General features: G+C 57.6%; 50 protein-coding genes and 2 pseudogenes (2 of these 52 cut by a window edge). 27 read left to right on the forward strand and 25 right to left on the reverse strand.

The genetic code is table 11. The features are described from left to right. The 3 genes from RYC17_RS17540 to RYC17_RS17550 form a co-directional block, all read left to right on the forward strand. Positions 1-1,593, forward strand: partial view of a glucan biosynthesis protein D gene (locus RYC17_RS17540; protein WP_058402513.1) — the 3' portion only. 27 nt of this gene lie to the left of the window's left edge; 1,593 of the gene's 1,620 nt are visible here — the last part of the coding sequence; its start codon lies beyond the left edge, outside the window; its stop codon occupies positions 1,591-1,593. A 360-nt stretch (positions 1,594-1,953) separates the two neighbouring features. Beyond that, on the forward strand, positions 1,954-3,237 hold the full coding sequence (locus RYC17_RS17545; RefSeq protein ID WP_316903888.1) for a hypothetical protein: 1,284 nt from the start codon (positions 1,954-1,956) through the stop codon (positions 3,235-3,237). 81 nt (positions 3,238-3,318) lie between these two features. Further along, positions 3,319-5,202 (forward strand): acyltransferase family protein, encoded by a 1,884-nt coding sequence (locus RYC17_RS17550; RefSeq protein WP_316903890.1) that lies wholly within the window; start codon positions 3,319-3,321, stop codon positions 5,200-5,202. A 99-nt stretch (positions 5,203-5,301) separates the two neighbouring features. On the opposite strand, the gene RYC17_RS17555 is transcribed toward RYC17_RS17550, so the two are convergent. The 9 genes and pseudogenes from RYC17_RS17555 to RYC17_RS17585 form a co-directional block, all read right to left on the reverse strand. After that, a complete protein-coding gene (locus tag RYC17_RS17555) occupies positions 5,302-5,940 on the reverse strand; it encodes a response regulator transcription factor (protein ID WP_005744911.1) in 639 nt (212 codons plus the stop codon). Beyond that, positions 5,940-7,007, reverse strand: coding sequence for a sensor histidine kinase (locus tag RYC17_RS17560; protein WP_058402546.1), 1,068 nt, complete (start codon positions 7,005-7,007; stop codon positions 5,940-5,942). The genes RYC17_RS17555 and RYC17_RS17560 overlap by 1 nt, the downstream gene beginning before the upstream one ends. Positions 7,008-7,056: 49 nt before the next feature. Continuing rightward, positions 7,057-8,361 carry a nitrate/sulfonate/bicarbonate ABC transporter ATP-binding protein gene (locus RYC17_RS17565; protein ID WP_316888059.1) on the reverse strand — a complete coding sequence of 435 codons (1,305 nt, stop codon included), beginning with the start codon at positions 8,359-8,361 and terminating at the stop codon, positions 7,057-7,059. A gap of 20 nt (positions 8,362-8,381) precedes the next feature. Further along, the gene (locus RYC17_RS17570; RefSeq protein WP_230017185.1) at positions 8,382-10,136 is read right to left on the reverse strand and encodes an ABC transporter permease; all 1,755 of its coding nucleotides are present in this window, start codon (positions 10,134-10,136) and stop codon (positions 8,382-8,384) included. 588 nt (positions 10,137-10,724) lie between these two features. Next, a complete protein-coding gene (locus tag RYC17_RS27005) occupies positions 10,725-11,588 on the reverse strand; it encodes a methyl-accepting chemotaxis protein (RefSeq protein ID WP_369812074.1) in 864 nt (287 codons plus the stop codon). Between the two features lie 39 nt (positions 11,589-11,627). Next, a pseudogene (locus tag RYC17_RS27010) lies at positions 11,628-12,647 on the reverse strand (methyl-accepting chemotaxis protein); the annotation flags it as partial. A gap of 182 nt (positions 12,648-12,829) precedes the next feature. Beyond that, positions 12,830-13,699: a methyl-accepting chemotaxis protein gene (locus tag RYC17_RS27015; protein WP_404944502.1), complete on the reverse strand. Its 870-nt coding sequence runs from the start codon at positions 13,697-13,699 to the stop codon at positions 12,830-12,832. Continuing rightward, positions 13,700-14,971, reverse strand: a pseudogene (locus tag RYC17_RS27020) (HAMP domain-containing protein); the annotation flags it as partial. A gap of 320 nt (positions 14,972-15,291) precedes the next feature. Next, complete coding sequence (locus tag RYC17_RS17585; RefSeq protein ID WP_002555969.1) at positions 15,292-15,516, reverse strand: DUF6555 family protein; 225 nt, start codon at positions 15,514-15,516, stop codon at positions 15,292-15,294. A 425-nt stretch (positions 15,517-15,941) separates the two neighbouring features. Here RYC17_RS17585 and RYC17_RS17590 point away from each other — a divergent pair, with 425 nt between their 5' ends. Further along, complete coding sequence (locus RYC17_RS17590; RefSeq protein ID WP_002555970.1) at positions 15,942-16,823, forward strand: manganese catalase family protein; 882 nt, start codon at positions 15,942-15,944, stop codon at positions 16,821-16,823. 38 nt (positions 16,824-16,861) lie between these two features. Next, complete coding sequence (locus RYC17_RS17595) at positions 16,862-17,059, forward strand: hypothetical protein (protein WP_005756931.1); 198 nt, start codon at positions 16,862-16,864, stop codon at positions 17,057-17,059. 270 nt (positions 17,060-17,329) lie between these two features. On the opposite strand, the gene RYC17_RS17600 is transcribed toward RYC17_RS17595, so the two are convergent. Both RYC17_RS17600 and cysC read right to left on the reverse strand, forming a co-directional pair. Next, complete coding sequence (locus RYC17_RS17600) at positions 17,330-17,848, reverse strand: DUF4142 domain-containing protein (protein WP_058402507.1); 519 nt, start codon at positions 17,846-17,848, stop codon at positions 17,330-17,332. Between the two features lie 152 nt (positions 17,849-18,000). Then, a complete protein-coding gene (gene cysC / locus RYC17_RS17605; RefSeq protein ID WP_016982183.1) occupies positions 18,001-18,603 on the reverse strand; it encodes an adenylyl-sulfate kinase in 603 nt (200 codons plus the stop codon). A gap of 216 nt (positions 18,604-18,819) precedes the next feature. Here cysC and RYC17_RS17610 point away from each other — a divergent pair, with 216 nt between their 5' ends. Then, positions 18,820-20,271 (forward strand): iron-containing redox enzyme family protein, encoded by a 1,452-nt coding sequence (locus tag RYC17_RS17610; RefSeq protein WP_058402545.1) that lies wholly within the window; start codon positions 18,820-18,822, stop codon positions 20,269-20,271. Further along, positions 20,268-21,212 carry a class I SAM-dependent methyltransferase gene (locus tag RYC17_RS17615; RefSeq protein ID WP_316887998.1) on the forward strand — a complete coding sequence of 315 codons (945 nt, stop codon included), beginning with the start codon at positions 20,268-20,270 and terminating at the stop codon, positions 21,210-21,212. Before RYC17_RS17610 ends, RYC17_RS17615 begins: the two co-directional genes overlap by 4 nt. 263 nt (positions 21,213-21,475) lie before the next feature. On the opposite strand, the gene RYC17_RS17620 is transcribed toward RYC17_RS17615, so the two are convergent. After that, positions 21,476-23,329, reverse strand: a complete 1,854-nt coding sequence (locus RYC17_RS17620; protein ID WP_058407661.1) for a type VI secretion system Vgr family protein — start codon at positions 23,327-23,329, stop codon at positions 21,476-21,478. 193 nt (positions 23,330-23,522) lie between these two features. On the opposite strand from RYC17_RS17620, the gene RYC17_RS17625 reads away from it, so the two are divergent. The 13 genes from RYC17_RS17625 (at position 23,523) to RYC17_RS17680 (ending at position 36,602) form a co-directional block, all read left to right on the forward strand. Then, positions 23,523-24,536 (forward strand): hypothetical protein, encoded by a 1,014-nt coding sequence (locus RYC17_RS17625; RefSeq protein ID WP_063611893.1) that lies wholly within the window; start codon positions 23,523-23,525, stop codon positions 24,534-24,536. After that, entirely contained in the window at positions 24,533-25,087 is a 555-nt protein-coding gene (locus RYC17_RS17630) for a hypothetical protein (protein WP_044423902.1), read from the forward strand. The genes RYC17_RS17625 and RYC17_RS17630 overlap by 4 nt, the downstream gene beginning before the upstream one ends. A gap of 117 nt (positions 25,088-25,204) precedes the next feature. Further along, positions 25,205-25,327, forward strand: a complete 123-nt coding sequence (locus tag RYC17_RS27025) for a transposase (protein WP_147467855.1) — start codon at positions 25,205-25,207, stop codon at positions 25,325-25,327. Positions 25,328-25,574: 247 nt separating this feature from the next. After that, positions 25,575-27,719 (forward strand): TonB-dependent receptor, encoded by a 2,145-nt coding sequence (locus RYC17_RS17635; protein ID WP_316903899.1) that lies wholly within the window; start codon positions 25,575-25,577, stop codon positions 27,717-27,719. Further along, positions 27,719-28,498 carry an ABC transporter ATP-binding protein gene (locus RYC17_RS17640; protein WP_058402504.1) on the forward strand — a complete coding sequence of 260 codons (780 nt, stop codon included), beginning with the start codon at positions 27,719-27,721 and terminating at the stop codon, positions 28,496-28,498. The genes RYC17_RS17635 and RYC17_RS17640 overlap by 1 nt, the downstream gene beginning before the upstream one ends. A gap of 1 nt (position 28,499) precedes the next feature. Then, positions 28,500-29,459 (forward strand): ABC transporter substrate-binding protein, encoded by a 960-nt coding sequence (locus RYC17_RS17645; protein ID WP_122259308.1) that lies wholly within the window; start codon positions 28,500-28,502, stop codon positions 29,457-29,459. Beyond that, a complete protein-coding gene (locus RYC17_RS17650) occupies positions 29,456-30,496 on the forward strand; it encodes a FecCD family ABC transporter permease (protein ID WP_122259309.1) in 1,041 nt (346 codons plus the stop codon). Before RYC17_RS17645 ends, RYC17_RS17650 begins: the two co-directional genes overlap by 4 nt. A 177-nt stretch (positions 30,497-30,673) precedes the next feature. Next, on the forward strand, positions 30,674-32,002 hold the full coding sequence (locus RYC17_RS17655) for a UDP-glucose dehydrogenase family protein (RefSeq protein WP_193601020.1): 1,329 nt from the start codon (positions 30,674-30,676) through the stop codon (positions 32,000-32,002). Then, on the forward strand, positions 31,999-32,994 hold the full coding sequence (locus tag RYC17_RS17660) for an NAD-dependent epimerase (protein ID WP_316903902.1): 996 nt from the start codon (positions 31,999-32,001) through the stop codon (positions 32,992-32,994). Before RYC17_RS17655 ends, RYC17_RS17660 begins: the two co-directional genes overlap by 4 nt. An 11-nt stretch (positions 32,995-33,005) precedes the next feature. Then, positions 33,006-33,749 (forward strand): glycosyltransferase family 2 protein, encoded by a 744-nt coding sequence (locus tag RYC17_RS17665; protein ID WP_010213812.1) that lies wholly within the window; start codon positions 33,006-33,008, stop codon positions 33,747-33,749. Beyond that, entirely contained in the window at positions 33,746-34,030 is a 285-nt protein-coding gene (locus tag RYC17_RS17670) for a lipid-A-disaccharide synthase N-terminal domain-containing protein (RefSeq protein ID WP_010213815.1), read from the forward strand. Before RYC17_RS17665 ends, RYC17_RS17670 begins: the two co-directional genes overlap by 4 nt. Further along, positions 34,027-35,556: an ArnT family glycosyltransferase gene (locus RYC17_RS17675; protein WP_122259312.1), complete on the forward strand. Its 1,530-nt coding sequence runs from the start codon at positions 34,027-34,029 to the stop codon at positions 35,554-35,556. The genes RYC17_RS17670 and RYC17_RS17675 overlap by 4 nt, the downstream gene beginning before the upstream one ends. Positions 35,557-35,597: 41 nt before the next feature. Then, positions 35,598-36,602, forward strand: a complete 1,005-nt coding sequence (locus RYC17_RS17680) for an SdiA-regulated domain-containing protein (protein WP_122259313.1) — start codon at positions 35,598-35,600, stop codon at positions 36,600-36,602. Positions 36,603-36,656: 54 nt separating this feature from the next. Here the strand turns inward: RYC17_RS17680 and RYC17_RS17685 are convergent, their stop codons facing one another. Further along, on the reverse strand, positions 36,657-38,234 hold the full coding sequence (locus RYC17_RS17685; RefSeq protein ID WP_122259314.1) for a carbohydrate porin: 1,578 nt from the start codon (positions 38,232-38,234) through the stop codon (positions 36,657-36,659). 167 nt (positions 38,235-38,401) lie between these two features. Between RYC17_RS17685 and RYC17_RS17690 the strand changes: the two genes are divergently transcribed. The 7 genes from RYC17_RS17690 to RYC17_RS17720 all read left to right on the forward strand — a co-directional run bounded on the left by RYC17_RS17690 (position 38,402) and on the right by RYC17_RS17720 (position 46,179). Further along, positions 38,402-39,676, forward strand: a complete 1,275-nt coding sequence (locus RYC17_RS17690; protein ID WP_122259315.1) for an ABC transporter substrate-binding protein — start codon at positions 38,402-38,404, stop codon at positions 39,674-39,676. A gap of 21 nt (positions 39,677-39,697) precedes the next feature. After that, positions 39,698-40,660, forward strand: coding sequence for a sugar ABC transporter permease (locus RYC17_RS17695; RefSeq protein WP_316903910.1), 963 nt, complete (start codon positions 39,698-39,700; stop codon positions 40,658-40,660). Then, positions 40,657-41,499: a carbohydrate ABC transporter permease gene (locus tag RYC17_RS17700; protein WP_122259316.1), complete on the forward strand. Its 843-nt coding sequence runs from the start codon at positions 40,657-40,659 to the stop codon at positions 41,497-41,499. Before RYC17_RS17695 ends, RYC17_RS17700 begins: the two co-directional genes overlap by 4 nt. Before the next feature lie 27 nt (positions 41,500-41,526). Continuing rightward, a complete protein-coding gene (locus RYC17_RS17705) occupies positions 41,527-42,672 on the forward strand; it encodes a sn-glycerol-3-phosphate ABC transporter ATP-binding protein UgpC (protein ID WP_316903912.1) in 1,146 nt (381 codons plus the stop codon). Then, complete coding sequence (locus RYC17_RS17710) at positions 42,669-44,183, forward strand: glycoside hydrolase family 32 protein (protein WP_193601021.1); 1,515 nt, start codon at positions 42,669-42,671, stop codon at positions 44,181-44,183. Before RYC17_RS17705 ends, RYC17_RS17710 begins: the two co-directional genes overlap by 4 nt. 67 nt (positions 44,184-44,250) lie before the next feature. Then, entirely contained in the window at positions 44,251-45,243 is a 993-nt protein-coding gene (locus tag RYC17_RS17715; RefSeq protein WP_316903914.1) for a LacI family DNA-binding transcriptional regulator, read from the forward strand. A 129-nt stretch (positions 45,244-45,372) separates the two neighbouring features. Continuing rightward, entirely contained in the window at positions 45,373-46,179 is an 807-nt protein-coding gene (locus RYC17_RS17720; RefSeq protein ID WP_316887960.1) for an isocitrate lyase/phosphoenolpyruvate mutase family protein, read from the forward strand. A gap of 264 nt (positions 46,180-46,443) precedes the next feature. Here RYC17_RS17720 and glmS read toward each other — a convergent pair whose 3' ends face one another. The 12 genes from glmS to RYC17_RS17780 form a co-directional block, all read right to left on the reverse strand. Beyond that, on the reverse strand, positions 46,444-48,279 hold the full coding sequence (glmS, locus tag RYC17_RS17725; RefSeq protein ID WP_316903915.1) for a glutamine--fructose-6-phosphate transaminase (isomerizing): 1,836 nt from the start codon (positions 48,277-48,279) through the stop codon (positions 46,444-46,446). A 9-nt stretch (positions 48,280-48,288) separates the two neighbouring features. Further along, a complete protein-coding gene (locus tag RYC17_RS17730) occupies positions 48,289-49,056 on the reverse strand; it encodes a DeoR/GlpR family DNA-binding transcription regulator (RefSeq protein WP_316903917.1) in 768 nt (255 codons plus the stop codon). Between the two features lie 220 nt (positions 49,057-49,276). Further along, positions 49,277-50,644, reverse strand: a complete 1,368-nt coding sequence (gene glmU / locus RYC17_RS17735; RefSeq protein WP_316903920.1) for a bifunctional UDP-N-acetylglucosamine diphosphorylase/glucosamine-1-phosphate N-acetyltransferase GlmU — start codon at positions 50,642-50,644, stop codon at positions 49,277-49,279. Between the two features lie 125 nt (positions 50,645-50,769). After that, positions 50,770-51,195 carry a F0F1 ATP synthase subunit epsilon gene (locus tag RYC17_RS17740; RefSeq protein ID WP_002555981.1) on the reverse strand — a complete coding sequence of 142 codons (426 nt, stop codon included), beginning with the start codon at positions 51,193-51,195 and terminating at the stop codon, positions 50,770-50,772. A 44-nt stretch (positions 51,196-51,239) separates the two neighbouring features. After that, positions 51,240-52,619 (reverse strand): F0F1 ATP synthase subunit beta, encoded by a 1,380-nt coding sequence (gene atpD / locus RYC17_RS17745; protein ID WP_002555982.1) that lies wholly within the window; start codon positions 52,617-52,619, stop codon positions 51,240-51,242. 27 nt (positions 52,620-52,646) lie between these two features. Then, entirely contained in the window at positions 52,647-53,507 is an 861-nt protein-coding gene (gene atpG / locus RYC17_RS17750) for a F0F1 ATP synthase subunit gamma (protein WP_003367855.1), read from the reverse strand. 50 nt (positions 53,508-53,557) lie between these two features. Then, positions 53,558-55,102, reverse strand: a complete 1,545-nt coding sequence (gene atpA, locus RYC17_RS17755; protein ID WP_002555984.1) for a F0F1 ATP synthase subunit alpha — start codon at positions 55,100-55,102, stop codon at positions 53,558-53,560. A gap of 21 nt (positions 55,103-55,123) precedes the next feature. Then, entirely contained in the window at positions 55,124-55,660 is a 537-nt protein-coding gene (locus RYC17_RS17760; RefSeq protein WP_003315956.1) for a F0F1 ATP synthase subunit delta, read from the reverse strand. A 12-nt stretch (positions 55,661-55,672) separates the two neighbouring features. Continuing rightward, positions 55,673-56,143 (reverse strand): F0F1 ATP synthase subunit B, encoded by a 471-nt coding sequence (locus RYC17_RS17765; RefSeq protein ID WP_002555986.1) that lies wholly within the window; start codon positions 56,141-56,143, stop codon positions 55,673-55,675. A gap of 57 nt (positions 56,144-56,200) precedes the next feature. Then, positions 56,201-56,458 carry a F0F1 ATP synthase subunit C gene (gene atpE, locus RYC17_RS17770; RefSeq protein ID WP_002555987.1) on the reverse strand — a complete coding sequence of 86 codons (258 nt, stop codon included), beginning with the start codon at positions 56,456-56,458 and terminating at the stop codon, positions 56,201-56,203. A 138-nt stretch (positions 56,459-56,596) separates the two neighbouring features. Then, complete coding sequence (atpB, locus tag RYC17_RS17775) at positions 56,597-57,466, reverse strand: F0F1 ATP synthase subunit A (RefSeq protein ID WP_002555988.1); 870 nt, start codon at positions 57,464-57,466, stop codon at positions 56,597-56,599. Positions 57,467-57,482: 16 nt separating this feature from the next. Continuing rightward, a protein-coding gene (locus RYC17_RS17780; RefSeq protein ID WP_002555989.1) for a F0F1 ATP synthase subunit I crosses the window boundary here: on the reverse strand, positions 57,483-57,671 show its 3' portion. It continues 219 nt past the right edge of the window; the window shows 189 of its 408 coding nt (coding positions 220-408); its start codon lies off the right edge, out of view; its stop codon occupies positions 57,483-57,485.

Raw genomic sequence — 57,671 nt, forward strand, 5'->3', positions numbered from 1 at the left:
TCCATGGCGTTGGCCGCTTACGGCAGCGTGTCGGCCTCAGGGCTTTATGCTGCGCGAGCACTGGCCGCTGCAGCCGATGGCGAGATCGAACACTTCGATTTTGCAGAGCTGCAAGCCCATGCCAAGAAGCTCGCAGGCAAAGGCTATGTGAGCAACAAGCAAGTGCTGCCACCCGTCCTGGCAAATATGACGCCGCTGCAATTCAATGCCATTCGCTACGACCCGAACCACTCACTGTGGAAAGACGTCCACGGTCAGCTCGACGTGCATTTCTTCCACGTCGGCATGGGTTTCAAGACGCCGGTGCGCATGTACAGCGTCGACCCGCAGAACAAGCAGGCGCGTGAAGTGCATTTCCGCCATGACCTGTTCAATTACGAAAGCAGCGGCATCGACAAGAATCTGGTCAAGGGCGATCTGGGCTTTGCCGGCTTCAAGTTGTTCAAGGCACCCGAAATCGCCATCAACGACGTTGTTTCGTTCCTCGGTGCCAGCTATTTCCGGGCCGTGGACAGCAACAAGCAATACGGTTTGTCGGCCCGCGGCCTGGCCATCGACAGTTACGCCAAGCGCCAGGAAGAATTCCCCGACTTCACCAAGTTCTGGTTTGAAACGCCAGACAAGAACGCCACACGCTTTGTGGTTTACGCACTGCTCGACTCGCCCAGTGCAACCGGCGCCTACCGCTTCGACATCGACTGTCAGGCTGGCCAGGTGGTCATGGAAATCGACGCGCACATCAATGCCCGTACCGATATCCAGCAACTGGGCATTTCGCCGATGACCAGCATGTTCAGTTGCGGCACTCACGAGCGCCGCATGTGCGACACCATCCACCCGCAAATTCACGATTCGGATCGCCTGTCGATGTGGCGCGGTAATGGTGAGTGGATCTGCCGTCCGCTGAACAACCCGGCCAAACCGCAATTCAGCGCGTTCGCCGACACCGACCCGAAAGGTTTCGGGCTGGTGCAGAGCGATCACGAGTTTTCCAGCTATCAGGACACCGTAGTCTGGTACAGCCGCCGTCCCAGCCTGTGGGTCGAGCCGATTACCGCGTGGGGCGAGGGCGAGGTCAGCCTGCTGGAGCTGCCGACCACGGGCGAGACGATGGACAACATCGTGGTGTTCTGGACACCGAAAACGCCGGTCAAGGCCGGGGATTCGATGAACTACGGCTACAAGCTGTTCTGGAGCCCGTTGCCACCTGTGAGCACGCCGCTGGCGCAGGTCCACGCCACTCGTTCAGGCATGGGCGGCTTCCTCGAAGGCTGGGCACCGGGCGAGCATTACCCGAAAACCTGGGCGCGCCGTTTTGCCGTGGACTTCAACGGCGGCGGTCTGGATCGCTTGCCGGAAGGCACCGGGATCGAGCCTATTGTCACGGTCACACATGGCAAGGTGCAGGACTTCAACATCCTCGTGCTGCCGGACATCAAGGGCTACCGCGTTACCTTCGACTGGGTACCGGACAGCGACTCGGTCGAGCCGGTTGAAATGCGCATGTTCATCCGCACTGGCGACCGTACGCTGAGCGAAACGTGGATGTACCAGTACTTCCCGCCAGCACCGGACAGACGCAAGTACCCGTAATCCGCAGCTGATGACGCAGAGCGTCACGAAAGGCATTCCCACGCGGAGCGTGAGGAACGATCGGTGTCTGGGGGATCACCCGCCAAAACACTATCGTGCCCATGCTCCAGCGTGGGCACGCCGTTCTGGACGCTCTGCGTCCAATCCCTGGCACAAAGTGCAGCGCATAGCCCTTAATCCCGACTAATTAATTGACAGTTGCCCGAACTGCGACTGATATACGTGTTGTCACGCCGTTGCGAGCGTTCGCTCCAGACCTTTCATCTCCCAGAGCCTTCCTGTGTCGACACATGCCCGTGATCGTCGGGCGGTAGCTTTGTCCGCGCAATTCCCCTGACGCATATCCAGAAGGCAGCCAGCATGGCGTTGACTACTGCGAACAGCGCCGACGCCAGGTCGTCGGTGATGTCCTTTGATAAATCCACGGTGGTAGTGTGGGTCGCCATCAGCCTGATTCTGGTCGAGACCTTCTCTGGAGCCTTGCGCTTCTACTTCGATCAGGCAGGCATCAGCCCGCTGCTCTATCTGCCCAAAGCTGCCTGCATCCTGTTGTTTGTGCTTGAGCTGTGCACCTTCAAGGCGGGACGGTTGTTCTGGGCATTCATGATGGTGTGGCTGATTTCAGGGCTGCTGGCCATGCTGCATCGCGCCAGCGTCCACAACCTGGCGTTCAGTCTGTTCGCCCTGAGCCCGCTGGCGTTCGGCCTGGTGTGCAGCAAGCACCTGCTCTACCGCCGCACGCTGTTGTACCGCGCCATCGGCTTTTGCCTGCTGGCCTCACTGCTGGGTATTGCTCTGGACAAGTACACCTCGGTGCCCTGGAAGGGCTACAGCTACAGCGTCGGTGAAACCGAACTGAGCGCCAACACCACATGGAGCGCGGACGAGGTAGACCGCATTGCCGGTTTCGCCAGAGTGTCCAACGTGCTGTCGATCATGATCGCCTTCTACACGCTGTACCTGATCATTTTCGTGCGCTCACGCCTGATGATGATCCTGCTCAGTGCCGTGGCGCTTTACGCCATCGTGCTGACCACCAGTAAAGCGCCAGCCGCGGCATTTGCCCTGACCCTTATTCTGCTGTTGCTGCGGCGAATGAGCTGGACCTGCCGGACGCTTTGCAGCGTGGTGGTAGGCATCGGCCTGCTGCTACCGACTCTGGGGCTGATTGTGAGCCCTGATGCCTATGCGGTGAGTAGCGGCGGCTCTCTGGCCTCGCTGTATGACCGGATGATCAATACCTGGCCCAACCTGATAAATGCCATTAGCCGCGAAGGCTGGATGATCAGCGGCGCGGGCTTCGGCATGGTCGGCAGCACAATGGGGCTATTTCCGGTCGAAGGTGCTGGCATATTTCTCGGCATGGACAGCTCGGCGCTGTATCTGTGGGCGATGCTGGGCGTGCTGGGGCTGTTGCTGTACGCGCTACAGATTCCGCTGTTGTTCCGACTGATCGATGATCAGACCCGCATCGGCCACATGCTGCTGGCGATCAGCTTCTGCTGGTGCCTGATCAGCTGGACCACCGACATGTTCGAGGTCGCTGTCGCCAATCTGTTTATAGGCGTGGCCATTGGTCATGTGATTGCCAGCAGACAATCCGCTGCAAGCCATGCGCTCAGGCTGCCCTCCACTGCCCACTGACGGGCCGCCAGATAACTTCCCGGCCGCTGCGCTGCACAGCGCCACTCTCCCTCACGATCATCCACCGGATGGCTTTCTCAAATGGACTTCAGAAAAGACATCAATGGGCTGCGCGCCATCGCGGTGGCTGCGGTGCTGCTCTTTCACTTTCAACCCGCCTGGCTGCCTGGCGGTTTCGCTGGGGTGGACGTGTTTTTCGTGATCTCGGGGTATCTGATTACCGGGATCATCCTGCGCGGCTTGAGGAGCGGCAAATTCAGGCTGGCAACGTTCTACACGTCGCGGGCCAGACGCATCGTCCCGGCCCTCGCGGTGCTGTGTCTTGCCTTGCTGCTGCTGGGCTGGTTCTCCTTGCTGCCGCTGGACTACAGCGCGTTGGGCACTCATGTGGCCAGCAGCCTGGGATTCGTTTCCAACGTTGTCTACTGGCGCGAGGCCGGTTATTTCACCGCCAGTGCTCATGAGAAATGGCTGTTGCACAGCTGGTCGCTGTCGGTGGAGTGGCAGTTTTACCTGCTGTACCCGATTGCACTGTTGCTCCTCAGTCGCTTTGTCGCGCTGCACAACCTGCGCTGGTGGGTGCTGGGCGCAAGTCTGGCGGGCTTTGTGCTTTGTGTATTTGCCTCGTCCCGATGGCCGGAAGCTGCGTTTTACCTGCTGCCGACCCGTGCCTGGGAGTTGCTCGCGGGTGGCGTGGCCTGCCTGTTCCCGCTGCAACTCAGGCCCCTGCAGCAGCGAGTTCTGGAACAGGTCGGACTGGCGCTGATCGTCGCCGGTTTCTGTCTGCTGTCCGTGCAGGACACATGGCCCGGGTATCTGGTGCTGATGCCGGTGCTGGGGACTTTCGCGGTGATCGCGGCGGCCCGCAATGATTCGCTGCTGACCTGCAACCCGCTGTTTCAATGGACAGGCAAACTGTCGTACTCGTTGTACCTGTGGCACTGGCCGGTGGTGGTGTGGATGAACTACACCGGTTTGCTGGGCGAGACCCGCACGGTGCTATTGGGCATCGGCGTGGCCCTGACACTGGGGCTGATTTCATGGCGACTGATCGAGCAGCCCGCCAGCACACATCAACCTGGGCAGCGCCGAAAATTTGCCATGCCCGCCGCACTGGTCGTTCTGGTGTTCGCGGCCGGGGCGCTAGTGGGTGCGACGCGGGGCGTGGTATCGCCACTTCGCCCGATCAGTGTTTCGGACAAGGCGCATTTCATCCAGGAATACGTCGATCGACAGCACAACCTGTACGAGCCCTACTGGCTGAAATGTGACGCCTTTTCCGCCCTGACCCAGCGTGGCCAGTCGGGCATCGACGAGGCCTGCACGCGCAAACAGGGGCCGGGCGGAGTGTTCTTGTGGGGCGATTCTCACGCCCAGGCGTTGTCACTCGGGCTGCGTACCTTGCTGACACGCACGACCCCCTTCTATCAGGTGGCCTCGGCCAGTTGCGTTCCCGACCTGAATGACCACGAGGGACGCGCGTCAGCGACCAGCAAGGCCTGCGACTACTCCAACAGGACTGCCCTGCAAAGCATCGAGAGGCTGCGTCCGGACATCGTGGTCATCGCGCAGAAGGATGGCCACGACAAGACCGACTGGAAGCGGATTGCGACCCGACTCAAGGGCTTTGGCGTGAAACATATAGTGCTGATCGGTCCGATGCCGTCGTGGAGCCCATCGCTGCCCAGTGTCATCGTCAACCGTCATTGGGGGCTGAGCGAGTCGTATATCCGCGATCCGGCGCTGGATCAAAGCGTCATGCGGGTGGATCAGGCAACCCGCGCGCTGGCTGTATCGGCAGGCATCCAGTTTGTGTCGCTGATCGACAAGCTGTGCATCGCCGATGCCTGTCGGGTACGCCTGGAAAACAGCCGCTCATTGCTGCAGATCGACTCGGGACACTTGAGCGCAGAGGGTTCGTTGTACGTGGTGCGCAACTACGTATTGCCACAACTGGTGAATTAATCGAGCACGCAGCGCGGCGCAGAGTTGTGACGCGGAGCCTCACGCAAGGCAGTCAAACGCGGAAGCGCAAGGAACGACAGGTGTGCGGGCGTGGGTTAATCAACGGAGCTCTTTGAGCCGCTCGGCAAACTTGACCAGGTCAGCGAGCGAGTCGGCTTCCATCTTGCGCATGACCGAGCCACGCCGGACCTTGACGGTGATTTCACTCACGTTCAGGCGTGCTGCAATCTGTTTGTTGAGCAAGCCACTGACGACCAGCTCCATCACCTGCTGTTCGCCATGATTCAGGCTGGCGTGACGGCGCTGCAGTTCGGCTTCGACGGCTGAGTTGCGGCGACGGCTGCGGTCTCGCTCAAGCCCTTGCTGAAGCGCGTCCAGCAAGTCCTGGTCACGGAAGGGTTTGGTCAGAAACTCCACCGCACCGGCCTTCATCGCCCGCACGGACATGGGAATATCGCCATGCCCGGTGATGAAAATGACCGGCAGAAAAATCCCCGACCTGGCCATGTGCTCCTGAAAATCCAGGCCACTCATGCCGGGCATGCGAATGTCCAGAATCAGACAGCCCGGCGCATCAGGACGAGGGGTGTCCAGAAACTCGCGGGTCGAGCCGAACAACATGCTGCGCAAGCCAACTGAAGCCAGCAGGTCTTCCAGCGAAGAACGCACCGAGAGGTCGTCATCGATGACAAAGATGACCGGCTCTTCGGCCTGCGGTGCAGTAGCGGCTGTGTTCATCAGGTTTCCATTTTTCCAGTGGGCAGAGTGAAATGAAACGTGGCCCCGGCTGACGGGTTGGGCGTCACCCAGATTCGTCCGCCATGCGCTTCGATGATAGACCGACTGATCGCCAGCCCAATTCCCATGCCTTCCTCTTTGGTGGTGTAGAAAGCGTCGAAAAGCCGATCGGCTGCTTCCGGCTGAATACCTACACCGCTGTCGCTGACAGTGAACTCGATTTCCCCGCCTCCGCGCCACTCGGCCCGCACGTCCAGTTGCGCCTGCTCCGGTTCGACTTTCCTCATCGCGTCCATGCCGTTGAGCATCAGGTTCAGCAGCACTTGCTGGATCTGCACACGGTCAGCCAGCAGCGGTGGCATTCCCTCCGGCACGTCAACCGACAGTGTGACGCCCTGCCCGTCTATCTCGCTGTGCGCCAGCGCAACGATCTCGGCCACCGTGTCCGCCACACTTATCCACTCTTTGTGCGTCGACGAGCGCTTCGCCAGGGCCCGCACTCGCACGATGATATCTCCGGCGCGATTGGCATCACCGATCATGCGCTCGACTGCCTGACGGGCCTTTTCCAGATTGACCGGCTCGGTGGCCAGCCAGCGCTGACAGGCGTTACCGCTGATGACAATCGCCGACAGCGGCTGATTCACCTCATGGGCAATGGACGCAGCAAGCTCACCCAACTGATTGACCCGTGCGATGTGCGCCAGCTGCGAGCGCGCTTCATGAACCGTGCGGATGGCCCGCGCCATACGCAGCGCCAGCCAGGTGGTCATGGCGATGGCGGCCAGGCTGATGACGCAGTTGATCAACCCGGACGCCTCGCTGCCTCTGGAGGTGGTCATTTCGTAACTGACCACCGTCAGCAGCATGCACACCGCCGCCACGACGATCACGCCCCTGACCGGTAAAAGCCTGACCGCCAGCAACACCACCGCGATCTGGAACACCCCCACGGCGATCTCCAGATCGGTCAGGGTATCGGCAATCGCGATGACCAGCGCCAGCGCCAGCAAGGCGACCCACCTGACGGCCATCGCGGTCCTGCTACAGGATTCTGGCTCGTGCATCTGCACCCTCTCGCTCTTCAAAAGGCCTGCCGAGTATGTCGTACAAACCTCAGGACGGGTTATCCAGACTGAACTGATCGGCCAGCTCATCATAAGCGAACAGTTCGGCGTAGCGCCCCCATTGCGTAACGACATTCAGGGTCTGCATGGCATCGCTTTCCGACATGAAGTCTTCCAGTTGATCGCGAAAACGCCGTGCCGGTGCCGTGTGCGTGGGGCGATCATCCAGCACCCGCCGAATGTGCGCGACCAGCGGTACGAAGCTCAGCAGGTGCTGGGCAAACAGTTGCTTGCGCTCGTCGACATCCGCCAGCGCATAGCGATTGGCGGCAGGCAGCAAGCGAATATCACCGCCCTTGAGCTCTGCAAAACGCAGCAGTTGCAGGACCTCGGCAATCGGGAACAGCTCGTCGGCGTTGTAGTGCAGCGCGCTGGCCAGTTCCGGCAGGTCCGCTTTGAGGCTGTAGGGCGGCGCATGAATGGCTTCGATCAGCCCTGCCAGCGCATTGGTGGACACCTGCGGCAAAACCATGCCCAGCCCGGTGCCCGGAAACACGCCCTGACGTATTTCGCCTGCATCGTTGTCCTGGGTCATCAGCACGTAGATTTCTTCCACCAGCGCCCGGAAGATCGGGTCCTGGCGGTTGCGCGGCTGAGGCAGATCGACTTTTATCTCGCTGATCACCCGGCCAGGATTGGAGGAGAACAGTAGAATGCGATCGCACATCAGCACGGCTTCGGCAATGTTGTGCGTCACCATCAGGATCGATTTGATGGGCATGCGCCCTTCGCTCCACATATCCAGCAAGTCGGTGCGCAGGGTTTCGGCCGTCAGCACATCGAGCGCGGAAAACGGCTCGTCCATCAGCAGCACATCAGGGTCGATCACCAGCGCACGTGCCATGCCCACGCGCTGGCGCATGCCGCCGGAGAGCTCTTTGGGGTAAGCACTCTCAAAGCCGTCCAGACCGATCAGGTCGATGGCCGCCAACGCGCGCTTGCGACGCACGGCAGGTGGCACACGTTGCGCTTCAAGCCCGACTTCGACATTTTCCAGCACCGTCAGCCACGGGAACAGGGCAAAGCTCTGAAAAACCATGCCTACCGACATCGACCGCCCCTGCACGCGGCGAGGAAAATTCACTTCGCCTTCGGTGGGCACCACCAACCCCGCGATGGAGCGCAGCAGGGTGGACTTGCCCGAGCCGGAGCGACCCAGCAGGCCGACTATTTCGTTCTCATTGAGCGTCAGTGTCACGTCATCCAGCACCAGGCGCTCTTTGCTGCCTTTGCCGTACACATGTCGGACTTTCTGAACATCTACCAGGCAACGCGTTTCGACAGCCATCATGATGGCGCCCTCCTCAATCAAAATCACACAAGACTCAGACGCCGCTCGGCAAACCCGTACAGCGGACGCCACAGCAACCGGTTGAACGCGATGACGAAGATCGACATGACAACAATGCCCAACGCAACGCGCGGAAAGTCTCCCGCCTGAGTCGCGTTGGCGATGTAAGAACCCAGCCCTGCCGCTTCCAGATGCTGATCACCCCAGGACACCGCTTCAGCGACGATACTGGCGTTCCACGACCCACCCGATGCGGTCAGCGCCCCGGTGACGTAGTAGGGGAACACCCCCGGCAAGGCCACACGCCGCCACCACTGCCAGCCGCGCATGTTGAATATCGTGGCCGCTTCGCGCAGGTCAGTCGGCAAGGCGCTGGCCCCTGCGATCACGTTGAACAGGATGTACCACTGGGTGCCGAGCACCATCAGCGGCGAAAGCCAGATGTCCGGGTTCAGGTGCAGGCCGACAATCGCAATCACTGCAAAAGGAAACAGTACGTTGGCTGGAAAGGCCGCCATGAACTGCGCTATCGGCTGCAAGCGTTCAGCCCACACGGGGCGCAAGCCGATCCATACACCGACAGGCACCCAGATCAGGCTGGCGATGACGATCAGGACAATCACCCGCACCATTGTTGCCAGCCCCAATCCCAACGCGGTGACCAGGTCGCTCATGCCCAGCGATGTCTCGATGAACCTGAACAGGTAAACACTGCCGGTCAGGCAAGCGGCCATCACCAGGGCCAGCCACAGATAGTCGAGCAGCCGAACAACGCCAGGCGTGAGCTTTACGCTCCACAGCCGAGATACCACACGCCAGTCGATCAGCATCAGGCATTTGCACGGCGCAGCGAGGATCGAGCCCAGCATCGGTGCCACCCGCGAGCGGCCCAGCAGGCTGTACATCCAGGAACGCGGACGCTTTGACGACGCGGTTTGTTCGAAGCGAAACTTGTCCGCCCATGCCACGATCGGCCTGAACAACAATTGGTCATAGGCCAGGATCACCAGCGCCATTGCGCCCACCGCCCAGGCAATCGCAGCGAGGTTTTTCTGCTCGATGGCCAGCGCCAGCCACGAACCGATGCCGGGCAGATTGACCGTGGTGTCACCAACCGAAATGGCCTCGCAGGCGACCACAAAAAACCAGCCACCGGACATCGACATCATCATGTTCCACACCAGCCCCGGTACGGCGAACGGCAATTCCAGGCGGGTGAAACGCAGCAGTGGAGACAGTCCGAACTGCCGGGTGACTTCATTCAGGTCGCTCGGCACGGTACGCAGTGACTGATAGAAACTGAACGCGAGATTCCATGCCTGGCTGGTGAAGATGGCAAAAATCGCTGCGCATTCGACACCCATTTGCCGACCGGGGAACAGGCCCATGAAGAAGGTCACTGTGAACGTCAGAAACCCCAGTACCGGAACCGACTGAAGAATATCCAGCGCCGGGATAATCACTTGCTCGGCCTTACGGCTTTTGGCCGCCAGCGTGGCCACGACAAACGTGAAGACCAGCGAAGCCGCCAGCGCGATGAACATGCGCAGCGTGGTGCGCAATGCATATTCGGGCAGGCGCGCAGGGTCGAGGCTCATCGGGCTTGAGTTCAGCGCGGCAAGTGGCTGCATCATCTGGCCCACGCCATACAGCACCAGCGCAATAAACACGGCAATAACGACCAGGCAAATACCATCGGCCCAATAAGGAGTGCGCGCACCGGGTTTTACAAAACGGGGCGTGCGCAGGCTTTTACCGAATTCAAATATCGAATGCATTGTTCACCTCGAATCGGCTGTGCAGGCGCGTACCCGCCAGCGTTATAAGCAAACAGGCGGTCGGCGATAACAGAGAAAGGCCGTGAATTAATAGTTGCCGGACAGTGAGTAAAGCTTATCGAGTTTTGAACAACTGTTAAAACCTGCAAAAGTAGGTCATGTTTATCTGTGAGTATGAGAGAGATATACCATCGTATATTTACAGGACTAACAGGTAGGCAGTTCTGAATGTTCTGCGCCCGATCTTGAACAATCGGCGCAGCGTAGATTTGTGACGCAGAGCGTCACCCACGGCATTCCCACGCTGGAGCGTGAGGAACGATAAGCTCAACTATCGTGCGACGCTCTGCGTCCGATCTCGATTCAGCGGCGCAGCGCAGATCTGTGACGCGGAGCGTCACCCACGGCATTCCTACGCTGGAGCGTGAGGGACGATAATCTAAGCTATCGTGCGACGCTCTGCGTCGCATGCCGTTCTGGACGCTCCGCGTCCTCTTTATCACTTCTGCGCTGGAGCGCAGGAAACGACAGGTGTCCGAAAGAACACCTCCCGCGCCCCGCACCGCAAGGGCATAAAAGTCCGCTGGCTCAGACGCGGAAGTGGCTGACCATCGTTTGCAACTGGCCTCCCAGACGCGCCAGCTCGACGCTGGAGGCTGCGGTTTCTTCGCTGGCTTCAGCGGTCTGCTCGGACACGTCGCGAACGTTGACGATGCTGCGGCTGATCTCGTCGGCCACCGAGCTTTGTTGCTCGGCGGCGGCTGCGATCTGCTGGTTCATCGCCTGAATGTTCGACACGGTCCGGGTGATGCTTTCCAGTGACGTACCGGCCCTGCGCGTCAACTCGACACTGCTGTCTGTCAGCGTGCGGCTGCCGAGCATGATGCCCGACACCTGACGCGTGCCATTCTGCAATGCCGCCACCAGCCCTTCGATCTCCTCGGTGGACTGCTGGGTCCGTTGCGCCAGGCCGCGGACCTCGTCGGCCACCACGGCAAAACCGCGACCGGCTTCCCCGGCACGCGCGGCCTCAATGGCTGCGTTGAGTGCCAGCAGGTTGGTCTGCTCGGCAACCGCCTTGATTACATCCATAACCTTGCCGATCTTGTCGCTTTCCTGCTCCAGCACGTTCATTGCATCGGATGAGCGAACCACCTCGGCGGCCAGTCGCTCGATCTGCTGGATGGCTTCGCCGACGACCTTGTCACCCTCACGGGCCTGTTTGTCGGCATCGGAGGCAGCAACGGACGCCTGCTCGGCATTGCGTGCCACTTCGTGCACGGTGGCCGACATTTCATGCATCGCGGTCGCCACCTGATCGGTCTCGACCTTCTGGCTGTTGACCCCGGCGCTGGTCTGCTCGGTAACCGCCGACAGCTCTTCGGCAGCGCTGGCAATCTGCGTGACGCCGTCACGAATACCGGAAATCAGCTCGCGCAGGGTGGTGCCCATGCGCTGGATGCCCTGCTGCAATACGCCCAGTTCGTCACGTCGGGTGACGGCTTCGGTATGAGTCAGGTCGCCAGCAGCGATGCGCTCGACAATCGCCAGCGTGTCGCGCAGCGGCCGGGTGATCTGCCGGGTAATGACGATGGCCGCAAGAATGCCCAGCAACATGACCAACAGCACGCAACCGATCTGCAGATTACGCGCCTGAGCAGTGTCATCCTTGCCCATCTGCATCTGAATGCCATACAGCTCTTCGCCCAGTTTGACGATGGCAGCCCCTTGGGAAGTCAGGTCCTTACGCACGCTCGCAGCAGTCTGAGTAGTGGCCTTGAAAGCGTCGACCGAGCTGCGGTAGCTGCGAAGAGCGCTTTCAAACTGAGCAATCTGTTCGCGGTTGGCAGTGCCAAAAGCGGTTTTGAGCCTGTCCAGATGACTGATCGCCGTATCCAGTTGCTGAAAAGCTGCTTTCTCGGTCTTGTCATTGGGGTTGCCGGTATAACCACGTACTTCATAGCGAACCAGAATCAGGTCTTGCCTGGCGGTAGTCGCCAGTTGGACCTGATCGAAACGCGCCGGGTCCGCAGGATCGATCTGCATGACGGCATCGTTCAACGAGTCGACAGCGCGCATGGCAACCATGGCGTTGGCGGTCATGTCATTACGCACTTTGGCGCCGGCCTGAAATGCAGCGCGCATGCTGTTCAACGATGCCTCGTAGTCGCGAGTGACGTCGGCCAGTTCACGTAGGGGCTTGAGGTTGATCGGATTGTCGAAGGTGATGAGCAGTGACTGCTGCTGCGCCTTGAAGACATCCAGTTTGCTCTGCATGTTTTGCGCGGCGGTTTCATCGCCGTCAGTCAGCATATATTGCAGGCGCGCGACGCGCAGATTGGTCAGGTTGTCACTCAACTCAGTGATATCGCCGATTCTGTCGGTGCGATTGATGAGTTTATCGAGGCTGGTCCAGCCGACCAGAGCGAGAATGGCAGTGAAAAAAAGAACCGTCCCAAAGCCCAATGCCAACTTCATGTTGACGCTGATATTCGCAAAACTGCTGTTCATAAAATCTCCTGAAAATGCTTTTTGTGCGCGACGAAAGAGCTGAAGATTTGTTTTTATGGACAGCAAACCCGCGCGCCAGAGCTATCGGCCGCAGAAGAGCAAAACTTGATCGAAAAAAGGCAATCAGCGTTCGAACGCCGATTCGAGAGGAGAATCGGGGGGGCTGCAAGCCCCCGATCCGGTCAGGCAACCAGCTTGAAACGCGCCACGACATTGCGCATGTCGCTAGCAACTCGCGCCAGTTCTTCGGCAGTGACGGCATTGTTGTCGATACCCAGCATCAAGGTGCCGGAGCTGTTGCGAATCTCCATGACATTACGGTTGATGTCTTCGGAAACCGCATGCTGCTGCACCGCGGCGCTGGCGATCTGAGTGTTCATCTCGACGATACGCTCGACGCCCTGGCTGATGCTCGACAGGCTGCCAGAAGCATCGCTGGCGGCACTGATGCACGCTTGGGCCTTTTGCTGGCCGGCTTGCATCTGCTGCACGGCAGCATCGGTGGCACTTTGCAGTTGTTGGATGATGTTGCGGATTTCTTCGGTCGACGCCTGAGTGCGCGAAGCCAGCGTGCGGACTTCATCAGCCACCACAGCAAACCCGCGGCCTTGCTCGCCAGCCCGAGCCGCTTCGATAGCAGCATTCAGGGCCAGCAAGTTGGTCTGATCGGCAATCGTACTGATGACCTGAATAACGCCACCAATCGACTGACTGTGCAGGGCCAGCGCCTGGACTTTCTGGGCGCTGACTTCCACTTCTTCAGCCAGAGCCTGAATGGTCGAGTGGGCCTGATGCATGATGCGCAGCCCGTTACGCGAGGCAGTGTTGGCTTCATCAGCAGCCAGCGCAGCACCTTCGGTGTTCTGCGCTACATCGGCCACGCTTGTGGTCATCTCGTTGATGGCCGTCGCCACTTGCTCGGTTTCAGCCTGTTGCGCGTTCATCGACTGCTTGGCCAGACCGATGGAGGTGCCCAGTCGGGCAGCTACGTCAGACAGTTCGTATGACGTGCGGTCCATGTGCGAAATGGAATTGGCGAATGCTTCGGCCATCAGGTTCAGACCGTTGGCGATGTCAGCCACTTCGTCCTTGCTGCTCACCTGTACACGGGCGCTCAGATCACCGTCGGCCAGGCGACGGGTGACGCCCAGCAGACCATCAATGGTCAGGCGCAGGGCACGGTAGATGCTGAAGAACGCATAGAGCAACAGCAAGCCCATGATTACGCACATGGCAATCACGACTTCGCGTTGCAGCAAGAGCGCGTCGTAACGCGTATCCAGTTCACCTTGAAGCGCACTCTGGATTTCGTCCTGGGCCTTATAAAGCCCGGCTACCACGGCGTTACCGCGCGCGCTCAGCGCCTGCCCCTGCTGCACCGAGAACTCTGTACCTTTAACGTAGGCGTGCAGGTCGTTGCGAAAGCTGTCCATCGTCGAGGTGGCCGAAGCGATAGGGTCGCCAATGCGGGCAGCAAGCTCTGGAGCACGACGCTTGAGCAGTCGAATGCTTTGCTCCAGCTCTGCGCGAAATTGCAGTTCGATCTTCAACAGGCTTTCAAGCGAGCCGCGCATCGGTACGCTTAGCCCCTGACCGGTACTCAAACCGGCTGTGATACCCCGGATCTGACCAGCCACGTTGATTTCTCTGGGCATACGAATGGTGCTCAGGTCGATCAGAAACAGCGACGCATAATCTTCGTCGAGCACCATGCCCGAGGTAGCCGAGACGTAATAGATAAAGTTGAGTGTCTGGGCCAGTTGCTCATTCCACTGTGCAAACGCCTCGTCTTGCGAAAGACCAGGCTTGAGACTTTCCATCAGGGAGCGCGCACCTTCGCGAAGACGCTGCACGCGACTCTCGGTCTCCAGCAGACGTCCTTGACGGGCATCCATGTCGGCGAGGTTACCAAGCGCTGTTTCAAGCTGGTTGCGGTTGCTGGCCAGATCCTGGGCAGCGGAGGCATCACCGGCGAGCAAACGGTTGGTTGCTGCACGCTGCAGCATGGAGAGTCGCAGAACGGGTGTCATGACATGCAGGTATTCACGACCGATACGTTCCTGGGCAACGGTGTCTATGCTTGCATTCAGACTGTTGAAAACCCGAAGACCGAGAACGATCAGCGGGATGACGATAATGATGGCTAAAACGGCAAACTTGGCAGGGAACCGCAGGCGATTGGTAAGGTAAATACCAGGCGAAAGGATGTTCATAGTGGTCTCTATTTTAATTAGGGTGCCCGATCCGGCTGAAAAAGCTCCTTTATTTCTTTGCATCACGGCAGGTGCAAGGTCAGTGGTGCCGCTTTGAAGGGAATCATCCATTCAGATAGAGGCATAGTGACATCACCTCAGAGCTGTGCCCCATCTGGAAGTTCAATGAGGGCCATCATCTGATACCGGTCTATCGGCAGGGCTACGTAGAACCTGAGGTCGCGGGGGTTTACGGGAAGACGCGGGGGCGGAGCCTGGGGAGTGAAGCTTGCGGTGAACGCTGATCCAAATGAGGTGGATTCAGTTCAGTACGGAGGGAAATGGGTGTCCATCTGGCAGATCTGTCGACCACAGATCTTTCAGCGCGTACACCGTTGTGCGGCATCGTGACGCACAACGGTGAGCGTCATAGCGTTTTGAACGAGGGCCTTTCAAGCCCTCGTCCACTCCACGTTCGACAACCCGAGCTTTTCAGCTTGAGGCTTGCTCAGCTTTGGTACCGGGTCGGAACGGTACTTGGGGATCGCACCGAATCCTGCATCCACCGACGCCCAGTGCCAGGCTTCTTTATTGTCCATGACAACCGCTCTTATATAGAACGTCTTGTAACTGCCATGCAGCAGGTAATCGATACGGTAGTGTTTTTCATCAGCCATTGTGTTGCTCCTGCTTTGTCGACTCGCAAAACAGATCGCAGGGTTTTCGAAAAATTCAAAATATTAATGCCATCATGTAAGCGATATCATATAGCCACCCTCACTCATGCCGATAGGGATGGCCGCAAGGCTATGACAACTAATAGACTTTGTTTATAACCCGTCTTTTTTGAATTTTTCGCCAACACAGACGGCTTACGCTCTGAGCATTGCCTGCGGGGCCTCTGAACTAATAGTGTGTTGTTTTTCAAACATTCAGCGAATAAGAAAATTCTATTGAACCCGGATTTTCAGGCCGTTCATCCCGTTCACTAAAGTTATACGCAACGTCTACATCCCCGCTTTCTCATATCCAGTGACTGCGTTGAATAAAACCCATCCAGGTGGGTTGACGCTTCCCAAAAGATCACGCCTGAGGACACGACATGTTTATTCATAACAAGCGGCTTCAATATACCGTGCGGGTAGCTAGACCAAACCCTGGACTGGCCAATCTTCTGCTGGAACAGTTCGGCGGTGCCCAAGGCGAGCTGGCAGCAGCCGGACGTTATTTCACTCAAGGGTTGAGCGAGGAGGATCCAGGCCGTAAAGACCTGCTGATGGACATCGCCACCGAAGAGTTGAGCCACCTGGAAATAGTCGGCTCGATTATTGTCATGCTCAACAAAGGCGCCAAAGGTCAATTGGCTGAAGGCATCGAAGAAGAAGGCGAGCTTTACCGCTCCATCAACGGCAATGGCAACGACTCCCATATCACCAGCCTGCTGTACGGGGCCGGTGCGCCGTTGACCAACTCTGCCGGTGTGCCTTTTACGGCGGCCTACATCGATACCATTGGCGAGCCAACGGCTGACTTCCGCTCCAACATCGCTGCGGAATCCAGAGCGAAGATTGTTTACGAGCGTTTGATGAACGTGACAGATGACCCGGGCGTGAAAGAGGCACTGGGCTTTCTGATGACACGTGAAATCGCTCATCAGTTGTCTTTCGAAAAAGCCCTGCACGCCATCCAGCCCAACTTCCCGCAGGGCAAGCTGCCAGGCATGCCGGAATTCACCAACAAGTACTTCAACATGTCCGGTGAACCCAATGTACGCGGTCCGTGGAACCAGGGCGGTGTCTGGGAGTATGTGGAATCGCCACAACCGGCTGTCGATGGCGGCGATGGCACTGCTTCCGTCACACTGGATGCCAAGGATGCAGAAGTGCTGGAAATGATGAAGGAGCGGACCCAGTCCGATCCGACTGCCAACCCTATTACCGGTGCGGATCTGGGTTCTGGTTTTGTACAGGGCAAAAATGTTTGAAACGGGTTTAAGCCTGTCTTGTTCAGGAGAACGGAATCATGAAAAAACTTCGCTCCCGCAAACCTTTCCCGTCTCAGGGCGAGTTGGATACTGCGTTGACCGACGCGGTGTTTGTAAAAGGGCTTCGTGCTTTCGAGGCTCAGGCGCTGCTGGCACGTCGGGGTCTTCAGGTGGTGATGGCTATGAAGGTCTTTGGGGTTGGAACCTTGCTTGATAACAACCTGCCAGAACGCTGATCACATTCGGTCATCAATGGCACACGTTCTATAAGGCGAGTCCCCGGGCAGGCTGGACACCAGCCTTGCCTGTGGATAAGTCACTCGGTTACTGAAAAGGATATAACCATGACTCGTATGACCATAGAAGATTTGGTCATTCACGAACGCTCAGATGTTTGCAGCGCCGAAAGTCATATCATTCAGTGACGTCTCAATAGCCGCATGACATTACCTCTCGCCAGGAAGATGTCATGATGCGCAATATCCCATCACGCTTTTACAGTTACATCACTTTTTGGCAGCGTCGTCGCCATGCGCAGCTGCAAGTTTTTTCGCATGTTCAAGATGCTGCTCAAGTGTTGGCAACGTAGCTTTGGCAAACGCCTTGAGCTCGGGGTCATCACCGTTCTCGGCCTCTTCCTTGTACAGTTTGGTCGCCTGCTCATGCGCAATGACCTGATTATTGGCATACGCTTGATCAAACGACTTCTTGTGCATTTCCAGAATGGCGGCCTCGGCTTTGTCCATCAGTATGGGGTCCTCGGACAGTTCAAGGTTCTTGCTTTTGGCAATCGCTGCCAGCTTATCGTTAGCAGCCGTGTGGTCTGTGACCATTTGCTGAGCAAACTTCTTCACGTCGGCAGACACACCCTTCTCATCCTGTACAAGCTTGCCGACCAGAACTTCTGCTATCCCTGCTGCAGAAGCATCTTTTACAAAGTCATCAGCGTCCTGCGCAGCGGTAGCCACTTGAGAGCCTAGCGAAAGCACGATGGCAATGGCGCTCATGCGAAAATAATTGTTCATTTTCGATCATCCTTGTGTGGGCTGAATACGTCATCGTTATCGACGATATAGACGTTTTGACCCACGCCCAAAACCTGTGTTCAGCCTGTCCGACCGCTTGCAGCAAAAGACCGATGTCGATGATCCTGAACCCAGCAGGTGAGCCAGCCAGCTTATGTATTCAGACTGAGCAGTCGTAAAACTCGCTCAAGACAGTCATCCATTGATAATTGACTGGTATCAAGACAAAGGGCGGCGCCAGCAGGCGGTTCGTAAGGGGCGCTGATGCCGGTAAAGTCTTTCAACTCGCCTGCCAACGCCCGGCGATAAAGCCCTTTAGGGTCACGCTGAATGCAGGTTTCAAGCGGTGTGCTGATAAACACTTCGATGAAGCGTTCGTGACCAATGATCGAGCGAGCGGCTTCCCGGTCGGCCTCATAGGGCGAAATGAACGACGAGATAACGATCAGGCCTGCGTCATTCATCAACCGGGCGACTTCAGCGATGCGCCTGATGTTCTCCGAACGGTCTGCCGCAGCAAACCCCAGATCCCGGCACAAACCCTGACGTACGTTGTCGCCATCCAGGGTATACGCAAGCCTGCCAAGGTCCATCAACGCTCGCTCCAGTGCAAACGCTATGGTGGATTTTCCGGAGCCGCTGAATCCGGTCAGCCAGACTGTTTTCGGCGTTTGCTTCAAATGCTGCTCACGGTCTGTCGAGGACACTTGGCTGGTTTGCCAGACAAGGTTCTGTACGCCATGTGAGTTGTCCATGATCGCCTGTTCCTGATGTGCACACAGAACGAGAATACATTTTTTCCGCGAGGCATTCGTGCTTATGGAATAACCACATCTGCCACCTATCGGCCCTCGGCAAAATACGCTGAATTTCCCCGTATCACGATACTCACTTATCTACGCTGCATAGAAAACAGAAAGTCTCGCGTGACCGCGTCAATCGTGATTTTCAACTGCCGAGGTACGATTTTCATGACGTCTCTTCAAGTGATGACTGGCAATGCCGTCGTCAAAACCGTCGTTGAAGAAGCCTGTTCAAAAACCGTCTATCAATCATGGATGAGTGAACGTGCTCCAGAATATCAACACGATGCGGTCACTTTTCTGAATCACTGCCTGGCCCAGGCCGAGCGGGAAAACTGCGACCTTCCGGCTCAGCCTGAAGTGCTGGAACACTGGATGGAGCAGAACGTAGGGGCCGTAGCGGATCACTATGCGCTCTATCTTGAACAACGTCGCGCCGGACAACCCAGGCGATTTTTCAAGACCAAGGCTCAAGCGATGTATTTCATTCAGCAGGTCGCGCCGACCAAGCTGGTTGACGGTGCATGGCTGTATGGCTTGCTGCCGCATTGGGCAGACTACCGTTTTCACGGTCTGATTCGTACTTACCTGGAAGAACTGGGCGACGGCGAACAGGCGCAGAATCATGTCTCCCTTTATCGCAAGTTGCTGGCCGACCTGGACTGCGACACCAGCGCCCCACTGGCAGATGATGCCTACCTGCAAGGCGCCATTCAGCTGTCACTGGGGCAACTGAGCGAGCAGTACCTTCCCGAGGTGATTGGTTACAACCTGGGCTATGAACAGCTGCCGCTGCATTTGCTCATCACATCGTTCGAACTGAATGAACTGGGCATCGACCCTTATTACTTCACGCTGCATGTGACGATCGATAACGCCAGCACCGGCCACGCACGCAAGGCTGCGCAGAGCGTTCTTGAGCTGTTGCCTGTGGGCCAGGAACGCGACGAATTTTATCGCCGTGTTTCCAATGGCTACAGGCTGAACGAGTTGGGCATGGGCTCTACCCAGGTCATCCAGTCGTTCGATCTGGAGCAGGAAGTGATCGCCATGCTGGAGCGCAAGCGGACCTTTGGTCAGCACATGCATTCCGACTATTGCCGTCTGGACGGCAAGACGGTCAACGAGTGGCTTGCCGAGCCCGACCAGATCCCGGAGTTTCTTGCCGTGCTGCAGAACAGGGGCTGGATCAAGCGTCACGAAGACCCTCTCAATAGCCGCTTCTGGAAACTGTTTGAAGGGGTCGGTGCACCGATGTTCGGCGTGTTCAATGGCTACGAAAAGCAATTGGTGCACGACTGGATCGCCGGCGAATGGCTGTCGGATGGCAGCGCTCAGCCGCCTGTCGGCAAGCGTCTGCCGGAAGCATTTCGTTCCCGTTTCCGCAATCTGCAAGGCGGCGCTCAGCCGTCGGCGGTTCTTGCGGGCCCTGCGTCGGCGGATGCTGACCCGGATGTGCGCGAGCTGCACATGAAACTCGAGTCGGCAGCGGCGTCCGAGAAGATGTCCACGTTGATCGAGAGCATGTCCCCGGCAAGGCACGCGTCGGCCGCCGGGCTACATGCCACTCGCCTGTTTGTCAGCAGCATGGCCGAGCGAGTGACAGGAGCCCGCCCATGAGTCATTCATTGCCCGACAGCGCAGCGCTGATTGCGCTCGCCCAGCGCCTCAAAACCAGTGGCTATCGTTTCATCACGCCCACGCCGTTGACTCATCAACACGTCAATCAACGCCCGGAAAACCGCACTGCGGTATCGCTGCGGGATGTGTTCGGCTGGAGCCGTACGATACCGGAGTCCATGCTTCCGGTTGCAGAGGCTCAGGGGCTGTTGGAAGCCGGTATTCTTCAACGCAGCGAAGACGGCTTGAAGAGCCGGGTGAGATTTTCAAGCTTGGATGACTTGTTACTGGTGCATTCCGCATTTCCTACCGGCGATGAAGACTCGGTGTTTTTCGGTCCGGATACCTATCGCTTTGCGCACTCCATCAATCGCCATCTGCAAAGCACTTCGCACTCCATCAACCGCGCCGTCGACATCGGCTGTGGCACCGGCGCTGGTGCCCTGCTGATCGCAGTTGCGCGCCCGCAGGCGCAGGTCTGCGCCGTCGACATCAACCCCAAGGCCCTGCATTTCGCTCAGACCAACGCCAGGGTGGCCGGGCTGGAAAACATGCAATGCTGCCACAGCGATATCCTCTCGGGCCTGACAGGCAACTTCGACCTCATCGTTGCCAACCCGCCGTACATGAAAGACGCCAAGCGCCGCGCCTACCGCCACGGCGGTGACGCATTGGGCGCGGACCTGTCAGTGCGCATCTTGCGCGAATCGCTGGATCGCCTTACCCCGGGCGGCTCGTTGGTGCTCTATACCGGTGTGGCCATGGTGGGCGAGCACGACCCGTTCTTCGAGGCCGTGCGCGATGATATCGATCATGCGGCCCTGGCATGGACCTACCGCGAACTGGACCCGGATGTGTTTGGCGAAGAGCTGCTTGAAGAGGGTTACGAAGACGTGGACCGTATTGCAGCGGTGGAGTTGGTGGTAACAAGGCGGGCATGAGTAGCCAGAACCATGCAGCCTAGGTTCTGTACGAAAAGTCGGCGAGCGAAGGTCAGGCAAGGCAAAAACAGGCGAGGAACGGCCGGGGTCGCGCTCGACTCTACGTGTTGTAAATGAGCATTCCGATCGGACTCGCGCTCGAGCCTGTTTTTCGCAACATCACCGAGCGCAGCCACTTTACGTACAGAGCCTAGTGCCCCCTGAGCCAAAAGCCTTTCTTAAATACGATCATAAATACTGGTGCTGGTCATCGGCTCGCTACCTCAGTCATTGACTCTGACCGGCGCGCCGGTGATTTGAGTTGTGCCCTTGCTCACTGTGGTAATGGCGTTGCCTTTGATCTCGATTCCGTCCGGCGTAAGGGTGATGCTGCTTTCGCCTACCTGAAGAATGATGTGCTGCTTGGCATTGACCTGGATGAACTGGTTATCAACCTGAATCGTCAGTGAGCCTTCCTGAACATTCATCACAGCGTCTTTCTTGATGATCTCGGTTTGCATGCCATCAATTGTCATCAAGCGGTTGTTACCGACTTTGTGCGTCTCGTCGAATTCAATCTCGGTGTCCATGTTGCGCTCGGCGTGCATGATGACTTGCTCAGCACCGGCCTTGTCTTCAAAGCGAAAGAAGTTCGCTGTGCCGCCATGGCCTTTCATCGACCGGGTCAGGAAGCCACTTTGAGTCTTGTTGGCCGGGAGAGACCATGGCGGCGTGTTCTGGCTGTTGTAGAGACTGCCCATGATCAGCGGGCGGTCAGGGTTACCGTCGAGGAATACCACTACGACTTCGTCGCCGACACGAGGGATCTGAATGCTGCCGAAACCGCCGCTGGCACCGGATTGGGCAACGCGGACCCAGCAGGAGCTTTTGTCGTCGAACTGGCCATAGCGGTCCCAGTGGAACTGCACTTTTACACGGCCCATTTCATCAGTGTAGATTTCTTCGCCGGGGGGGCCGACGATGATGGCGGTTTGCGGGCCGCGGATTGCAGCCCGCGGTGTAGAAAGTCTATGCCTGTAAGGGATCTTACGACGGATGCACTCAAATGAATTCTGGTAACCGGGCTCACCGTGACTGAGATAGTTGTTCTGGCCTGAGTGATTTACGCTCAGCAATAAAAACTGCCTGTCCTCCTGGCTATCTTGGTCATGATCGTAGTGCTGCGTCAGCTCAAAGAAATATCCAGGCTCCATGACACGGCAGTTACTGGAACCCGAAAACTGCTTGCCTAATACCTCCATCGCCTCTAGCCGGTTTCGGGCTTTTTGTTGGCCATCTTCAAGATCAGTGTAACCGTATACCCCCTCATAATCGAAGGTTTCAAACTCTCCCACCTCGCCCTGTTTGGCGATTGATTTCATCTGTACCAGTTGCGGATCTCTGGGCTGTTTATAGTCGAAAGACTTCATGGCCAACTGAGTAGGCTGTAGGTTACGAGAGGATGACCACGTGGTGATCGAGTCAGCCTCTTCGGTGACAGATGCGCGATGATACCGAATGACGGGTTGAGCAGGCAGCGCAGGAAGATCGCGACTGTCATCCATGATCATCATGCAGTGTTCATCTTGGGAATGTTGAAACGTAAAAAATAAACCTTCAGCTTCGAGGAGACGAAGAATAAAATTTAAGTCTGACTCCATATACTGAGTACAGTAACTCATTTTCTTTAGAGGACGAGTCAGACGAAACTCAAATACTGCGAGGCTCTGATAATAGGAAAAAATTTCCCTTACAACCTCTTCTACTGTTTTGTCCTGAAAAACGCGCGAATCACTGCGCCTGCTAAGCAGCCAGACCCACGGCACCAGCCGCGCATGATAGCTGGCGACGCCTCCATCGGCCCCCAAATGCACGAAGTCCGATACGTGAGCACTAAGATGACGCACATTTCCATCAGCAAGGGTGAGACCGAGGGAAACCTTCTTGCCCACAAGCTTTTTCAACTCAATTCGAGCGTCACTTGATATCAGCGTGGCCTCAAACGCAAAAAGTTCAGAAATCGCTTCACGTCCTGAAAAATTTTCCAGACGCAGCTCTTGCTCGGGAGGCAGTGGCGAGTCAAAGGTGATTAGTCGACTGTTCTGCTGAGTCAACTGTTCCAGTGCATTAAAAATCATCTGTGCATCCTGCAATAAAGTCTGGAAGTGAATAATGAGACCGCCTGAGCTCTTATCTGTCAAGCTGCGCAGAGAGAGGATGTGACTTGAGCCAGATGACGGCAGGAAATTATTTTTGTAACATTTTTAACAAAGGCACAGTTTGACCAGGATGCTGTCCGAGTTTACATTTGCGAAATTCAGGGAGGACACGATGGGACTGACCAACGAACAGGCTCAAAAGCTCGAGCATGACCTAGACACAAATCATACTGAAATGATTGTGCTGACCCTTCAGGACGCCAATCGCCTGGCGGCAGGCATCAGTTCCCCGCACGAAGGATCCACACAAACGCATTGGCTGTGCCCACGGACTGATAAAGAACTACTGGATGGGGGGTGGGGCTGTACCAAGTCGCTTTACCAGAGCACTGCGCATCAGTGGGTTAATACCAACTGGGTAGTGCCTACCGGAATGGCAGCCCGTGATACATTTAAGTTAGGGCAACTGTGGAAGCGCATCGGAGGCTATAAGACCCGACTTAAATATACAATAGTCAATGGTAAGGAGTACGTTATCATCACGGGCAGGCCAGGACTAAGATCGGTGCTCAAGGGAACACGATATTTAGCTCAAAATGCGAAGCTTATTGAGGTAGGTATAGGTAAATACAGCCTCAATGGCGAGGCCATAAAGGGTTTTAAACTTTCCGCCTATGTCGCGGTAGGAATAGAATTATTTGAGCACTTTCTCTCTGACGAAAGTGTCATGTCTGACCTTTTCGTCGGCGTCGGCGTTGAGTTGGTCAAAGCGGGTATCGCAACGGCTGTCGGCTATGCAGCCGCAGGTATCGCCGGTGTTTTCATAGGATCAGCAATAATACCTGTCGCTATCGGCGTGGCATTTGTTTTCGCCGCCAGTTATTTTTTAAACGTGATAGACAATAACAATGGAATCAAGAGCGGCTTAAAAGAACAGGTACGCCTCTACACTGACTATACAATCAACCACTTAGAAGAGCTCGGTGAAACCCTAAAAAAAATCAATCCTGACAACATAAGAAACTCAATAAGAAGCCTTCCTGACAATCTTATTGATGCCTTGATGAGCGAAGCGGAAAAAGCCGCCAAAGACTGGTTCAAACGCAATGTCACCGATCAAATAATGCCCAACTTACCAGTCCCTGAACTCCCACGCCTAGGACAATTTAGGCTACCTAAGCTATGAAAAAAGTTAAAAGTGCATCCATCGACTCACTCCCCAAATACTTTCGCCTCATCACCGTGTTGGGGCTTTTACTGGCTATCCTGCTACTGGCCAGCGCCGTATATATAATTGTCGACGGCGTGACACCCGTCTATGGACGCCTCTGGAGAAACGCTCCGATCATAGAAGTTCAATATATAGCCTATGCCCTTCTTGCCGCGCCGTTTATTGCGATATTGATGGGATATGCTGCAATAGCGGCATTTACCACGCGAAAGGTTTTTTCTCCAGAACCCGGTACGCGTGCTGCAAAATTTCAAAGTGTAATGTTTAAGCTCTTCTTGAAAACGCTTCTGTATGTATCTCTTCCTCTGCCTATATTAACCACACTGTGGCTCGTATCGACCGGTTACTCGTTATGCAATGATCTGAGACCTTCAGGCTCTGGCTGGCAAACATTCTGGGTAAATAATCAAAATGCCTGCTTCAAACCCGACACTTATATTAATGATCACTGGCCATGTAAAGTGGTCGATGGTAAAAAAATGTGCCTTCAGGCAGATGGTCGCTAGTGTGCTGACTTCGAAATCTGTCAAATGTGGACATAAAAGTCGCCGTGTCCGATCCCTTGCTTTTTTCTGAATCGACACGGTAAACACGTGAAAATCCTTTGCTGAGAGCACAACGGCCTGTGCCTTCGGTTCAAGCACCTTGAGTCGGGGCGTTTCAACGCCTCTCTCGATGAGATGCATGAGGCAATTGCGTTGACGGTCCAGGAACTTAACTGGTTACTGGATAGATTTGATTTCTGACGTAACCGTCCACACAAGGTTTTGACTCTACGATTTTTCGCATGACTTAACTCAAGTCATGGAAGCGATGCCCGAACACCTCCCTGGCGGCCCCGCTCTTCTGAAAGAGATTCTGCATTCGCCAGCGCTATAGATCGAACCGCCCCCACCCCTTGAAGATTAGTAAGCGGGTATGCCGGCCTACAAATGTTATGTTATAACAATTAAAGGTTACCAAACGCAGTCCTCCAAAGCGACCCTTCAATCCATGATCAGCCCTCGTTTCCATTCCCGCCGTGCAGTCACAACGCTCTTCCTGCTGGCCAGCAGCGCAGGTTACGCAAACGCTTCCGAACAGGTCGAGCTTGCCCCATCCACGATTAAGGCTACGGCCCAGTCGCAAGATGGAGAGCATCTAGATTCAGTTACCCATGCCGGTTCTCGCCTGTCATTGACGGCCTTGCAGACCCCGGCCAGCACCAGCTCGCTGAATGGGGACGAGGTGCGCAGTCGCGGTGACGAAAATGTGCAGCAGGCCGTGGCCCGCAGCCCCGGTATCACGGCGATCGGTACACCCGGCGACGGAGGCACGGCGTTGTCCGCGCGTGGTTTCACAGGTCAGGGCTCGGTGATGCAATTGTATGATGGCAGCCGCATGTACAGCGCTATGGGCACCGTCACCATGCCGGTCGATACCTGGGCAATCGACCGCATTGAAGTGCTGCGCGGCCCGGCCTCCGTGCTCTATGGCGAAGGTGCTACCGGGGCAGTGATCAATGTCATCCCCAAGAAGCCTTTTGAAGGCGATATCGAAAACCACCTGCGCCTTGGCTACGGTTCGTACGATAGCCAGCAAACTGCGCTGGACAGCGGCGGCTCGTTAACCGATCAATTGAGCTATCGCTTGAACCTCAATCAGCTGCGCAGCAACGGCTGGATCAATGACGGCGACTCGCAAAGCACGTTCTTCAGCGGTGCCCTGCGCTGGCAGGCCAGCGAAGACCTGTCGTTCACCCTCGCCCATGACGGCGGCAATCAGCGCCCGATGAACTACTTCGGCGTGCCGATGATCAACGGCCGTTATCACGAAGGCTTGCGAGACAAGAACTACAACATCGAGAACGACAAGCAACATTACGATGACCAATGGACGCGGCTGACCACCGACTGGCAGATCTCCGACCGGCTGACTTCATCCAACGAGCTTTACTACCTGACCTCGCACCGACGCTGGCAGAACGCCGAAAACTACAACTGGGACGCTGCCACTCAGCAGCTGTCGCGCAGCGGCTATTTCAGCATCAAGCACAATCAGGAGCAGGTGGGAGATCGACAGACGTTCACCTTCAAACACAGTCTGGGCGGGATGGATAGCCAGAGTGTGCTGGGAATGGACGTCAACCGTATCCGCTTCAAGTTGACCAACAACTCCCCCTACAACGATGTGAATCCGGCGGGAGACCCCATTGATATCGAACATCCCGCACCGGGCAATTTTCAGAGTGCGTCGCCCTATTCGGAGCTGTTCAAAAGCACGACCCGACAACTGTCGGTCTTCGGGGAAAACCGCACGCAACTGAGCGAGCAACTCTCGATAATCACAGGCGTGCGCCGTGACTACGTAGATATCGAGCGCAACGCCCTGCGTGACGACAGCCGCACAGAAAAGGACCTGATCGGCAACAACTGGAAAATCGGACTGGTTTACGCGCTGACGCCGGACAGTTCTGCCTACGCTCAATACTCGACCAGCACCGATGGCGTTGGCAGCCTTGTCTCTCTCAACCCCACACAGCAACAATTCGACCTGGCCACCGCCAGGCAATCGGAGGTAGGTTTCAAACAGTCACTGTGGGACCAGCGCCTGGAGTGGACGCTGGCGGCTTACCATATCGTCAAGAAAAAGCTGCTCACCACCGATGCCGGCAATCCTGACCTCACCCAACAGGTAGGCCAGCAGTCTTCCGACGGGCTTGAGGCCAGCATGAAGCTGCAACTGCCACAGGACTGGGCCCTGACCGCCAACGCGGCCTTCGTTCGTGCACGCTATGACCAATTTGATCAGAGCGTAGCGGGCGTGGCCGTCTCGCGTGACGGCAATACGCCCGTCGATGTGCCAAAGCGCACGGCCAACCTGTGGCTCGACAAACAGCTCGGCAGTGCTGTGCAGATTGGCGCCGGGCTGCGCTACGTCGACAGCCGATACGCCGATATCGCCAACACCCGCGAACTGCCCGCCTACACCGTGGCCGACGCCAGCCTGTCATGGAAAGCACTGCGCAATACCACGCTCGGCTTGCAGGCGCGCAATCTGTTTGATCGGCAATACGCAGCGAGTCAGTACAACGAAGGCCAGCAATGGATTCTGGGTGAACCCCGCTCGCTGTACGTGACTGCGGACCTGAGTTTCTGATGCTCGCGCTAGAGCGTCTCGCGTGGGCACCGGAACAGGCGTCGGTCTGCGCGCACGAACACTTCGCCCTGAAAGATATCGACCTGCAAATCGCTGCCGGCGAGTTTGTCGGCCTGATCGGTCCCAATGGCAGCGGCAAGACCAGCCTGCTGCGTTGTGCATTCCGCTACAGCCGTCCGCACAGCGGCAAGGTCGCGATCAGCGCTCACGATATCTGGTCCCGCAGCCCACGCTGGTGCGCCAGGCACGTAGCAGTGGTTGCCCAGGAGTTTCCCGATGCATTCGGCCTGACACTGCTGGATGTAACGAGCATGGGCCGCGCGCCTCATCAGGGCTTCTTCGCTGCGGACAGCGCCCACGACCGCGCGATTGTGCAGAGTGCTTTGAACGCCGTAGGGCTGGCGGGCTATGAACAGCATCGGTTCGACACATTGTCCGGCGGCGAGAAACAGCGTTGCCTGCTGGCGCGGGCACTGGTGCAAGAACCTCGGTTGATGGTGCTGGACGAGCCGACCAATCACCTCGACCCGCGCCATCAACTGGAACTGCTGGGGCTGGTCAAACAGCTCGGCGTGGCGACACTGGCCAGTATCCATGACCTGAACCTGGCGGCGGCATTCTGTGATCGCCTGTGTGTCATTCATCACGGCCGGCTCATTGCGCAAGGCACGCCCCAGGAAGTGCTGACCCCGGAAATGCTGCTCAACGTATTCGGCGCCAAGGCGCTGGTCGACAGCCACCCTCTGCGTGATTACCCGCGCATTACCTGGATACCCTGAAATGAACGCCCTGCTCACCCGCCTGGCTTTGATCACCTTGTTGTGCAGCCCGATGGTGCAAGCGCAACCCAGCGCCTACCCCGTCACCGTGCAAAGCTGCGACCGCTCGGTGACCTTCACGGCTGCGCCGCAGCGTGCAGTCAGCAATGATGTAAACCTCACCAAAATGATGGTTGCCCTGGGTTTGCAATCACACATGGTGGGCTACAGCGGCATCACCGGCTGGAACAAACCTGATCAGGGCCTGCTGCGCGACCTTGGCAACCTGCCCGAGCTGGCCAGCAAATACCCGTCTCTGGAAACACTGCTCAATGCCAACGCCGACTTCTATTTTGCCGGCTGGAACTATGGCATGCGGGTGGGAGGCGACGTCACGCCGCAGAGCCTGGCCCCATTGGGTATTCAGGCCTATGAGCTGACCGAGTCCTGCGCGCAGATAATGCCGCGCGCTGAAGCAACGCTTGCGGATGTCTACAACGACTTGCTGAACCTGGGCCGGATATTCGACGTACAGGCTCGCGCAGAGACGCTGGTTGCGCAAATGCGCCACAGCGTAAGCAAGGTTCAGGCAAGCGTGGCAGGCAAATCGTCGCCCAGGGTTTTTCTGTATGACAGCGGTGAAGACCGGCCCATGACCGCCGGGCGGCTGGCAATCCCCCAGGCACTGATCAGCGCCGCGGGCGGGCAGAATGTCATGGGCGACGTCGCGGCCAGTTGGACCCACGTCAACTGGGAGTCGGTTGTGCAAAGCAACCCCGAGGTTATCGTGATCGTCGACTACGGCGAAGTCAGCGCCGCGCAGAAACAACACTTCCTTGAAAGCAACCCGGCGCTGCAATCCATCGACGCGATCCGCAACCGACGCTATGTCGTGCTGCCCTACGTGGCGGTGACGCCTGGTATCGATAACGTCACAGCCATCGAGACGCTTGCAGCGGCATTTCATGACGTGACGCGATGACCCTGGCGCAGTGGCTGACCGAGCGTCCTCGCCGGTACACGGGTTTGCTGATCACTCTGACGCTCGTGCTGCTGCTCTCATGCCTGGTGTGCATCACCTTCGGCGCGGCCCCTGTGCCGTTGAACCGGGTGATGGATATCCTGATGTTCAAGCTGTTCGGCGCGAGCGAAAACCCACCCCTCTGGACCGCGGGACAGGAAACCATCGTCTGGCTGATACGCACGCCCCGTGTATTACTGGGCGTGCTGGCAGGCGCGGGACTGGCCCTGATCGGCAGCGTCCTGCAAGCCGCGACGCGCAACCCGCTGGCCGACCCTCACCTGCTGGGAGCGACCTCGGGCGCGACACTCGGCGCAGTTATCGTGGTCATGCATGTAGGGGAAGTGCTTGGCACGCTGACATTGCCACTGGCTGCATTCGTCGGCTCGCTGGTCAGCCTGTGCCTGGTGCTGTGGCTGGCCAGCCACAAAGGCCGCCTGGACAGCCAACGCCTGCTGCTCGGCGGTGTGGCCGTGTCCTTCGTGATGATGGCAATTGCCAACCTGTCGCTGTTTCTGGGCGACCACCGCGCCAGCTCTTCAGTGCTGTTCTGGATGCTCGGCGGGCTGGGGCTGGCGCGCTGGGAGCTGCTTGTTGTGCCACTGATCACGGTTCTGTCTGGCTGGGTTCTTTTGCAAGGGCTGGGTCGTTCCCTGAACGCACTGATGGGCGGCGATCAGACCGCCACAAGCCTTGGTCTGCAAGTACGCAATGTGCGCCTGCTGGTTTTCCTGATCGCCTCACTGATGACCGGCGTACTGGTCGCGCTGTGCGGCTCCATAGGTTTCGTCGGCCTGATGGTGCCGCACATCGCCAGACGTCTGGTGGGCTCGGAGCATCGACGACTGCTGCCCGTCGCCACGCTTCTGGGTGCTTTGTTGATGATCTGGGTGGATGTCATTTCCCGCACGCTTATCGCGCCAGAAGATCTGCCTATCGGTATTGCGACGGCTTTGTTGGGAGGGTTGTTTTTTATTTTCATGATGAAGCGAAGCTAGAGGCTGCCAACTGATCACTTGAAGTATGACCGCCCTTGGCTTTTTCACTACATGACAAACTCATGTCATCGTTTCTTAACACATTTATGACATTTATCTTGCGCTAGTTGTTCAAGACGCGTTCGGGCGCCTGAAACAAACCAGGCTCCTCAATTCATGGAGCAGAAGGAGCAGCACTTGAAAGTGACAGTGTTCGGAACCGGTTATGTGGGGCTTACCCTTGCCGCCTGCCTGGCGGAAGTGGGCCACACCGTATGCTGCATGGATGTCGACAGCAAACGCATTGATGCGCTGCGCGAAGGCATATGTCCTATATTCGAGCCCGGTCTTGGCGAACTTCTCCGCAACGGCCTGGACTGCAAAAGACTAAGTTTCACAACCGATGAAGTGCACGCCAGCCGCTTTGCAGAGTTGGTATTCATCGCAGTTGGCACACCAGCGCAAGCCGACGGCAAAGCAGACCTGAGCCAGGTGTTTGCCGTGCTGCGCTCCGTGCTCAGACACGCTGACGGTGCTCGGATCATTGTCAACAAGTCCACTTCGCCCGTGGGGACAGTTGACCGCCTGCTCGCTGAAATCGCTGCCAGTCCACGACGCGATGACGGCTTTGAAGTGATCAGCAACCCAGAGTTTTTCAAGGAAGGCTGCGCGGTCAGTGATTGCCTGCGTCCGGATCGCATTATCGTCGGCGGGGCCAGCCCGCGAGCGCTGGAGCAGATGCGCGAGTTGTATCAGCCGTTCAGTCGCAACCGCGAGAAGTTTGTGATCATGGATGCCCGTAGCGCGGAACTGGCCAAGTACGCTGCCAACTGCCTGCTGGCGACCAAGATTTCGTTCATCAACGAGATGGCCAACCTGGCCGAACAGGTGGGTGCCGACATAGAACAGGTCCGGCTTGGCATTGGCTCCGACCCTCGCATTGGCTACGACTTCATTTACCCAGGCTGCGGCTTCGGTGGCTCATGCTTTCCCAAGGACTTGCAGGCGCTGATCGGCACAGCCAGCGAGAACGGGGTGGAGACAGCGCTGCTCAATGCTGTCGAACAGGTCAATCGCCGCCAGAAGCACCGTCTGTTTAAAAATATCCACGCTCATTATCACGGCGAACTCAGGGGCAAGGTCTTCGCTGTCTGGGGGCTGGCCTTCAAACCCAATACCGACGATATTCGCGAAGCATCCAGCCATGCCCTGCTTGAAGCACTCTGGGCAGCCGGTGCCAGGGTTCAGGCCCACGACCCGCAGGCGATCGAAGCTATCAGGCATCATTATGGCGAGCGTGATGACCTGCAACTGGTGCAGTGCAAGCAAGATGCTCTGGAAGGTGCTGACGCTCTGGTGGTGGTGACCGAATGGCAGGACTACCGGGTTCTGGATCTGGACCAGCTCGGCGAGAAACTGCGGGATCGAGCGGTTTTCGATGGCCGCAACCTGTTCGACCCGTCGCAATTGCGTGATGCCGGATTTGCCTACTATGGCATTGGTCGTGGCCAGGCGATCCAGCCATGACGGTGCTCGTGACAGGTGCTGCCGGATTCATTGGCTTCCATGTCGCCAAACGTCTGTGCGAGCTCGGTATAGCGGTCGTCGGTATCGACAACCTCAACGACTATTACAGCGTCGAACTTAAACAATCGCGACTGGCCATACTCCAGCGCCTGCCAGGTTTCACGTTCAACAGGCTGGACATCACCGATGCCGAAGGTCTGTCCGCCCTGTTCTCGCGCAATGAATTCGAACAGGTCATCCACCTGGCAGCCCAGGCTGGTGTGCGCTATTCGCTTGAGCAACCGAATGTTTACGCCCAATCCAACCTGGTCGGCTTTATCAACGTGCTCGAGGCCTGTCGGCAGTTCAGGCCAGCGCACCTGATCTACGCGTCGAGCAGCTCGGTCTACGGCGCCAATACGCGCATGCCGTTTCAGGTTGAGGATGCCGTCGACCGGCCGCTGTCCCTGTATGCCGCCACCAAGCGCGCCAATGAACTCACCGCCTACAGCTATTCCCACCTGTACGGCCTGCGCGCCACAGGACTGCGTTTTTTCACTGTCTACGGACCTTGGGGCCGGCCTGACATGGCGCTGTTCAAGTTCACAAAAGCCATGTTGGCCGGGCAGCCTGTGGATATCTACAACCATGGCGAAATGGCCCGAGACTTCACTTACATCGACGATATTGTCGAAAGCATCCTGCGTCTGCGCTTGCTGCCGCCCGACACGGTTGGCAGCGAGCCGCCTCACCAACTCTTCAACATCGGCCGCGGTCAGCCCGTCAAGCTGCTGGAGTTCGTCGATTGCCTGGAGGCCGCGCTAGGCCTGCGCGCCGAGCGACGCTACCTGCCTTTGCAAGCAGGCGACGTATTGAAAACCTGGGCTGACGTCAGTGCGCTGAGCCAATGGATCGACTTTCAACCACAGGTCTCGGTCGACACCGGCGTCAGGGCCTTCGTCGACTGGTATCGGGAGCATTATCAGGCCCGGCTCTGTGTGCCACTTCAATAACAAGGACTTCCATGACCACGCCCACCTTTCTCTCCGTCGTGATACCGGCCAAAAATGAAGCCGATAACCTGCCAAGCCTGATAAAAGAGATTTGCACAGCGCTGGACGGTGAGCGCTACGAGATCCTGGTCGTTGATGACGGCAGCACAGACGACACCTTGAAAGTGCTGACTCACCTCAAGGACAGCGGGCTGACCGTGTTGCGGATCCTGCGCCACGAGCAGTCGCTCGGGCAGAGCACCTCGGTCTATCACGCGGCACTGGCGGCCAACGGCACCTGGCTGGCGACCCTGGACGGTGACGGTCAGAACGACCCTGCGGACATTCCAGGAATGCTGGCGTTGGTACGCGCTCACGAAGCAGGCCCCGGGGCGATCCAGCTGGTGGCAGGGCACCGTGTGAATCGTCGCGATACGGCCAGTAAACGCTGGGCATCGCGATTCGCAAACGGCCTGCGCAGTCGCCTTCTCAAGGACGCTACCCCAGACACCGGTTGCGGTCTGAAACTGATTGAGCGGGCTGCGTTTCTGCGCTTGCCGTACTTCGACCATATGCACCGGTTCATTCCAGCGCTGATTCAGCGGCATAACGGCCGTATGGTCACGCACCCCGTCAACCACCGCCATCGCCAGGCCGGCGTGTCCAAGTACGGCAACTTGGACCGCGCACTGGTGGGCATTCTGGATCTGGTCGGGGTCTGGTGGTTGATCCGCCGCACCCGCCTGGATGTTGAGGCACAGGAACTACGGTCATGAAACCGGACAACGAAACCTTCTGGCTGATCCTCGGCTTTGTCGGGCAGGCCGTCTTTACCGGACGCTTTGTCCTGCAATGGCTGTACAGCGAATTCAAGAAGCGCAGCATCATTCCGGTGGGCTTCTGGTACCTGAGCATGCTGGGCAGCACTATCTTGCTGGCTTACGCCATTTATCGACAGGACCCGGTCTTCATTGCCGGCCAGTCCTTTGGTCTGCTGGTGTACATGCGCAACCTGCAGCTGATCAGCCGACAGGCCAAGACACCCGAGGAGCAATGACGTTGCGAACTCAACTTTCGCCTCGCCTCGAGGGATGGCTACTGGTCGCACTGGCCGTTTTACTGGTCGGTGCCGGCCTGGGCCTGCGTCTACCGCAGAACGTGGACGAAGAACGTTTTCTGGGCGTTGCTCTGGAAATGCTGCAGAACGGCTCGTGGTTCGTCCCGCACAGGGCCGGGGAGATTTATGCCGACAAGCCGCCGCTGTTCATGTGGGCTACCGTATTTTTCATCTGGTTGACGGGCAGCCCGAACATCGCGCTTTACCTGCCCGGGCTGCTCTCGGCAGGCGCGACCACCGCAGTCCTCTACGATCTGGGCAGCCGTCTGTGGAACCGACGTATCGGACGGTACGCCGCCTTGCTGTTCCTGGCGACCTATCAGACCTACAGCATCCTGCGCACCGGACAAATCGATAGCTTCCTGTGCTTATGGATTGCGCTGGGCTTCTATGGGCTGGTTCGCCACTTGTTGCTCGGACCGGCCTGGGGCTGGTTTTATTTCAGCTGTGCGGCCATGGGCCTGGGCATTATCACCAAGGGCGTCGGTTTTGTTCCCGCATTGATGTTGATCCCTTACGCCTATGCCACGCGTAAAGGCTGGTCCGGTGTCGTGGCCATGCCTGGACAGATAGGCCGCTGGGCGCTGGGTCTACTGGCGTTATTACTTGCATGCTGCCTGTGGCTGGTGCCGATGGTTATCTCGGTCGTGCGTGATGGCGGGCCGGAAGGCTTCGCCTATGTGCAGGAAATACTCTTGCACCAGACGGCTAATCGCTACGCCAGCGCCTGGGACCATCGCGAGCCATTCTGGTATTTCTTCGTCAAAGTCATCCCCCAGTATTGGCTGCCATTGGTGCTGGTGCTGCCCTGGCTGATCCCGGCATGGCGCCGACAACTGAGCAAGCGGGATGGCCGGGTTCTGGTACTGCTCGGCTGGGTCTTGCTGGTGCTGTTGTTCTTCAGCCTCTCCAGTGGCAAACGCAAGATCTACATCTTTCCGGCGCTGCCCGGTCTGGTACTGGTCGCTGCCCCCTTGCTGCCCTGGTTGTTGAAACGCTGGTTCCACGACCGCGTCAGGGCTGGGCGACTGGTACCCGCAGTGGTGGTTGTGTGGCTCGGCCTGTGGTTCGCCAGAGGGTTCATCGAACCCGTCATAGAGGGAGAAAATCCACACAAGAGCCTGATGGAACAAGCCGCCAGCGTCACCCAGGGAGCCGACCTGGTACTGGTCAACTGGCGAGAGGGCCACTGGCTGTATGCACGCCAACCCATTGTGCATTTCGGCTTTGCCAAGCCGTCGGCAATCGAACAGTCCGCCCGTTGGCTACGAGAACATCCCGGCACCTTTGCTCTGGTCCCGGGTGAACAATTGGCCAATTGCTTCTTGTTGGAAAAAGCCCGGCCGCTGGGTCAGACCTCCAGAGCTGACTGGTTCATCGTCGATGCCGATGCCGACAACGGCCTGTGTAAACCGGAACCGCTCATGAAAGCCTATCGCTTCGCCTGGCAGCAGAATGTTGATTAATCACCCGCCCAGCCGCCCGACACGCGGGAGTGCCTGAAGCCATGCAGTTGGAAACGATCAAGGCAAAGCGGCTGACGTGGTCGAATGTCGCTCGAAGGCAGGTATCACTCGCACAGATAGTGCTGAGTGCAGGTGCTCTGGGGGTTCTGCTGCTGGCTTACGCCGTGTCGGCACACTTTCAGGTCCACCAACAGCTGTACCACTACGGTCGCATCTGGTTGAAGGGCAATACGGCAGCCGAAAAGAATATCTGGTTGCCGGATTTCCATGTGGTTATCGACGCCAAACCACTTGCCCCGGACGTCGCCAATATCTCCGGGATAACCTACGACTACGACAATGATCGACTGCTGGCAGTGACCAACAAAGGCCCCATGCAACTGCTGGCGCTGGACGCGAACGGCGACATAATCGCTCGTTACCCATTGATCGGTTTCGACGACACAGAAGGCGTGGCTTATCTGGGTAACGGTCGCATCGTGCTGTGCGATGAAGATCTTCAGCAACTGGACATCATCACGTTGCCGACGCAAGCACGCCCAATCCACGTCGAGGAAGCCCAGTTCATTGCGCTACTGATCAACCCAAGCAACCAGAACAAGGGATTCGAGGGCGTGACCTATGATCCTGCCAACGACCGCCTGTTCGCGATCAAGGAACGCGATCCGCGCCAGATGTTCGAGGTTTCCGGAGTTCTGCGCTCCATCGATCAGGGCCGTTTGCAGATCAAAATTGCCGACCGGCTGGACTGGATCACGAAAAGTGTCGCTGCACGCGACCTTTCAGACGGTTACTACGATCCGCGAACCGGTCATTTACTGCTGCTCAGCGATCAGTCACGCTCGATCACAGAACTGGACGGTAAAGGGCGTTTCGTCAGCATTCGATCACTGCTGGGTACATTTTCCGACCTCCAGAACAGCGCTCCCCAACCTGAAGGCCTGACCATGGATCGCGACGGCAACCTGTACGTCGTGAGTGAGCCAAATCTGTTTTACAAGTTCTCAAAAGTGCCGAAACAACCCGTTGAAGAAATCAGGCCCTGAGCGCAGCGATGAGTTGAGAGCCTGAATTTTCACTGGCACTTCTGAAATACCTCACTAAAACCAGGTTTCCATCTGGATGCCGAACTGCCAGACACCACCGGAGTTGAAATCACTTTTGCCGAAGTTGCCGGTCGTGCTGTAGCGGTCCAGATCCGAAGACCAGTTCATGAGGCTTGCGAACACTCGCAATTCGGGACGCGTTAGCAGGTCACCCATGTCCGGCTTGAAGGTCGGCGCAACCGTGAACTTCCAGAAGTTGCCGTCGACTGCGTTGCGTTGCAGGTAGCCTTTGGGGTCAAGGTCCATGGTTTGCCAACTCAGCTCGTAGGCCATCTCGAAGTTACTGTTGATCTCGTTGGCCAGGCGCATGTTCAGCGTGAGCCAGCGGTAATCATCGCCTTTGACGTAGCGGTCTTTGCTCTGCTCGGCCAGCAAGCTCGGGCCGATGCGCCATCCCGGCGCGATAGGTGTCTCGCCGTACATGGCCAGACGCACCGCGCGGGCGTCGTCGATCAGTTCGCCATCCGCGCCAATGTCCTTGACCTGAGCCCCCAGGCCCTGCCCATAGAGCAACGCCGTCTTGAAGAAGCCTTCCCTGCCGAAAAAGTCTTTCTGGTGATTGGCCAACATGGTGTGCAGGCCTGAATCTGCGGGCGCAAAACCCGCTTGATTAGTGCGCGTACCGACGTCGTTTTTCTTTGCGCCAATGGCGTTGAACATCCACTGCCACTGACCATTGGCGAAGAATTGGTTGGAGGTCAGGATGTAGCTTTCCACATCGGCATCGACGCCGCCCTCACTGAAATCTCCGTAGTTACGTCCAATCAGGGAATAGTTCGAGCGCCAGTCCTTGTTCATCTGCACATCGTAGATACCGCCACCGGTACCGGCCAGAAAGACCACGTCCGAGTCCAGCCAGTGGATATCGAAATTATCCCTGTCGAAGCGCTTGCCGGCCCACAGCGTGGCGTTCTCGAACACCGAATTACCCTTGAAGGCGGCAATGTGGTCGAGTTCGGTAAATACCTGACGTACGTTCAGGCTGCTTTCGGTGGCCGTCCAGTCGTTATAGCTTTCAACGCCGTCGGCGATGGAGACGGTGAATTTGGAACGCGTGCCGTTCTGCGCGTAGATTTCTTTCGACAGATCGAAGCGCATGTAGGTGTCGTCTTCGTTACCCAGGCGCCCGACCGCACCACCGACTGAACCTGCGGGGGTTGTATAAGGCCCACCGCGACCGCCGCCCAAACCGTCGTTGATCAATAGACCGGAGCGAGCGTAGCCCTTGAAGCTGAACCCGTCGGTGAGGTGTCCGGCACTGCCTGGCTTCTCCATGCTTTGCTGGCGGGCTTCGAGTTTTGCCACGCGATCATCCAGAGCCGGCTGTGAACTGGCCGCAACGGTGGACGCAGAAGTGGGTGCGGCAGGCTGCGCAACGGGGGTCGAGAGTTTGAGTTGCTGAAGCTCCCTGGCGAGCGCCTGGGTTTGCTGTTCGGCTGCGGCTGCACGTTTTTCCGCAGCGCTGGCACGGGCTTCGAATGCGGCCATCCGCTCTTCCAGAGTCGCGGCCTGAGAGACGGTTGTCGAGGTGCCGAGTACCCCTGCGAGTAGCCATCTTGATGCGTTCTGCATGTGGACTTCCTGTTTTGTTTTTATTGTTTTCGTGACGTTGGCCGAGCCTTTTTCCTTCAGCACAAAATTGTGCAAATCGGAGAAAAAAGGGTGCCACATCGAAAATACGCTGTTACATTGACGATGTTAACGTTAACTTTTATAAAAACAAAAATAAAGAGGGCTCTATGAAACAGCTGAAATCTCTTCTTCCCGCCGCGCTGCTCACCCTGTCTGCCGGGTTTTCTGCGCTGTCGAACGCAGCCGATCTGACGATCTCGTGCGGGGCCGTCGGCGCTGAATTGCAACTGTGCAAGGAGGCAGTCGATAGCTGGTCAAAACAGACCGGCAACAACGTTCAGGTGGTTTCCACGCCTAACTCTGCAACCGAGCGCCTGTCGTTCTACCAGCAGATCCTCAGCGCCAAGTCCACCGACATCGACATCATCCAGATCGACATGGTGTGGCCGGGTATGCTCGCCACGCACCTGACGGACCTGCGCGAGCTGCTTCCAGCGAATGCCACACAAGGCTATTTCCAGGCACAGGTGGACAACGCCACCGTCGACGGCCGGCTGGTGACAATGCCCTGGTTCACCGACTCGGGGCTGCTGTACTACCGCAAGGATTTGCTCGAAAAATACCAAAAGCCCATCCCCCAGACCTGGGAGGACATGACCGCTACCGCCAGGCAGGTGCAACAGGCCGAGCGCGATGCGGGCAACGCCAATATGTGGGGCTATGTGTTCCAGGGGCGCGCCTATGAAGGCCTGACGTGCAACGCCCTGGAATGGATCAGCAGCCAGCCGGACGGCGGACTGATCAGCCCACGAGGAGACATCGTGGTGAACAGCCAGGCCTCAAGAGCCGCATTGACCCTGGCAAAAAGCTGGGTCGGCGACATCTCCCCGCGCGGCGTGCTCAATTACACCGAGGAAGAAGGGCGCGGTGTATTCCAGTCGGGTAACGCGCTGTTCATGCGTAACTGGCCTTACGTCTGGGCCTTGGTGCAAAGCAAGGACAGCGCGGTAAAAGACAAGGTTGGCGTCGCTCCCCTGCCGCGTGGCGGTGCGAACGGTACTCATGCTTCCACGCTCGGAGGCTGGGGCCTGGCGGTATCGCGATACAGCAGCAACCCCAAGCTTGCCGCAGAACTGGTGGCCTACCTGACCAGTGCCCAACAGCAAAAACAGCGTGCCCTGGCAGGCGCTTACAACCCGGTTATCGAGTCGCTTTATACCGACCCCGAGTTGCTCGCGGCGATGCCTTACTACACCCAGTTGCACGGCATCCTCAGCAATGGGGTCATGCGCCCTGCCGCCATCACCGCCAGCGGCTACCCGCGTGTCTCCAACGTGTTCTTTGATCGAGTGCATAGCGTGCTGGCGGGCGATTTGCCGGTCGATCAGGCACTGGTCGACCTGGAACGCGACCTGACGCGCATCAAACGCCGGAACTGGTAAGCCACATGTAAGGAGATCAACATGCCTTCCTCTTCTATCGACTTTCCCGGTGACGACGTCCTCATTACCCGGGAAACGCCTGTGCAACGTCGCAGGTTGCGTGCCGCCTGGCTGTTTCTGACGCCGATGCTGGTGTGCCTGACGCTGGTGGCGGCCTGGCCGTTACTTCGCACTTTCTGGTTCAGCCTTACCGACGCCGATCTGTCGGACACTGAAGGCGGCTCATTCATTGGCCTGAGCAATTATCTGCTCTACGACGGCAACCTCTGGTCTGGCGTGCTGGTCGATCCGCAATGGTGGAACGCGGTGCGCAACACCTTGCATTTCACAGTGGTGTCGGTAGGGCTGGAAATGGTCCTGGGCCTGTTGGTGGCGTTGCTGTTGAACGTCAAATTCACTGGCCGCGCGCTGGTCCGTGCGTTGATCCTGATCCCCTGGGCGATTCCGACTATTGTCTCGGCGAAGATCTGGTCATGGATGCTCAATGACCAGTTCGGCATCATCAACCACATGATGCTGAGCCTGGGCCTGATCGACGCGCCGCTGGCCTGGACGGCAGATGCGGATCTGTCGATGTGGGCAGTGATCATTGTCGACGTCTGGAAGACCGTACCCTTCGTCACCCTGCTGATGCTCGCGGCGCTGCAGATGCTGCCAAGCGATTGCTACGAAGCCGCCAGGGTTGACGGCCTTCATCCGCTGCGGGTGTTCTGGCGTGTCACGTTGCCGTTGCTGATGCCGGCCTTGTTGGTCGCGGCGATCTTTCGCATCCTCGACTCACTACGGGTGTTCGACGTCATCTATGTGCTGACCTCTAATTCCTCGAGCACCATGAGCATGTCGGTCTATGCCCGCCAGCATTTGGTGGAATTCCAGGACGTAGGCTACGGCAGCGCCGCCTCGACCCTGCTGTTTCTGGTCGTGGCAGTGATTGCCATGCTTTATCTGTACCTCGGCCGTCGCCAACTGGAGGTGCGTTCATGAACCTGCGCCAACTGAAGAAAGCACTGCTACGTGTGGGTTTCTGGTGCCTGATCGGGATCTTGCTGCTCTACGCGATCTTCCCTTTCTACTACGCCATCGTGACATCGCTGAAGCCTTCCAGTGCCTTGTTCGAGGCTAGCTACTGGATTGCCAAACCCGACTTCTCCAATTACGCGGCAGTTCTCAGCCAGCCGTCATTCCTGCAGGCCATCGCCAACTCGCTGGTGGTTGCGCTGAGTGTCGTGATGCTGGCGCTGTTTCTCGGTCTGACCGCGTCCTATGCCTTGGGCAGGGTCAAGTTCCGTGGGCGCGGCACGGTCCTGATGATGGTTCTCGGCGTCTCCATGTTTCCTCAGGTCGCGGTGCTGTCGGGGCTGTTTGAAGTCATCCGCGCGCTGGGTCTCTATAACACCTCATGGGCGTTGATCCTCAGCTACACGATTTTCACCCTGCCCTTCACCGTCTGGGTGCTGACCACGTTCATGGGGCAACTGCCGCATGAACTGGAGGAAGCGGCAATCATGGATGGTGCCTCGCCTTGGGTCACGCTCACCCGTGTGCTGTTGCCACTGCTGTCGCCCGCGCTGGTCACCACCGGCCTGCTGGCCTTTATTGCCGCGTGGAACGAATTTCTGTTTGCCCTGACCTTCACCCTGACAGATGCCCAACGAACGGTCCCGGTCGCCATCGCCCTGATTTCAGGTGGCAGCTCTCACGAATTGCCTTGGGGTCTGTTGATGGCGGCGTCGGTACTGGTGACCGTCCCCTTGGTGATTCTGGTGCTGATCTTCCAGCGCCGCATCGTTTCCGGCCTCACTGCAGGCGCGTTGAAAGGTTGATGCACACAACTGACGAGGAACAGCATCATGATGAAATTGAAGCTAGCCAACATCAACAAGCAATTGGGCGGCACACGTATTCTGCGCGACGTCAGCCTGGAGATCTCTGCAGGTGAGTTCGTTGTGTTCGTTGGCCCTTCGGGCTGCGGAAAGTCGACTCTGCTGCGCTTGATTGCCGGACTGGACTCGATCTGTGGTGGCGACCTGCTGATCGACGGACGCCGGGTCAATGACCTGGAACCGCGCGAGCGTGGCGTCGGCATGGTCTTTCAGTCTTACGCTTTGTATCCGCACATGAGCGTCTACGACAACATCAGTTTCGGTCTCAAGCTGGCCAAGACTGAAAAAGGCAGCCTGCGCGAACGCGTGCTGAAAACCGCACAGATCCTGCAACTGGAAAAACTGTTGCAACGCAAACCCAGAGAGCTGTCCGGTGGGCAGCGCCAGCGTGTTGCAATGGGCAGAGCCATGGCGCGGGAACCGGACATTTTGTTGTTCGATGAACCGCTCTCCAACCTCGATGCCTCGTTGCGGGTGCAGATGCGCAACGAAATCGCCCATCTCCACAAACGGCTGGGCTCGACCATGATTTACGTCACTCACGATCAGGTAGAGGCCATGACCCTGGCTGACAAAATTGTCGTCCTCAACGGCGGTCAGGTCGAACAGGTTGGCTCACCACGCGAACTCTACGAGCGCCCCGCCAGCCACTTCGTCGCCGGTTTTCTGGGCTCGCCGAGAATGAATTTTCTGTCAGTACGCTTGCACGCACCAAGCCGCAACAGCCTGGTCGATATCCCGGCACTGGGCATGACATCCCTGCCCTTCGACAGCTCGAGCCTTGCCGAAGACGCGCAATTGACCCTGGGTGTCCGTCCGGAACACATATCTCTAAGTGCGGCGAACAGTGGCACTGGCGTCACCGTGAGCGGTGTCGAATACCTGGGCAGCGAGGTCTACGTGCACCTCGCTACAGACGAGAACGAACCCTTGATCTGCCGGTGCGAAGCAAAAGCCGGATGGCAGGTGGGCGACCGGGTCGCGCTGCATTTCGATACCGAAAATCTGCACGTGTTCGACGCCGATGGCCTGGCCTTGAAACGCCACTCTGACGCCGACCAACACCTGGCCCACGGCACCACGCCGCACTTCGTACAAGCGGGTTCCCTATGAGTTTTTCTGTGAATGCCATGAACGGTCCAATGTCCACCGCCCTTGAGCGCGCGCACAATGCATTGAGGGATAGCCTGGCGCAGGTAATCCACGATTATCGACCCGGTTATCACCTGGCCCCGCCTGCGGGCTGGATGAACGACCCTAACGGGGTGGTGTACTTTCGCGGCGAATACCACGTGTTTTATCAGCACCACCCCTTCGATGCGAAATGGGGCCCGATGTACTGGGGCCACGCCAAGAGTGCTGATCTGGTCCATTGGCAGCACCTGCCCATTGCATTGGCACCGGGCGATGACTGCGACCGGGACGGTTGTTTTTCCGGCAGCGCAGTGGTGTGTGGCGACACACTGGCACTGATCTACACCGGGCACACCTGGCTGGGTGAGGTAGGCGACGAGCTTATGATCCGTCAGGTGCAGTGCCTGGCCACCAGTCTGGACGGCATCAACTTCGTCAAACACGGCGCCGTCATCGACAGCCCGCCGCAAGACACGATCATTCATTTCCGTGACCCGAAGGTCTGGCAGCAAGATGACCACTGGTACCTGATTGCTGGCGCGCGCCTGGGCGACAAGCCGCTGCTGCCGTTGTACCGGTCTGCGGACCTGCACGCCTGGGAATTCGTGAGCTATGTATCCAGTGGCAACGAAGGCGATGGTTATATGTGGGAATGCCCAGACCTGTTTCGCCTTGATGGACGCGATGTACTGCTTTACTCCCCGCAAGGCATGCCAGCCCAGGGCTACGAGCGACTGAACAAGTTTCATACCGGCTACCGAGTGGGCCAAATCGACAGCCAATGGCAGTTCAGCGGTGGGCCCTTTATCGAACTGGATAACGGCCATGACTTCTATGCTGCGCAGACCCTTGTGGCTGCCGATGGCAGACGTCTGGTGTGGGCGTGGCTCGATATGTGGGAAAGCCCGACCCCCACTGCAACCCATCACTGGCGCGGAATGCTCGGCCTGCCACGCGAACTCGAATTGCGTGGCGATCGCCTTTGCGTACACCCCGCTCGCGAACTGACAGCGTTGCGCAACGCGTCATTGCCAGGCACTCCATGGTGGAGCGAAGCGGGCACCCAGTGGCTGACCGACGTACACGGCGATCTGCTCGAAATCCACGTGCACCTGGACCTGCTCGACTGCATCGAAGGTCAACTGGGAGTGGCGTTGCGTTGCAGTTCAGATGGCAAGGAGCAAACTCTGCTTTACTACGATGCATCGCTAAAACGTTTGATACTGGACCGCGATCAGTCGGGCACCCACGTCAGCGGTCAACGCAGCGTAGCAATAGACCCACAACAGGAGCGGCTTGAGTTGCGAGTCTTCCTGGATCGCTCATCCATTGAGGTATTCGATCAAAACGGCCGCTTCAGCTTCAGTAGCCGCCTTTATCCACAGACCGACAGCCTGGGGGTCAAGCTTATTGCCAACGGAACCGGAGGCCGGGTGCGTATTGCCAACGCCTGGGAACTCTCCTCGGGATACTTACAGGTAAATCATTGAAGTCGCGAAAAAAATCAGGCCTCTGTAGCATGATAATTATCAGTCAACCTGACAGGCCCCGCCTTGCATGACCTCAGTTAAAGACGTTGCACGATTGGCCGGTGTGTCCCTGATGACGGTATCTCGGGCACTCAATAATCCGGAAAAACTGAGCCCCGAGACGTATCAGCGAGTCCGTAGCGCGATTGACGAGCTTCAATTCGTACCCAGCCTGTCAGCGCGCAGGATTCGCGGCGACAACTTGCAGACACGAACCATCGGAGTGTTTGCGCTGGACACCGCGACAACGCCGTTCGCGGTCGAACTGCTGCTGTCCATCGAGCAGACCGCACAGCAAGCAGGCTGGAACGTATTTATCCTCAACCTGCTAAGCAACCCGCCCACCGACCAGAACGTCGACCTGATGCTGTCCCACCGACCTGACGGGTTGATCTTCAGCGCCATGGGGTTGCGCGAAGTAACTATTCCCCAGCGCTTGAAAAGCAAACCGCTGGTGCTCGCCAACTGCGTAGCCGATGACAGCAGCCTCGTCAGTTATGTGCCGGACGACGAAACAGGGCAGTACCGCGCCTTGCACTACGCGTTCAGCCAGGGCTACCGATGTCCGTTGTTTATCAATCTGCCAAAAAAGAGCCTGGCCTGGAAAATTCGCCAGGCGGGTATGCAGCGTGCCTGCCAGGCATTCGGCCTGGCTACCGGCGAACTCTTGCAGTACGACCTCTCCGAGCACGACGCCTATGGGGAAACCGCAGCCATCCTCGAACGGCACATGATTGATGGCCGTCCGCAGTTCGATATTCTGATCTGCGGCAATGACCGCATAGCCTTTTGTGCCTATCAATTGCTGCTGGGTCGTGGCCTGAAAATCCCCGGTGATGTCGCCGTGCTGGGCTATGACAATATGATCGGCATCTCCGAACTGTTCATCCCTGCGCTGACCACCGTGCAACTGCCGTATTACGAGATCGGTCGCAATGCCGCCCGGTACTTGATCGATGGCCTCGAAGTCTCGGGTGCCCAGCCGGTAGATTGCCCGCTTGTGGTGAGGGAATCGTTATGAAATGAAGGGCTTGTGTGGGCTGGATCGCGCCTCAACGCGGAGTAACCACGCTTGTATAGCGGACGGCTTCTACCTCCAGTCGCCTGCCTGCCAAGGTCAACAGATGGCAACTTTCAGACAGGAAGTGTTATGAAACCACTGGACAATGTTTTTCATGAGTTGCACAAGAATGGCCTTTTGATCCTGGCCAATGTCAGCGATGCAGGCGGCGCAAGAGTCGTAGAGTCATTGGGTGCCGCCGCGATCGCTACCAGCAGTGCGGGCATGGCATGGGGGCATGGTTACGCCGATGGTAACCAGCTCCCCCTTACGCGGCTGGCGGCCAGCGTTGAATCCATGACGCGAATACTGCACGTCCCCCTGACCGTAGACATTGAGGCCGGTTACTCCGACGACCTCCAACACGTTGCCAAGGTTGTCGAAGCAGTTGTCGCTTCAGGTGCCGTGGGTATCAACATCGAAGACGGTGCCGCACCACCGGAGGTACTTGTGCGCAAAATCGGAGTTGCCCGAGAAGTCGCCAACAAGCACGGCGTTAACCTATTCATCAATGCGCGCAGTGACGTCTATCTGAAAAGCCTGGTGCCCGCCTCCCAGCGTCTCGATGAAATCATCCGGCGTGCAGCGCTTTATGCACAAGCAGGAGCCAACGGCCTTTTCGCCGCAGGTATGGTCACGCCCGCCGAGATTTCCACACTCTGCAACGCCTCCCCACTGCCGGTGAACCTGCTTGCACGCGATGGGCTGTCAGCGCCCAAAGAACTGCAGCGCCTAGGCGTTAGACGCCTGAGCGCTGGTTCCAGTATTGCGGAGTTCCTGTACGGCGCGATGGAAGGGCTGGCCCGCTCTTTCATCGAGCGCGGGCAGCTGGATACGCAGGCGCTTACGGGTTTTACGTATGGGAAGTTGAATGGCTTGATGGCGGAGCGTGGATAAAGCGACAGGCCCTTGGGCAGCTTGAGCGAAAAGTGCTCAGGAGCATGGGGCCATGACGTCTTCCGCGACATCCCTACTTAGGTAACGCGGCGCGGTGATAGGCCATTTAAGGAACATCACCGCGGATGCAGAACACTCCGGACCGGTGCTTTTCAGGGACCTAAGCCAGCGATGTTCGTGGCTTAAGGGAAACAGGTGGGGGAAAAGCGGCCGCTTGCGACGATGTTAATTCACAAATACCAAACATTTCCCCCTGTGGATAACTCACTCCACCGTCACCGACTTCGCCAGGTTCCTCGGCTGGTCAACATCCGTCCCTTTCAACACCGCCACATAATACGAAAGCAGCTGCAACGGAATGGTGTACAGAATCGGTGCCAAGGCATCGATGATGTGCGGCATGGCGATGACGTGAGTGCCTTCGCCGTTCTTGAGCCCAGCCAGCTCATCCGCGAACACGATCAGTTCGCCGCCGCGGGCGCGTACTTCCTGCAGGTTGGATTTGAGTTTTTCCAGCAGTTCGTTGTTCGGCGCGACGGTGACGACCGGCATGTCGGCATCGACCAGCGCCAGCGGGCCGTGTTTCAGCTCGCCAGCCGGATAGGCTTCGGCGTGGATGTAGGAGATTTCTTTGAGCTTGAGTGCGCCTTCCATTGCTACCGGGAATTGCGCGCCACGACCGAGGAACAGGGTGTGGTGCTTCTCGGCGAACAGCTCGGCGACTTTCTCGATGGTGCCGTCCATTGCCAGGGCTTCGCCGAGTCGGGTTGGCAGGCGGCGCAGTTCCTCGACCAGTTGTGCCTCAACGCCCTCCTCCAACGATCCTTTGACCTGACCGAGTGACAGGGTCAGCAGCAGCAAGGCGACCAGTTGGGTGGTGAAGGCTTTGGTCGATGCCACGCCGATTTCCGGGCCGGCTTGGGTTAGCAGGGTCAGGTCGGATTCACGTACCAGCGAGCTGATGCCGACGTTGCAGATAGCCAGGCTGGCCAGAAAGCCCAGTTCCTTGGCGTTGCGCAGCGCTGCCAGTGTGTCGGCGGTTTCGCCGGATTGCGAGATCGAGACGAACAAGGTGTCCGGCTGAACCACGACCTTGCGGTAGCGGAACTCGCTGGCCACTTCGACCTGGCAAGGAATGCCGGCCAGACCTTCAAGCCAGTAACGCGCGACCATGCCTGCGTGGTAGCTGGTGCCACACGCCACGATCTGAACGTTGCGTACTTTGGCGAACAGTCCGGCAGCCTGTGGACCAAATGCGTGGACCAGCACTTGCTGTTGCCCCAGGCGACCTTCGAGGGTGCGCTGCACGACCTTGGGTTGCTCGTGGATTTCCTTGAGCATGAAGTGACGGTATTCGCCCTTGTCAGCGGCTTCAGCGCCTTCATGGTATTGCACCACTTCACGCTCGACCGACACACCGTCGACGTTCCAGATCTGCACGCTGTCGCGACGGATCTCGGCGATATCGCCTTCTTCCAGGTACATGAAACGGTCGGTCACCTGACGCAGCGCCAGTTGATCGGAGGCCAGGAAGTTTTCACCCAGGCCCATGCCGATCACCAGCGGGCTGCCACTGCGGGCGGCCAGCAGGCGATCCGGTTGTGCAGCGTTGATCACGGCAAGACCATAGGCACCGTGCAATTCTTTCACGGCAGCCTTCAGGGCAACCGCCAGATCTGGCGTGTCCTTTAGCTTGTGGTGCAGCAGGTGAACGATGACTTCGGTGTCGGTATCGGATGCGAAGACGTAACCCAGGCTTTTCAGCTGTTCACGCAGCGCTTCGTGGTTCTCGATGATGCCGTTGTGGACAACTGCCAGTTTATCGGACGAGAAGTGTGGATGAGCGTTACGTTCGCACGGTGCACCGTGGGTCGCCCAACGTGTGTGGGCAATACCCAGACGGCCAATCAGCGGCTCGCCTGCCAGTGCCTGTTCCAGCTCACTGACCTTGCCCGAGCGACGTCGGCGCTCAAGGGTGCCTTCGTTGGTGAAAACAGCCACGCCCGCGCTGTCGTAACCGCGGTACTCAAGACGCTTGAGGCCTTCGAGCAAAATGGCCGTGATATTACGTTCAGCAACGGCGCCGACGATTCCACACATGGTTATCTCCTAGCTGACAGCAGCACAAATCAGATTGATGCCGCGGGCCTGTATCTGATCGCGAGCCTCGTTGGGCAGGCGATCATCAGTAATAAGGGTGTGGATACTGCTCCAGGGCAGCTCCAGGTTGGGGATCTTGCGACCGACCTTGTCGGCCTCGACCATGACAATGACTTCCCGGGCCACTTCCGACATGACCCGGCTCAAACCCAGCAGCTCATTGAACGTGGTGGTGCCACGAGTCAGATCGATGCCGTCAGCACCGATGAACAACTGATCAAAGTCATAGGAGCGCAGTACCTGTTCGGCGACCTGCCCCTGAAAAGACTCCGAGTGCGGATCCCACGTTCCGCCGGTCATCAACAGAACCGGTTCGTGCTCCAGCTCGGTAAGGGCTCGCGCCACATGCAGGGAATTGGTCATGACCACCAGGCCGGGTTGCTGGCCCAGCTCAGGAATCAACGCAGCCGTAGTACTGCCACTGTCGACAATAATTCTGGCGTGCTCGCGAATTCGGGAAACCGCAGCGCGGGCAATGGCCTGTTTGTAACGGGAAACCGGCTGGCTGCTTTCGCTGATCAGCTCGTGAGGAAGCGGCACTGCGCCCCCGTAACGGCGCAATAGCAAACCGTTGGTTTCGAGGGCTGCCAGATCCTTTCGAATCGTAACTTCAGAAGTTTCAAAGCGTCTGGCCAAATCGTCGACACTGACTTCACCCAGCTCATTGAGCAGGGCAAGAATGTTGTGGCGACGTTGTGGTGTATTGCGCTTCGACATGACAGCCTTAAGTTTCGTTTCGAAAGATAACGAAGGCAATCAAAACCTATTTTTTGGGTTTGGTCAAGGTTTCGGTATCTGTGCCTGATCGTACCCATGCTCCACGTGGGTATGCAGTTCTGGACGCTCCGCGTCCTATCTTGAGTGTCAGGTGTGGATAGTTATGGACGCGTGCCAATGTTGAGCATTGGCACGTGAGTCACCGGGAGCTGTGGATAACTCAGTCTTTCCTGATTTTTACCGGACGCTTCCAGCCTTCGATGTTGCGTTGGCGGGCGCGAGCCACGCCGAGTTGTTCAGCGGGCACGTTCTGCGTGATGGTCGAACCGGCTGCGGTCGTAGCACCATCAAAGATATCCACAGGCGCGACCAGTGAGTTGTTAGAACCAATGAACACGTCTGCACCCAATGTGGTCTTGTGCTTGTTGGCCCCATCGTAATTGCAGGTGATGGTGCCGGCACCGATATTGGTACGTGCGCCGACCTCGGCATCGCCCAAGTAAGTCAGGTGGCCGACCTTGGCACCCTCGCCCAGATTCGCATTCTTGAGTTCAACAAAGTTACCCACATGCGCTTTGGCGCCCAGCACACTGCCAGGGCGCAGGCGTGCAAACGGGCCGGCATCGCTGCCCTCGCCCAGAATTGCGCCTTCGATGTGGCTGTTGGCTTTGACGACGACACCCTTGCGCAGGGTGCTGTCCTTGATCACGCAGTTAGGGCCGATGACCACGTTGTCCTCGATGACTATCTTGCCTTCAAGGATCACGTTGATGTCGATCAGCACGTCACGTCCGACGCTGACTTCGCCGCGCACATCGAATCGCGCAGGGTCACGCAGGGTCACACCACCTGCCATCAACCGGCGGGCTTCGCGCATCTGATAATGGCGCTCCAGTTCGGAGAGCTGTTTGCGATCATTGGCGCCCTGCACTTCCATTGCGTCGTAAGGCTGCTCTGTGGCAACAATCAGCCCGTCATTGACGGCCATGGCGATTACGTCAGTGAGGTAATACTCGCCTTGGGCGTTGTTGTTGGACAGCCGCCCCAGCCAGTCAGCGAGACGCTTGGCAGGCACCGCGAGAATGCCAGTGTTACCTTCGGTGATTGCCTTCTGTGCATCGTTCGCATCCTTGTGCTCGACAATCGCGCAGACACGATTCTGCTCGTCGCGAACAATGCGGCCGTAACCGGTGGGGTCGTCCAGAGTAACGGTCAACAGGCCCAGTTGCTGCGGATTGACGAGTTTGAGCAGGCGCGCAAGCGTCTCCACTTCAATCAACGGCACATCGCCATAAAGAATCAACACGGTCTCAGCCGTAAGTGCAGGCAGCGCCTGAGCAACGGCGTGGCCTGTGCCCAGTTGCTTGTCCTGCATCACGAAATTCAGGTCATCGGCTGCCAGCTGTTCACGAACAGCATCCGCGCCGTGTCCGATCACGACGTGTATTCCACGTGGGGATAACTGACGCGCGCTGTGGATAACATGACCGAGCATGGAGTTGCCAGCCACGGGATGCAGGACCTTGGGCAAGGCGGAACGCATCCGGGTACCTTGGCCAGCAGCGAGAATAACGATATCGAGAGACATGATAGGACTACCAACTGAGCGGCAACCAGGCCGAAGGCGGGCTGACTTGAAAGAGGAAATCTGAAAAAAGAAAAAGGGTAGCCGAGGCTACCCTTTTTCTCAATCGCGCATCGAATGCAGCGGGGTTAGCCGCCGAACTTCTTGCGAATTTGCTGAACGGTGCGCAGCTGAGCTGCAGCCTCGGCCAGACGAGCAGTTGCAGAGCCGTAGTCGAAATCTGCGCCTTTCTCGTTCAGAGCCTTCTCGGCAGCCAGTACGGCAGCCTGAGCAGAAGCTTCATCCAGGTCGGCAGCACGTTGCACAGTATCGGCAAGCACCTTGACCATGTTCGGCTGAACCTCAAGGAAACCACCGGAGATGTAAAACACCTCGGCTTCCCCACCCTGCTTGATCAAGCGGATCGGGCCCGGCTTCAGATCAGTGATCAGCGGCGCGTGGCCTGGAGCGATACCGAGATCACCCAGGTTGCCGTGCGCAATCACCATCTCGACCAGACCGGAGAAGATTTCCCCTTCCGCGCTGACGATGTCGCAATGGACTGTCATAGCCATTTGCTTGCCTCAACCTAATTAGCGCCCGTTTCCGGGCGCCGGGATTACAGTTTCTTGGCTTTCTCGATCGCTTCTTCGATGCCGCCGACCATGTAGAACGCTTGTTCTGGCAGGTGGTCGTAGTCACCGTTGAGGATGCCTTTGAAGCCAGCAATGGTGTCTTTCAGGGAAACATATTTACCCGAAGCACCGGTGAAGACTTCTGCCACGAAGAAAGGCTGGGACAGGAAGCGCTGGATCTTACGAGCACGGTTAACCAACTGTTTGTCGGTCTCCGAGAGCTCGTCCATACCCAGAATCGCGATGATGTCTTTCAGCTCTTTGTAACGCTGCAACACATACTGAACGCCGCGAGCGGTGTCGTAGTGTTCCTGGCCAATGACGTTCGGGTCCAGCTGGCGCGAAGTCGAGTCCAGTGGGTCTACCGCAGGGTAGATACCCAGGGAAGCGATGTCACGGGACAGTACGACGGTGGCGTCCAAGTGGGCAAACGTGGTCGCAGGCGACGGGTCAGTCAAGTCGTCCGCTGGTACGTATACGGCCTGGATCGAGGTGATCGAACCATTCTTGGTGGAAGTGATGCGCTCTTGCAGAGTGCCCATCTCTTCAGCCAGAGTCGGCTGGTAACCTACTGCGGAAGGCATACGGCCCAGCAGTGCGGATACTTCGGTACCGGCCAGGGTGTAACGATAGATGTTGTCGACGAACAGCAGAACGTCGTTACCTTCGTCACGGAACTTCTCGGCCATGGTCAGGCCGGTCAGTGCTACGCGCAGACGGTTACCCGGCGGCTCGTTCATCTGACCGTAAACCAGTGCCACTTTGTCCAGAACGTTGGAATCCTTCATCTCGTGGTAGAAGTCGTTACCCTCACGAGTACGCTCACCCACACCGGCGAACACGGAATAACCGCTGTGCTCGATGGCGATGTTACGGATCAGTTCCATCATGTTTACGGTCTTGCCGACACCGGCACCACCGAACAGACCGACTTTACCGCCTTTGGCGAACGGGCAAACCAGGTCGATAACCTTGATGCCGGTTTCCAGAAGGTCGTTGCCGCCAGCCTGCTCAGCGAAGGACGGTGCAGGACGGTGAATGCCCCAGCGCTCTTCGGTGGCAATCGGGCCAGCTTCGTCGATCGGGTTGCCCAGCACGTCCATGATCCGGCCCAGAGTCGCTTTACCGACCGGTACGGAGATGGCTGCGCCAGAGTCTGTTACTTCCAGACCACGCTTCAAGCCCTCGGTGGAGCCCATCGCAATGGTACGAACCACGCCGTCGCCCAGCTGCTGCTGAACTTCCAGGGTGGTTCCTGCCGCGCTTTGAACTTCCAGCGCGTTGTAGATACTCGGTACGCTATCGCGTGGGAATTCCACGTCGATCACGGCGCCGATGATTTGAACGATACGTCCGCTACTCATTAGCTGGTTCCTCTAATATTTGAACCGTTAAACCGCGGCAGCGCCGCCGACGATTTCCGAGATCTCTTGGGTGATCGCTGCCTGACGCGCCTTGTTGTAGATCAGCTGCAAATCGCTGATCAAATCACCGGCGTTGTCTGTGGCGTTCTTCATCGCGATCATCCGCGCTGCTTGTTCAGCTGCGTTGTTCTCGACCACCGCCTGGTACACCTGCGATTCCACGTAGCGAACCATAAGGCCGTCTAGCAGCTCTTTGGCATCGGGTTCGTAGAGATAGTCCCAGTGGTGCTTGAGCCCTTGATCCGGGGTTGCCACCAGCGGAATCAATTGCTCCACTGTTGGTTGCTGGGTCATGGTGTTGATGAACTTGTTGGATACCACGGACAGGCGATCAATACGGCCATCCAGGTAGGCATCCAGCATCACCTTGACGCTGCCGATCAAGTCGTTGATCGACGGCTCTTCGCCCAGGTGGCTGATCGCAGCGACGACGTTACCGCCGAAGTTGCGGAAAAATGCCGCACCTTTGCTGCCGACCACGCACAGATCGATCTCTACACCGTTTTCACGGTTCACCGCCATGTCCTTGACCAGAGTCTTGAACAGGTTGGTATTCAATCCACCACACAGACCACGGTCACTGCTCACTACGACATAACCGACGCGCTTCACAGGGCGCTCGATCATGAACGGGTGGCGGTACTCCGGGTTGGCGTTTGCCAGATGACCAATCACCTGACGAATGCGCTCCGCGTAAGGACGGCTAGCAGCCATGCGCATTTGAGCCTTGCGCATTTTGCTGACCGCCACTTTTTCCATGGCGCTGGTGATCTTTTGCGTGCTTTTGATGCTCGCAATCTTGCTGCGAATCTCTTTTGCGCCTGCCATGTAACACCTATCAGGTTAGCAAGCGGGAGCCTTGCGGCCCCCGCTGCGGCTTACCAGGTTTGGGTGGCCTTGAACTTCTCGATGCCGGCTTTCATGCCAGAATCGATTTCGTCATTGAAGTCACCCTTCACGTTGATCTTCGCCATCAAATCGGCGTGATCGCGGTTGAAGTAAGCAATCAGCGCTTGTTCAAAGCTGCCAATCTTGGCGATTTCGACGTCAGTCAGGAACCCACGCTCAGCGGCATACAGCGACAGCGCCATGTCAGCGATCGACATTGGTGCGTATTGCTTCTGCTTCATCAGCTCGGTAACGCGCTGACCATGCTCAAGTTGCTTGCGGGTCGCCTCGTCCAGGTCAGAAGCAAACTGGGCGAATGCCGCCAGTTCACGGTACTGAGCCAGAGCGGTACGGATACCACCGGAAAGCTTCTTGATGATCTTGGTCTGAGCGGCACCACCCACACGGGATACCGAAACACCGGCGTTCACAGCCGGACGGATGCCGGAGTTGAACATGGCCGATTCCAGGAAGATCTGACCGTCGGTGATGGAAATCACGTTGGTCGGAACGAACGCGGAAACGTCGCCAGCCTGGGTTTCGATGATCGGCAGTGCGGTCAGCGAGCCGGTTTTGCCGGTCACTGCGCCGTTGGTGAACTTCTCTACGTACTCTTCAGAAACACGCGATGCGCGCTCCAGCAGACGGGAGTGGAGATAGAACACGTCGCCTGGGTAAGCTTCACGGCCTGGTGGACGGCGCAGCAGCAGGGAAATCTGGCGGTAAGCCACTGCTTGCTTGGACAGATCGTCATAAACGATCAGCGCGTCTTCACCGCGGTCGCGGAAGAACTCGCCCATGGTGCAACCCGAGTACGGTGCAAGGAATTGCAGCGCAGCGGATTCGGAAGCACTTGCAGCCACGACGATGGTGTTAGCCAGTGCGCCGTTTTCTTCGAGCTTGCGAACAACGTTGGCGATGGTCGATTGCTTCTGACCGATTGCTACGTAGACGCAGAAGATGCCGCTGTTCTTCTGGTTGATGATTGCGTCGATGGCCAGAGCGGTTTTACCGATCTGACGGTCACCGATGATCAGCTCACGCTGGCCACGGCCGACAGGAATCATGGCATCGACAGCCTTGTAGCCAGTCTGTACAGGCTGGTCTACCGACTTACGCCAGATCACGCCTGGAGCAACTTTCTCGACCGCATCGGTCTCGGTGTTGTTCAGCGGACCTTTGCCGTCAACTGGGTTACCCAGTGCATCGACAACGCGACCCAGCAGTTCCTTACCAACCGGAACTTCGAGGATGCGGCCGGTGCACTTGGCGCTCATGCCTTCAGCCAGAGTCGTGTATGCGCCCAGTACAACGGCACCCACGGAGTCTTGCTCAAGGTTCAGCGCCATACCGTAGACGCCGCCCGGAAACTCGATCATCTCGCCGTACATTACGTCGGCCAGACCGTGAATCCGCACGATACCGTCAGACACGCTGACGACTGTGCCTTCGTTACGGGCTTGGGAGGTTACATCGAGCTTGTCGATGCGACCCTTGATGATTTCACTTATTTCGGAAGGATTGAGTTGCTGCATTGCTCTGCTGCCCCTTCAAACTCAAGATTTCAATGCTTCGGCTAGTTTCGCGATCTTGCCACGAACTGAGCCATCGATAACCAGGTCGCCGGCGCGGATTACGACACCCCCTATGAGAGAGGCATCCTCCGCAGCATGCAGGCGCACTTCCCGGCCGAGCCGTGCACTGAGAACCTTGGCGAGTTTGTCTTGCTGTTCTTGGTTCAATGCGAAAGCACTGGTGACATCCACATCGACCGATTTTTCCTGCTCGGCCTTGTACAGGTCGAACAGTTCGGCGATCTCCGGCAGAAGCGGGAGGCGGTCGTTTTCAGCAACGACGTGAATGAAATTCTGTGCCTTGGCATCGAACTTTTCGCCACACACTTCAATAAAAGTGGTGGCCTTTTGTGCGCTCGTCAGTCGCGGGGCCTTGAGCATGCGCTGCATGGTGTCGTCTTGCGACACCGCAGCAGCCAGGCCAAGCATGGCTGACCAATTGGCCAGCTGCTGGTGGGCCTGCGCGTGCTCGAAGGCCGCCTTCGCGTAAGGTCGGGCCAACGTGGTCAGTTCTGCCATGATCGCCCTCGCTTAAATTTCAGCAGCCAGTTTGTTAACCAGCTCCGCGTGCGCGTTTTGATCGATTGTGGCACCCAGAATCTTCTCTGCGCCATTGACTGCCAGGCTGCCCAACTGGGCGCGCAAGGCGTCTTTGACACCGTTCAGTTCCTGCTCGATCTCGGCCTGAGCCTGGGCCTTCACACGGTCAGCTTCAACGCGTGCCGTTTCACGGGCTTCGTCGACAATCTGGGTACCGCGTTTCTTGGCTTGCTCAATGATCTCGGCTGCTTGAGCTTTAGCTTCGCGCAGTTGTTGACCCGCTTTTTCTTGGGCCAGCTCCAGGTCGCGAGCTGCTCGGGAAGCAGCGTCCAGTCCATCCGCGATCTTCTTCTGACGTTCGTGCAAAGCCGCGATGACCGGAGGCCACACGAACTTCATGCAGAAAATCACAAAAATGAAGAACGCAACGGACTGGCCAATCAGGGTTGCATTAATGTTCACGCCAACACCTCGCTCGTTCGTTGTCCATCACACCAATCAACTCGAAAATTCGAGTGATCAGCCAGCGAGTTGACCAACGAAGGGGTTCGCAAAGGTGAAGAACAGAGCGATACCAACACCGATCATGGTCACGGCGTCGAGCAGGCCCGCAACGATGAACATTTTAACTTGCAGCATTGGAACCATTTCCGGCTGACGCGCAGCGCCTTCCAGGAATTTGCCGCCCAACAGGCCGAAACCGATTGCAGTACCCAGTGCGCCCAGGCCGATCAACAGTGCAACAGCGATAGCGGTTAGACCAACTACAGTTTCCATCTTTCCTCCCGACTTTTACGTCGTATTGGTTAGGTTTTTTTAATTGAAGCGGTAAAACAAAATCGTTTCTACATCAGCCCTTGCGGGCACCGTCCCGCCGATGGCGAGACGGTCATCAGACACGTCCTGAGACGAATCTCAATGGTTATCTTCGTGAGCCATCGACAGGTAGACGATGGTCAGCATCATGAAGATGAACGCTTGCAGGGTGATGATCAGGATGTGGAAAACAGCCCACGCCCACTGCAGCACTACACCCAGACCGCTGAGCCACAACAGACCGCTGCCGAACATCACGGCGATCAGAATGAAGACCAGCTCGCCAGCATACATGTTGCCGAACAGACGCAGAGCCAAGGAAATAGGCTTGGCGATCAGCGTCACGAATTCCAGCAGGAAGTTGACCGGGATCAACAGCGCCTGAACGAACAGGTTCTTGCTGCCGAACGGGTGAAGGGTCAGTTCGCCGATGAAACCGCCGATGCCCTTGACCTTGATGCTGTAGAAAATGATCAGTGCGAACACAGACAGGGCCATGCCCAGTGTGGCGTTCGGATCAGTCGTCGGAACGGCACGGAACGGAATGTGCTCGTCGCCCGAGATCAGCATCGCCAGTTGCGGAATCCAGTCCACCGGTACCAGGTCGACCGCGTTCATCAGGAAAACCCAGACGAAAATGGTCAGCGCCAGTGGTGCGATAACCGCGCTGCGGCCGTGGAAGCTGTCTTTCACGCTGCCGTCGACGAAATCGACCAGCACTTCGACGAAGTTCTGCAGCGCGCCAGGCTGACCGGAAGTTGCCTTCTTGGCCGCCATGCGGAAGATCAGAACGAAAATCAGACCCAACGCAACCGACCAGCCGAGGGTATCGACGTGGAAGGCCCAGAAACCCATTTCCTTGGCTTCTGCTGCGGTGTGGGCAAAGCCCCATTCGCCATTGGGCAGGTGCCCGAATGTAAGGTTCTGCAAGTGGTGCTGGATATAGCCCGAAGCTGTTTGCTCTGCCATGGTTGCCTCAAACGCCCTAAGGTCTCGAAAGTCTTGTTCTCGTAAGCAGGGGAGCGAACCAGTTGACCACCTGGATCAACATGAACACACCGAATACCGCCAGCGGTGCCAGTGGCTTCACACCTGCGAACGTCAATGCAAAAAGCACTGCCGTGAAAATCAGTTTGCCTGCCTCGCCGGCGTAGAACGACCGCACGATGGCTTG

This window comes from Pseudomonas syringae group sp. J248-6, assembly GCF_032586995.1.
Lineage (GTDB): Bacteria > Pseudomonadota > Gammaproteobacteria > Pseudomonadales > Pseudomonadaceae > Aquipseudomonas > Aquipseudomonas amygdali.

Coding starts and splice junctions, on each gene's coding strand:
- RYC17_RS17545 (WP_316903888.1), top strand. CDS start 1,954: ATGGCGTTGACTACTGCGAACAGCGCCGACGCCAGGTCGTCGGTGATG.
- RYC17_RS17550 (WP_316903890.1), top strand. CDS start 3,319: ATGGACTTCAGAAAAGACATCAATGGGCTGCGCGCCATCGCGGTGGCT.
- RYC17_RS17555 (WP_005744911.1), bottom strand. CDS start 5,940: ATGAACACAGCCGCTACTGCACCGCAGGCCGAAGAGCCGGTCATCTTT.
- RYC17_RS17560 (WP_058402546.1), bottom strand. CDS start 7,007: ATGCACGAGCCAGAATCCTGTAGCAGGACCGCGATGGCCGTCAGGTGG.
- RYC17_RS17570 (WP_230017185.1), bottom strand. CDS start 10,136: ATGCATTCGATATTTGAATTCGGTAAAAGCCTGCGCACGCCCCGTTTT.
- RYC17_RS27005 (WP_369812074.1), bottom strand. CDS start 11,588: ATGGGCACCACCCTGCGCGAGCTGATTTCCGGTATTCGTGACGGCGTC.
- RYC17_RS27015 (WP_404944502.1), bottom strand. CDS start 13,699: ATGGCCGAAGCATTCGCCAATTCCATTTCGCACATGGACCGCACGTCA.
- RYC17_RS17585 (WP_002555969.1), bottom strand. CDS start 15,516: ATGGCTGATGAAAAACACTACCGTATCGATTACCTGCTGCATGGCAGT.
- RYC17_RS17590 (WP_002555970.1), top strand. CDS start 15,942: ATGTTTATTCATAACAAGCGGCTTCAATATACCGTGCGGGTAGCTAGA.
- RYC17_RS17595 (WP_005756931.1), top strand. CDS start 16,862: ATGAAAAAACTTCGCTCCCGCAAACCTTTCCCGTCTCAGGGCGAGTTG.
- RYC17_RS17600 (WP_058402507.1), bottom strand. CDS start 17,848: ATGAACAATTATTTTCGCATGAGCGCCATTGCCATCGTGCTTTCGCTA.
- cysC (WP_016982183.1), bottom strand. CDS start 18,603: ATGGACAACTCACATGGCGTACAGAACCTTGTCTGGCAAACCAGCCAA.
- RYC17_RS17610 (WP_058402545.1), top strand. CDS start 18,820: ATGACGTCTCTTCAAGTGATGACTGGCAATGCCGTCGTCAAAACCGTC.
- RYC17_RS17615 (WP_316887998.1), top strand. CDS start 20,268: ATGAGTCATTCATTGCCCGACAGCGCAGCGCTGATTGCGCTCGCCCAG.
- RYC17_RS17620 (WP_058407661.1), bottom strand. CDS start 23,329: ATGATTTTTAATGCACTGGAACAGTTGACTCAGCAGAACAGTCGACTA.
- RYC17_RS17625 (WP_063611893.1), top strand. CDS start 23,523: ATGGGACTGACCAACGAACAGGCTCAAAAGCTCGAGCATGACCTAGAC.
- RYC17_RS17630 (WP_044423902.1), top strand. CDS start 24,533: ATGAAAAAAGTTAAAAGTGCATCCATCGACTCACTCCCCAAATACTTT.
- RYC17_RS17635 (WP_316903899.1), top strand. CDS start 25,575: ATGATCAGCCCTCGTTTCCATTCCCGCCGTGCAGTCACAACGCTCTTC.
- RYC17_RS17640 (WP_058402504.1), top strand. CDS start 27,719: ATGCTCGCGCTAGAGCGTCTCGCGTGGGCACCGGAACAGGCGTCGGTC.
- RYC17_RS17645 (WP_122259308.1), top strand. CDS start 28,500: ATGAACGCCCTGCTCACCCGCCTGGCTTTGATCACCTTGTTGTGCAGC.
- RYC17_RS17650 (WP_122259309.1), top strand. CDS start 29,456: ATGACCCTGGCGCAGTGGCTGACCGAGCGTCCTCGCCGGTACACGGGT.
- RYC17_RS17660 (WP_316903902.1), top strand. CDS start 31,999: ATGACGGTGCTCGTGACAGGTGCTGCCGGATTCATTGGCTTCCATGTC.
- RYC17_RS17665 (WP_010213812.1), top strand. CDS start 33,006: ATGACCACGCCCACCTTTCTCTCCGTCGTGATACCGGCCAAAAATGAA.
- RYC17_RS17670 (WP_010213815.1), top strand. CDS start 33,746: ATGAAACCGGACAACGAAACCTTCTGGCTGATCCTCGGCTTTGTCGGG.
- RYC17_RS17675 (WP_122259312.1), top strand. CDS start 34,027: ATGACGTTGCGAACTCAACTTTCGCCTCGCCTCGAGGGATGGCTACTG.
- RYC17_RS17680 (WP_122259313.1), top strand. CDS start 35,598: ATGCAGTTGGAAACGATCAAGGCAAAGCGGCTGACGTGGTCGAATGTC.
- RYC17_RS17685 (WP_122259314.1), bottom strand. CDS start 38,234: ATGCAGAACGCATCAAGATGGCTACTCGCAGGGGTACTCGGCACCTCG.
- RYC17_RS17690 (WP_122259315.1), top strand. CDS start 38,402: ATGAAACAGCTGAAATCTCTTCTTCCCGCCGCGCTGCTCACCCTGTCT.
- RYC17_RS17695 (WP_316903910.1), top strand. CDS start 39,698: ATGCCTTCCTCTTCTATCGACTTTCCCGGTGACGACGTCCTCATTACC.
- RYC17_RS17700 (WP_122259316.1), top strand. CDS start 40,657: ATGAACCTGCGCCAACTGAAGAAAGCACTGCTACGTGTGGGTTTCTGG.
- RYC17_RS17705 (WP_316903912.1), top strand. CDS start 41,527: ATGATGAAATTGAAGCTAGCCAACATCAACAAGCAATTGGGCGGCACA.
- RYC17_RS17710 (WP_193601021.1), top strand. CDS start 42,669: ATGAGTTTTTCTGTGAATGCCATGAACGGTCCAATGTCCACCGCCCTT.
- RYC17_RS17715 (WP_316903914.1), top strand. CDS start 44,251: ATGACCTCAGTTAAAGACGTTGCACGATTGGCCGGTGTGTCCCTGATG.
- RYC17_RS17720 (WP_316887960.1), top strand. CDS start 45,373: ATGAAACCACTGGACAATGTTTTTCATGAGTTGCACAAGAATGGCCTT.
- glmS (WP_316903915.1), bottom strand. CDS start 48,279: ATGTGTGGAATCGTCGGCGCCGTTGCTGAACGTAATATCACGGCCATT.
- RYC17_RS17730 (WP_316903917.1), bottom strand. CDS start 49,056: ATGTCGAAGCGCAATACACCACAACGTCGCCACAACATTCTTGCCCTG.
- glmU (WP_316903920.1), bottom strand. CDS start 50,644: ATGTCTCTCGATATCGTTATTCTCGCTGCTGGCCAAGGTACCCGGATG.
- RYC17_RS17740 (WP_002555981.1), bottom strand. CDS start 51,195: ATGGCTATGACAGTCCATTGCGACATCGTCAGCGCGGAAGGGGAAATC.
- atpD (WP_002555982.1), bottom strand. CDS start 52,619: ATGAGTAGCGGACGTATCGTTCAAATCATCGGCGCCGTGATCGACGTG.
- atpG (WP_003367855.1), bottom strand. CDS start 53,507: ATGGCAGGCGCAAAAGAGATTCGCAGCAAGATTGCGAGCATCAAAAGC.
- atpA (WP_002555984.1), bottom strand. CDS start 55,102: ATGCAGCAACTCAATCCTTCCGAAATAAGTGAAATCATCAAGGGTCGC.
- RYC17_RS17760 (WP_003315956.1), bottom strand. CDS start 55,660: ATGGCAGAACTGACCACGTTGGCCCGACCTTACGCGAAGGCGGCCTTC.
- atpE (WP_002555987.1), bottom strand. CDS start 56,458: ATGGAAACTGTAGTTGGTCTAACCGCTATCGCTGTTGCACTGTTGATC.
- atpB (WP_002555988.1), bottom strand. CDS start 57,466: ATGGCAGAGCAAACAGCTTCGGGCTATATCCAGCACCACTTGCAGAAC.